Below are 44,795 nucleotides of genomic sequence, written 5' to 3' on the forward strand. Positions count from 1 at the left end.
GAAACAGGGGCTGTGCCTGAGCTGCGGGCTGCGGCTGAAACTGGGGCTGTGCCTGAGCTGCGGGCTGCGGCTGAAACTGGGGCTGTGCCTGAGCTGCGGGCTGCGGCTGAAACTGAGGCTGTGCCTGAGCTGTGGGCTGCGGCTGAAACTGGGGCTGTGCCTGAGCTGCGGGCTGCGGCTGAATCTCCGCCATAGTCGTTGATAATGCCTGAACTTCGCTCTGGAATGTTTCAGGGCGATTAAGCTGCATACCCACATCTTTGAGTAATGACATTGTGCTGGCCGTCGGGCTGGCTCCGGTTGTTAAGGACGCTAAATGAACAGGGTCAGGAGCCTTACTCGTGGCAGACGTATTGAGGATCTGAGAGGGCTGGTCTGGAGAGGTATTGTTACCCAGCGAAGCATTGTTGTTGGCAAGCTGTTGCACAATAGTCCATTGTTCATGATTCACTTCTTTATTCTGTTTCGTAAAATCAACAAAACGTATTGATTTCATACGTGTTTTCTCACGAAAATTTTGCAGATCTTCATACTGGTCCATACTTGCTCTCACATTGTTCAAAAGTTTTCTATCAACAAGCCATATGCCAACAAAACTGTGAGCTACAATAATCGTATTATTAACTTCATGATAAATATGGTTTTCATGACTAGCTCAGAAAGGTAAGAACGTTTTTGATATATACTATACGGGAAATATTCTCGCGTTGAATCATATTATTTTTCAACCCGAGAGACTATGATTTTAAACGCAATTAAGTATTTTTTAGCCATATATAACCACATCGTTATTGTGGTTTTATTTCATTCTGTTCAGCAGGCTACTTTCACCTGTGGCCAGATGTCGTTATTCAGTAAGTTTGACGGGCAATACACCCAAACGACTGCATTCTATCCTGTTCTGCCTGAAGCGTTTTACTGAGGGTGATACATTATTTAACAATGATAGCTAAATTTTCTGCTTTTTCTAAAATTAAAGATTTTTTGATATTTATAATATTTACATTTAGTTATGCAATAAATATCTCTAAAACTCATGATTTATCATGTTGTATTGTCGTTCGTGTTAGAAAATAGAGCGTTATCATTAAATAATACTTAAAATACAATTTTAAAATTACCCTGGAATGAAAGTTCCACTCTTAGGGCGTGAGTTTTCAATTCTAGCTATTCCATGAACCTGTCCCGATAAGTTCAAATATATTCTCGCTTAGTTGATTGAATTATATGGTTTGTATGGTGTGTCTGATGACTAAGACTCTGCATAAATGGTTCTTTGAGCCCTTTTAGTTGATTATTGTTTTTATATATCAGATATCTGAAGGTAATAATTTATTCCTTTCACTGTATGAGTTATGTTGCAAGTGTAAATTTTTTTTATTTAAAATCACATCATTTGCCATTCCAGTTAATTGTTTTAATGCTCTTTGTGATAATTGTCACATCAATGGAATAAAATATTCCATATTGTTACAAAATGTATACATTGATGGATATTCCTATGAAAATTAATCTGGACCAGATGGTGACGGAGAGCCGTAATTCGATAAGTGAGCAGATAGATACTCTGCCAACATTAGAAATGCTCACTATCATCAATGATGAAGATCAAAAGGTTGCTCAGGCAGTCAAAGCGACTTTGCCACAACTGGCTGTGCTTGTAGAAAAAGTGGCTGAGGCTTTTTCTCAAGGTGGAAGGCTTATCTATTGTGGGGCGGGTACCTCAGGTCGTTTAGGTATTCTTGATGCAAGTGAGTGCCCGCCAACTTATGGCACCCCTCATGAGCAAGTGATTGGGTTAATTGCTGGTGGTCACCAGGCAATTTTTAAACCCATTGAAAATGCAGAAGATAACAGGGATATGGGGGAGCAAGATCTTCGTAATATTCATTTCAACCGTCGTGATGTTTTAGTCGGCATTGCAGCGAGCGGACGCACACCTTATGTCCTCGGGGCGATAGCTTATGCCAAAAGTTTAGGGGCATTGGCTGCGGCGATTTCCTGTAATCCCGGAAGTGAAATCGGGCTGGCCGCTGATATTGCTATTGAGCCATTAGTGGGGCCGGAAGTCGTGACGGGGTCATCAAGAATGAAAGCCGGAACCGCTCAGAAGTTAGTACTCAATATGATAACCACGGGAGCGATGATTCGCAGTGGCAAGGTATACGGTAATTTGATGGTCGATGTCGAGGCAACCAATGCCAAATTGGTTCAGCGTCAGGTCAATATTGTGGTTGAAGCAACCGGATGCAGCCATGAAGAAGCGGAAAGCGCGCTCAACGACTGTCAGCGACATTGTAAAACGGCCATTCTAATGGTGTTAAGTGGTTTGTCGGCGAGTCAAGCCAGTGCATTACTGGCTGAACATCGAGGATTTATTCGCAACGCATTGCAGGGGATAAACAGATAATTATGGCAAAAATTACCGATTCGATGATCGAACAGATTCTGCAGCTTACCGGCGGTCGTAATAATATTTTGGTTTGTGGCAACTGTATGACTCGTTTACGCCTGACCTTAAAAGACCGGGACCTCGTTCAGAACGATGAATTAAAGAAAATCCCCGGTGTTATGGGCGTGGTCAATGGGGATACGCAGTTACAGATTATCCTTGGTCCGGGTAAGGCACAAACAGCCAGTGATATGATGAATGCGTTGCTGAAATCTGACGCGCAGGAAACCTCTGATTCGGCAGATAACGCAGACCTGCGTGCGCTGGCCAGCCAGAATAAAAAACAGATGAAGGCAAAGCAGAATAGCGCTGTACATAACTTTCTGACTAAATTTGCCACTATCTTTACGCCTCTGATCCCGGGATTCATTGCAGCAGGTTTATTATTGGGGATAGCGACATTATTACAGCAAACGCTGATTGTTGAAGGTGTCACTCCGGCAGTCTGGCTGACCCAGCTGATAGCTTATATGAAAGTGTTCAGTATCGGGCTATTCACATTCTTAAGCATTCTGATCGGTTTTAATACCCAGAAAGCTTTTGGTGGAACTGGCGTTAACGGCGCGATTATTGCCTCGTTATTTATTCTGCGTTACGTCCCGGAAGGAACTGTCGGCTATTACGCAGGTATGGATACTTTCTTTGGATTGGCGATAGATCCGCGCGGTAACATTATCGGTGTTTTACTGGCCTGTATGCTGGGGGCCTGGGTTGAGCGTCAAGTACGACGTATCATTCCGGATAATCTGGATATGATCCTGACCTCAACCATTTCATTACTTATCACCGGAGCCATTACTTTTGTCGCTATCATGCCGATTGGCGTCGAGCTGTTTAAAGGAATGTCATGGTTATTTTTACATTTAAACGGCAACCCGTTTGGAACGGCGATTCTGGCGGGATTATTCCTTATTGCGGTGGTATTCGGTATTCATCAGGGCTTTGTACCGGTTTATTTTGCACTGATGGATGCTCAGGGTTTTAACTCCCTGTTTCCTATTCTGGCGATGGCTGGTGCCGGACAGGTGGGCGCTGCACTGGCGTTATTTGCTCGTTCATCACGCGGTTCAGTACTGAGAACTCAAATTAAAGGGGCTATTATTCCTGGATTTTTAGGTATTGGCGAACCACTGATTTACGGTGTCACGCTCCCGCGTCTTAAGCCATTTATTACCGCTTGTCTTGGGGGTGCCGTGGGCGGATTTTTTGTAGGGCTCGTTGCCTGGCTTGGTTTACCTGTAGGCCTCAATACCGTATTTGGTCCATCAGGACTGGTGGCAATTCCGTTAATGACATCAGGCCAGGGTATTTTTGCCGGTATGGCGGTTTATATTGCCGGTATCCTTATTTCTTATCTGGCAGGTTTTATTATGACCTGGTTCTTTGGCAGTAAAAATGTTGATTTAAGTTAGTGACAAGCACGTATCCTGTTCTGTTATTCAGAACAGGATACGTGGGCTTTCGACTAAGCTTAAGCGTGTACTTTTGATGCCACTAATATTGCTGTCAGGAGCATCAGCGTACCGGACAAAATCAGCGGTGCCAGTAATCCCAAACTATCGAGAGCCAATCCCCCGACAGCAGCCCCACAGGTATTCGCTAACTGAATAACAGCTACCTGTATAGAACCTGCTTTTTCCGCCTGATCGGAGAGGGAACGGGTTATCCAGGTTGACCAGCCTACGGGGATAATCGCAAAACAGAAGCCCCAAATAATGGCCACAGCACTGGCTATCCGCGCATCACTTCCCCACAGAATTAATGATAATGCGCTCAGAGCGAGAATAAAGGGGGCCACCATTAAGACGTGTTTTAGCGAACGTTTTAAGAAGACAGAGGAGAGTGATGTTCCCACAAAGCTTGCGATACCAAAACTTAACAACACTAATGTTAAACCGCTGACATCGAATCCGGCCAGGGTCATATAAATTGGTCGAATGTAGGTAAAGAAGGAGAATTGCCCGGCAAAAGCCATAAAGATAGCCAGCATACCGGCTATTACGCCCGGGCGTTTGAGCAGACCAAACATATTTTGCTTCTGCTGCATATTGGTACCCGGAAGTGAGGGAAGAACCTGCCAAATCCAGATAATACAGACAACCCCCATCAGCGCTGCACCATTAAATACATTACGCCAGCCAATGATGCTCCCCAAAAAACTCCCCAGGGGAGCGGCAATGACCAGGGCGATAGAGACCGCGCCGAAAATAACCGAAAGAGCCTTAGGGACAGTACGCGCCGGAACAAGACGTAAAGTGAGAGAAGCCGACATCGCCCAGAAGCCACCCAGTGCAAGACCCAGACAGGCGCGCCCCAGCAGCAGTAGCATAAAGTTATTAGAGAATGATACCAGTACGCAGGAAAGCGTGAGTAGCACGGCGAAGAGTAATACCACATGGCGCCGATCGCTGGTGCCGATAACATGCGTCACGAACAAACTGCTAAACATGGCGACAAATGCTGTGACAGTCACTGTCTGACCGGCAAGCCCTTCAGAAATCCCTAAATCGATAGCCATTGGCGTCAACAGACTGACGGGCAGAAACTCAATAGTGATGAGGCAGGCGACGCAAAAGGCGATAGCGAAAACGGCCGACCAGTTTGGTCGGGTAACGGCATCATTTGTAGGAGGGCGATGCAATGCATTATCCATTTTTATATCCCGATCTGCGAGTTTAGAAAACCGAGCAGTCTATCATTGTACTCCACAAGGGTTTAACTTTTTTAGCGGTTTCAGGTAACAGGGGCGGCTGACAGCACGAATATACGCGTTAAAAAATGAATTTGCATGCTGGAGAGATTTTGGAACCAAGTTTTATTCTGCACAGTAAATCTTCCCCTGCTAAAAATAAGTAAAGTTTTCTGGGCGGTAGCCGATGATCCGGCATCTTTCTCGGGGAATCAAATATCATGTTAAACCGTATGAAAATTGTTAAAAAAATACTCATAGTACTTGGGTTGTTTGGTTTGCTACAGATTGCCTGTGGCGGGCTGTTCTTTAATGCGTTGAAACAAGAGAAAGATAATCTCCATGTACTGAAAACGCTTCGGGAGAAGCAAGAATCCCTGAATGAAAGCTGGATTGCATTACTGAGTACCCGGAATACTTTAAACCGGGCGGGCTCAAGCTATGTGATGCTGCAAAGTCAGATGGATAACAGTATGGCTAACAGAAAGGCCGCTGATGATTTGACCTTGATGGCTGCTCACTCCCTGGATATTGCGGCAAAGGAATGGCAAAACTATGAATCCACTCTTACTGCTCAAGATAATGACGCGGACAGTAAATTAATCAGACAAAAATATGATGCTCTTTATGGCGCATTGAATGCCCTGATTAAAATGTTAAAAGAAGGGGATCTGAAGAGTTTCTACGATCAGAACACCCAGAGGTTTCAGGACGACTTCCAGCAACAGTTTAGCCTCTATACCCAGAAACACGCGCAGCAGTACCAGCTTGCTATAGACAATAGTGAAAGTTCCTATCAGATGGCGATTGCTGTACTGGCTGGGGTTCTGATAGGTTCTGTCGTACTGATTCTGTTTGTCTGGGTAGGTATCCGTACTACACTGATTAACCCTCTGAACCATCTTATTGAAAGTATTCGCCACATTGCTGGTGGCGATTTGATGCGTAAAATTAACGTTCATGGTACCAATGAAATGGGGCAGCTCGCTGAAAGTCTGCGTCATATGCAGGGAGAACTGGCGCGCACTGTCGGCGATGTACGTAACAGCGCGAACTCTATCTACAGCGGTGCCAGTGAGATTTCTATTGGTAACAACGACCTTTCTTCTCGTACTGAACAGCAGGCAGCATCACTGGAAGAAACCGCTGCCAGTATGGAACAGCTGACGGCAACAGTTAAGCAGAATGCGGAAAATGCCCGTCAGGCGAGTCAGTTGGCGATCAATGCTTCTGATACCGCTCGTCGTGGTGGGAAGGTGGTAGATAACGTTGTGCAAACGATGAGTGAGATTGCCGGAAGTTCTCAGAAAATCGCCGATATTACCAGCGTAATTGATGGTATTGCCTTCCAGACAAATATCCTGGCATTGAATGCGGCGGTAGAGGCTGCTCGAGCCGGTGAGCAGGGGCGTGGTTTTGCTGTGGTGGCGGGAGAGGTTCGTAATCTTGCTCAGCGCAGCGCTCAGGCGGCGAAAGAGATCAAACTGCTGATCGAAGATTCTGTCAGTCGGGTTGATACTGGTTCGACTCTGGTCGAAAGCGCCGGGGAAACGATGGGTGAAATCGTTAATGCAGTCACCCGCGTAACAGACATTATGGGGGAAATTGCTTCTGCTTCCGATGAGCAGAGCCGTGGTATTGACCAAGTCGGTCTGGCCGTTGCTGAGATGGACAGGGTCACACAACAAAACGCCGCGCTGGTGGAAGAGTCGGCTGCGGCTGCGGCCGCGTTAGAAGAGCAGGCGAGTCATCTGACACAAGCGGTATCGGTATTCCGTATTGCTGCAGACCAGCAACCGCTGCAACGGCAGGACGTTGAAACAAGCCCCGCTGTTCGCGCTCAAGTCACCACGGCACATAAAGCACCAGTAGAGTCGGTCGTCTCTGATGATAATTGGGAAAAATTCTAAGAGAATTATCCCTGCCAGTGCTTCATGAAAGGTATTATTTCCACGGAGAGAAAAAACGTATCCTCCCTTAAACAGGGAGGATACGCGATTACTCAGCAGAGGTTTGTGAGGAGCGGTTTTCCAGTTCGGTTAAACGCTGTTCCAGCAGAGCGAGTTTTTCACGTGTACGCAGTAAGACCTGAGTTTGTACATCAAATTCTTCCCGACTCACCATATCCAGACGTGTCAGTTGTGACTGAATCACCTGACGCACTTTCTTTTCAACATCATCTCCCAGGTCACGTATCCCTTTTGGCATGGACTCATGAACCTGACGAGCAATCTGTTCAATTTTCTTTGGATCAATCATGGCGCTTTCCGTTATCTGAGTAATTGAGCTAATTGTAATGCCAGAATGACAGGGTATAAACCAGAAATGTTATATGTGATGACGTTGCCGGGTTAAATGATTAGCGGTATAGTGGATAGGCTTTATTCTCAGGGCGGGGTGAAAGTCCCCACCGGCGGTAGATCGGTAACTAACATTACTGAAAGCCCGCGAGCGCTTCAGATAATCTCTGAAGGTCAGCAGATCCGGTGTAATTCCGGGGCCGACGGTTATAGTCCGGATGGGAGAGAGTAACGGTATTGTCAGGCCTTGGCCTGTCCGCGTTATTTTTTTAGCTCCTAAGACTGCCCTGATTCTGGTAACCATATATTTAATGAGGTTTTATTACCATGAATCAGACGCTCCTTTCTGCATTTGGCACACCTTTAGAACGTGTCGAGCGAGCACTTGAATCCCTACGTGAAGGCCGCGGTGTTATGGTCCTCGATGACGAGAACCGTGAAAACGAAGGCGACATGATTTTCCCGGCAGAAACCATGACAGTCGAGCAAATGGCTCTGACCATTCGTCATGGCAGCGGCATTGTTTGCCTGTGCCTGACCGAAGAACGTCGTAAACAGCTGGACTTGCCGATGATGGTCGATAACAACACCAGCGCATACGGTACTGGTTTTACCGTCACGATTGAAGCGGCAACGGGTGTCAGCACCGGTGTTTCTGCTGCTGACCGTATCACAACCATCAAGGCGGCAATTGCAGACGACGCTAAACCTTCCGATCTGAACCGTCCCGGACATGTCTTCCCACTGCGCGCCCAGCCTGGTGGCGTATTAACGCGCGGCGGACATACTGAAGCAACGATTGACCTGGTCACTCTGGCCGGTTTCCGTCCTGCTGGCGTATTATGTGAACTGACCAACGATGATGGTTCCATGGCCCATGCCCCAGAGTGTATCGAGTTTGCTCAGAAGCATAATATGGCCGTTGTGACTATCGAAGACTTGGTTGAGTATCGCCAGTTGCATGAACGTAAAGCGAGCTAAGATCTGTTATAGATTTTGAGTTGTTTTAAGTGATAAAACCCGGTGGAGTGATACCGGGTTTTTTTGTATCTGTTATTCTCTGTTTCATCATTGAATTTTTAGTTGTTGTCTGTCGGATATACCAGACAAAGACTGGTTTATTATCAAAATTCCTGAATAACTACATCATGCTTATCCCAGTTATTTCTGCCACAATTAAGCGTAATCTACAGACAGAAAATAATAACCCTCTTTAAGGATTCCATAATGACAAACCAGCGTATGCCTGCGTTATTTCTTGGGCACGGCAGCCCAATGAACGTTCTGGAAGATAATCTGTATACCCGTTGCTGGCATCATTTAGGTGAAATATTACCGCGCCCGAAAGCGATTGTTGTGGTCTCTGCTCACTGGTTCACTCAGGGAACGGGTGTCACGGCAATGGAAAAGCCGAAAACGATTCACGACTTTGGTGGTTTCCCTCAGGCGCTGTATGACACCCATTATCCGGCCCCTGGTTCTCCTGAACTGGCTCAGCGTTTAGTTGAACTACTGGCCCCGACGCCTGTAGCTTTAGATAAAGAAGCTTGGGGTTTTGATCATGGTTCCTGGGGCGTATTGATCAAGATGTATCCTGATGCCGATATTCCTATGGTACAGCTCAGCATAGATAAAACTAAACCTGCCGCATGGCACTTAGAGCTTGGGAAAAAACTGGCAGCATTACGCGATGAAGGGGTGATGATTGTTGCCAGTGGCAACGTCGTTCATAACTTGCGCATGGTTCGCTGGCAGGGCGACAGCCAGCCCTATCCGTGGGCGGAATCTTTTAATGATTATGTGAAAGAAAATCTGACCTGGCAGGGGCCGATCGCTGAGCATCCGTTAGTGAACTATCTGTCCCATGAAGGTGGTTTATTGTCGAACCCGACCCCGGATCACTATCTGCCGTTACTTTATGCTCTTGGAACCTGGGATGGTAAAGAACCGATAACGCTTCCGGTTGACGGTATAGAGATGGGCTCTCTGAGTATGCTGTCGGTACAGATAGGTTAAATACAAAAAAGGGAAAACCAATGCGTTTTCCCTTCCCAGGCCACCTGGTTTATCTATGCTCGTCGTCTGTCTGCACCTTTTTGATTCTGTCGGCGAAGTGCCAGGGCAGGTAAGGTATGAATAATCAGCATTCTTATAATATGGTTTGCCATCACAAATCCAGCGTCGGCTTTTAAGGTCAATGCTGCGAAAGACATTGACTCCACGCTGCCGGGAACCCAGGAAAGTATCAATAAGTAGAATGGATAGTCGAGTAAAACAGACGCAGCAAAAGCGACAAGAAATGTGACTGTGAGACTCAGGGCTATAAGTTGAGTGGATGCCCACAGGTGACGCATAAATTCGGCGATTGAAAACGCGGTGAAATAACACCCAATAAGTATCCCCATTAATCCCATGCTCAGCTGATTCAAGATATCCGGAAAATGTAGCGGTTGAGGCGCCAGAGTATGAAGACATGCTGAAAAAATAAGCGAAGTCATCATAAATGGAGCAGGAAGATGCCAGCGCTCCAACAACTTACCAGAAATAAAGCCAATTACGCCTATGCCTGTCAGCCATAAGGTATTTTGTGTGGAACCAAAATGTGTCCATGATAAGGAAAGACTGGAATGTGTCTCACCACCGACAATCAAGCCTGCAAGCATGGTCAGTGTAATCAGTCGTAAAGCGTGGGAGATAACTATTTTCTGCGGTGGTGTATTGCTATAAGTTGCAAGGGTTAGCACTGCCGCCATTGCTCCCGGCACTGAACCCAGAATAGCTTCGTCTTTGCTCCAACCTAAGCGTCGGATACACCATTGATAATTGGTAATAAATTGCAACAGTAAGCACAAGCATAGCAGGCTGAGTAGCGTAAACAGGCTGCCTGTTTCCCCGAAAGACATTCCGCGAATCATCAGGCCGATAGAGGTACCAAGCGATAGCTGTATAAAGGTAAGACTACCGGGTATGGCACGTATAGAGATCCGCCAGCGTTTGAGTACGATCACCATGATGAGAGCACCGAACATCATACCCAAAGGTACGCCGCACAGGGTTAAAAAAACGCCAGCCAGTAGACACAGCAGAAAGCCGCCTATAAATTTCATGCTACTCTCCCACACAGGCCATTTTTGAATACGTATCGTGCCAGCGACTTTCCACCGCCAGCCTGGCCTGGCTATGAAGCACATCAATATTTCCTACCGCATAATATTCGCCGATCGTCAATTGACCAATGCATTTTATTCCAGGTACAACAATGCCTTCCGTATTCAGGAGACAGAGGGAATCAGAGCAAATCTTAAGGCCGCCAAAGGGGTGGGCGGCAGCAATACCTTGCTGCATGAGGCGATGCACGAGAGGGTAGTTTTCTGGTGAACTACTGATACCACTGGCATTAATCACTTTATCAACCAGAACTGATACGCTTCCTGGGATCGATATTTTGAATCCCTTAGCCTGCGGCTTAATAACGATATTCCCATGGAGATGTTCCAGTTGCCCACAGGCAAAGAGTTCCTCAACTTTCTGCGCATTAGGAGAGGCAATCGGGATACGTAACTGCTGCCAGCGTGCTTGCCAGCGCAGGATAAATCGTTGTTTTTGCTGCTCGTTAAGCTGTCGCCAGGCATAGCTTATATTGTTATTCAGTGCTAACAGGATACTCATTGCCGTTATGCCCGGATCTGAATGTTGTATGAATTGGCTTAGTGAGCAATTATTAGCAGCGAACTCTTGGCGCAGTAATCGGAATAATTGCGCAATGGTGATTTTTCCATATGTCGCGGAGAGCCGCTTAATTTCCATTTGGGTAAAAACTTGCGGAATGATATTTTGGTAGCCGCTAACCTTGCGCGGCAGCATCCCCTTACGTGAGATAAAGTAAATTTTCCGGCATCGGGAGGCAAGCGCAATTGCAGCATCATGAGCAGACAAGCGACTGCCGATAATTGCGACACTCTCATTATTATTAATTTCTATGCGGTTAACTGGCCAGACCGTGTCGTAATAACCTGCCTGGTTTATCAGACCGTAAGGGTCATGACAGGTCGTTGTACCAAGACATAAAAAGCATCGGTTATAATGTCCATTACCCCCCTCTCCGGTCACTATTTGAAATAGTTGATCCTGGGGGAGCAGGTCGACAACCCGCTGTGGCACAATTCTAAGCCTAATGCCACGTTGTGCTGCTAATTGCTGACATTGACGTAATTGATAACATAGAAACTGACCGAAGTGCGATCGAGGAATAAACGCATCCAGTGCAAGAGGTTTGCTTGATATCGTCTTTTCAAGCCAGACGCCGAAGTCACCTTGCTCGCGAAAATACATGGTATTAACAGGGCGATTAAGTAAGTTGGTCCTGACATCTTCGGCGAATGCTGTCCCCACCGCCAGTTTTTCTGGAGTATCGAATAACGTTATGCTGATGTGCTTTGAATCAGGCTGGTCCAATAGTTGTGCCAAAACTGAAATGCCAGTAAATCCCCCTCCGATGATAGCGTAGCTTTTCATTTCTCAGCACCCCATGACCAATGTGTATGGGCTGCTAACCAGAAGGCCAGTTCGTTCAGGCGATCGTTGATTTCATTGCTGTTGCATCCTTCAACAACGGCACTCACTATTTCACCATTAGTCAATTTCATCGGATCGTAGCGTTTGCCCACGATACCCGTTACACAATACTTAAGGACAAAGGGAAAAGGGCAGGTTTGTGGAATGGCTGTGAGTATACCGCGCCTGGGTGGAACATTAAGCTGCCCGACCTGTTTGACAGGAACGCGCTGTAAGAGGCTTTGCGGATATTTGTCGTTCAGGCAAGCATTAAGCCAAGTCATTCGGGGATCAATGCCAAAGGCTGCACCTAATTCTTCATTCACGAAGCACCCCCCGAGCCGGCAAGCTAACTCACCAAAAATAATATTACTTTGTCTGTCAACGAAGACTTCCAGATGGAGTAATGCGTTTTCTTCCGTTGGGAAGACCACTTCAGCTAAATGTTGCGCGTATGCAATAAGTTTCTTATGCAGGATATTATCGTCTTCCATCACGAGCCCCAGTGTGGAACCCGACAAAAAGTCCAGGCAGGATACTGTCGCGCGAGATGCAGATACAAAAACAGGTTTGCCACGTAAGTAAAGACTGTTTATCTGAAAGGCCTCACCCTCAATGAATTTTTCAATCAAGAGGTTGTGAAAATGTAGCGGTGTGAGTTGTGACAGATAATGGCTCAACGCCTCGTCATTTTTCACTACTACTACGCCCTGTGAACCTCTTCCATCGTTAGGTTTTATGACACATGGATAACCATGCTCTGTAATAAAAATAGCCATCTCTGTAGCGCTGTTGACGCGCGCCATGGCAGGAATAGCAAATTGATGACTTTGTACTCGTGACTTCATCAAAAATTTGTCCCGGAAAAACATTGCTGAGTGAGCCCGTCCCTGAGTTAATCCCAATCGATCGCTTATACGTGCGGCTCTCAGTACATCTATTTCTGCCAGGAAATGAACCCCGGTAGCACCATTATTTCGACCAAAGTGGTACAAATCGAGTTCCACTAATGGGTTATCGTTGAAATTATCATAAAAGCGTAAATTAATATCAGCACCCAGATGCTGGTTAATTTCATTTTTCTGGCTGGCACAGGTTGCAATGACCAGCGCTGTTTTTTGCTGCAATGAGAGCCATTCTTTTTTTGTATGCTGAAGAATAATTTTAGGGGGACATAATAATATATTCATGCAGACTCCTGTTCGCTATCTGAGGTAATAACGAAAACATCTCAATGAAATATACTTTCATACAATGAATTAAGATAAAATAAGTTATTTATATCGCGCTGGGTTAATGGCGTTTTTTATAAAACCTGCAAGAATGTTACTCTTTAAATATATAAGGAATTATTCTTAAATATGAATTTTATATTTTCATGTCAAGTCGATGATATGTAATATAGCAATGACATCCCATTCTGATATTTTTTTGGAACCTACGGCTATATCTATTTATTGCAATAAATATAACCGTAATCATTGCTTGTAACAGATATTATTAATCCTAATTAACCAGCGGCTTTATAGAGCGGGCTTACAAAAATTTATGCAGCATCTTCGTGTTTCAAAGAATGGCACGCTCGGCGAGACGATAAGTGATGTGATAAAAAGAAGGCCAGTATCCAGAGGAAATACGCAGTGGATGGTTCTGTAAAGTTGAGATTTGGGGAGCCCCGTCCTGAAGGACGGGGCAATATCACGAGAATTGTCTACAGCAGAAAAGCACTCTTTTATTCGACAAAAATATGTGGATAGAAGCGCGATAAATCCTGTGTGATCAGTGCTTTGTCTTCACGAATGCCGATGCCTGCAGGCTGATCGTTGATAAGCCAGCTGCCTATTAGCGTGTAGCTATCACCGAATTTCGGTAACTGACAGAACTGCTGGACTATCATACCTTCTTCACCGTAAGGACCTTCTGCACGGGCAATTTCTTTACCGTTTTCAACTATCGTCACGTTAGCGCCTTCACGTGAGAACAGCGGTTTAACGACGTATTTATCCATTAATGGATAGTCGTCTTCAGCAAAGTACGCCGGGAGCAGGTTAGGGTGGTCCGGGAACATTTCCCATAACATTGGCAGTAATGCTTTGTTAGAGATAATGCTTTTCCAGGCAGGCTCCAGCCATCTGACGCCAGCATCTTCCAGCTTGGTAGAGAACACTTCCCGCAGCATATATTCCCAAGGATAGAGTTTAAACAGACTGCCGATCACCTGATCCTGAAGATCGGTAAACTGTCCTCGCTCACCCAAGCCGATATCTTCCAGATACAGAAACTCACTGACTAAATCTGCTTCTGCCGCACAGTCTTGCATATACTGAACCGTGCCTCTGTCTTCCACGGTATCCCGACAGCAGGTAAAGTGCAGCAGGCTGAATCCGTGCTTTTCTTTAAGTTCGGCGAAACGTTCAATCAGCTTTTCTTGCAGGCTGTTAAACTGATCCGCACCTTCCGGCAGGTTACCTGCCTGAAGCTGATCTTCGAGCCAGATCCATTGGAAGAACGCAGCTTCATATAACGATGTCGGTGTATCTGCGTTGTTTTCCAGCAACTTTGGTTCGCCAATGCCGTCCCAGGCAAGATCAAGACGGGAATAGAGCGATGGTTGCTGGTTACGCCAGGATTGACGAACAAATTCCCAGGTATGCTTAGGGATACGAAAACGGGTCATCAGCTCATCACTGGCGACCACTTTTTCGACCACTTGTAAGCACATCTGGTGCAGCCCGGCAGTCACATCTTCCAGGCGCTCAACTTGAGGCAATGTCAGTTTATAATAGGCGTCTTCACACCAGTAGGGCTCACCATACATGGTGTGAAAATTAAAGCCGTACTCTTCTGCCTTCGCGCGCCAGTCCGGGCGCTCACTAATATTGACTCTTTCCATTTTTTATCAACCGCCCATTGAACGGCTGGAATTGGTATTTGACGCGCTGCTACGTTGCATGGCGGATTGCTTCGCAACGGAGTCGCCAAATCCACCACGAGTGATCGTGGAGGTGGTCGCAGGCTTTGGTGCCATCGCGGTTTTAGGCACTGTCATGGTACGGCCTGGAGTGGCAGCACCGTAGCTTTTACCGCTGGCATCGGCATATTTGCCATACGCCGGGCTGGCCGGATTTTTTGAGGAGAAGAGGGGCTGCTGAGCGCCACCACTCATCAGACGGCCCATCATATAACCCGCCATCAGAGGCATCCAGAAACTACCGCTGCTCTGGGCTTGGGCCTGATTTTCGCCACTGCCAGCCAGACTTGCCTGAGCAGGGGCCTGCTGACACTGGCCTTCACCAAATTCAGCAATACAGGCTTCGCGTGAGTCGTATTTAGGTGCGGTACGTTCCGCTTCTTTCAGCGCATTGTTATATGCAGTAGTACATTCTGCACTTTTGCCTGGATGTGCTACAGAGCAGTCATCAGCGTTCTGGTACAAGGAGACGGTTTCATCACTTTGTTCACAACCTGACAGCATAAATACAGCCGTAATAGCGATAGCTACCGGCGTTAAATGGCGAGCATTCCAGCTTTTGCGGAACGACGAATGATTTATTTGTTTTGTCCGTTTCATTTTATCAGTCCTGATCCCAGTCGGTTTGTTACTAAGAGTAAGGTATGCATGGTTGAAATTAAAGCAGTCTGGTGCGTTTGGCAGGAAATCTTTACGTTGTCTTACGTTCAGCGCCAAAAAGAAAGAAAAAAGGCGCAAAATTGCGCCTTTTTAGCTATTGAGCTGTAGTAACACGTGAAAGCATTACTTTCTTATCTTTTGGTTGCAGCAATAGGCGCGTAACCGTCCGCGCGTGCATTCTGTTCTGGTGTTAATGGTGCAACAGAATCAGGACGAGTCGAAACAGTTTTACCCAGCGTGTTATTCAGTGCCACCAAATCTTGCTCATTCAGCGTACCCAGCGCAGATTTGATGTTCAGCTCATTAATTAAATAGCTATAACGAGCATTAGAAAGCTGTTGTTTAGCGCTGTACAGAGAGCTGGTTGCGGTTAACACATCAACAATAGTACGGGTACCCACTGAGTAACCGGCTTCCATAGCATCTAAAGAGCTCTGTGCAGAAATTACCGCCTGTTTATAGGCGTTAATGGTGCTGATAGAGGCATTAATATTGTTAAATGATGAACGCACGGTTTGTACGACGCTACGGTGCGCGCCTTCGAGCTGTTCACTGGCACCGGTAAAATTATACTGGGCTTGTTTGACCTGGGAGCTAACCGATCCGCCCTGGTAAAGTGGCAGAGAGAAACTCAGGCCAACTTTGTTCTGGCCCGCGTAGGAGTTACCGTACTGAGCATTTCCGGACGTCCTGGAACCGCTATAGTCTGTGTTAGAGACACCGGTAGATGCCGTCAGGCTCAGAGTGGGTAAATGTCCATCCTCTGCCTGACGAATTTGTTCCCGGGCCAGATCCTGGCTCAGACGCGCTTGTAGCAATGACAGGTTACGTTTTTCTGCATCTTTTAGCAGGTTATTGACTGCATCTGGTTTGTTGGTTTTAAAACTATCAACATTCAATGACGCCAGGCTCAGGTAGTCGTTACCGGTAATTTGGCGCAACTCTTCAACGGTGTTATCGACGTTATTACGTGCAGTCACTTCGTTGGCCAGCACTGTATCGTACTGCGCACGTGCGTTCTGGACGTCAGTGATAGCCACCAAACCGACATTAAAGCGCTGTGTTGTCTGATCTAACTGACGGTATACTGATTGCTTTTGCGCTTCGATAAATGACAGAGAATCAATAGCATTCAGGACATTGAAATAGGCGGTTGCGGTATTTAAAATCAGCGCCTGCTGAGCATTTTGATAAATGACGTCCTGAATACCGGCGGTTTTTTCTTGCAGACCGAGCGCGCGCCATTTTGACATATCAAAAATATTTTGCGTTAACTGTAACGAAGCGCTGGTAGCATTAGAGTTAATGCCGTTATTGTCACGATAGCCATTGCTGTAGGTGTAGTCCGCACCCAAACCAAGCTGTGGCAGTAATGGGCTGCGTGCTTCGTTGATTTTTTCGAATGCGGCGTCACGGTCAGCAGCAGATTTACGCAGGTCCGGGTTACTGGTACGGGCCTGTTGATAAACCTGTAAAAGGTTTTCTGCCTGGCTCATGGCGCTGAAGCCTGTCAGGCTAAGGCCGATAAGTATGGGGAGCAGTTTCTTCATTTGCATTCCTTGTTGTGAAGCAGAATTATTTTAAACGCTGACAATGAGTCGGAAATGAACGCCAATTCTACCGAGTCTGTAAGTCAAGCAGATTGGCCTAATGTGCCATTGGCCTCAAATTTGCTCCAATCTATCATATCAAACATTAAACGGCAGTCCGCGAGCGGATAATTTCTTCAGATTACACGTAATGACGTGCGGGGCATCATCATGAGTCAGCCAGAAAAACAAAACGTTACATTTACTAAAAAAGATGTAGAAATTATTGCACGGGAAACGCTGTACCGTGGTTTTTTCTCTCTCGAACTGTATCGCTTTCGTCATCGTCTGTTTAATGGCGAAATGAGCGGTGAAGTAAAACGAGAAATTTTTGAACGCGGCCATGCTGCTGTGTTATTACCCTATGACCCAGTCCGCGATGAAGTGGTACTGATTGAGCAAATTCGTATTGCTGCTTTTGATACCAGTGAAACCCCTTGGTTATTAGAAATGATAGCGGGCATGATTGAAGAAGGCGAAAGCGTCGAGGACGTTGCGCGACGTGAAGCCCAGGAAGAAGCGGGCTTGCAGGTGGGCCGTATTAAACCAGTATTAAGTTACCTGGCAAGTCCTGGCGGCACCAGTGAAAGATTATCGATTGTGGTTGGCGAAGTTGATGCTACCCTTGCCGAAGGTATTCACGGACTTGCCGAAGAACTCGAAGATATTCGTGTTCAGGTGGTCAGTAGGCAGCAGGCTTATCAGTGGGTTGAAGAAGGACTGATTGATAACGCGGCCTCGGTTATTGCTCTGCAATGGCTGCAATTGAATTACAAAAAGTTACAAAAAGAGTGGAATCATTGATAATGAAGCGCTATGTACCTGATTTTCCAGAAATGATGCGTTTGTGCGAGACGAATTTTGCGCAGTTGCGTCGTTTACTACCAAGTGATGATGTCCCGGGTGAGAGCATCACTTATCAGGTCAACGGCGCTCATTACCGGCTTACGATTGCGGAATCGACACGTTACACGACACTGGTTACGATAGAGCAGATTTATCCTACAGTGAGTTACTGGAGCTTCCCTTCAATGACGGTCAGACTCTACCATGATGCGATGGTGGCGGAAGTGTGTTCAAGTCAGCAGATCTTTCGTTTCAAAGCGAGCTATGATTACCCTAATAAAAGGTTGCATCAACGCGATGAAAAGCATCAAATTAATCAGTTTCTGGCGGACTGGTTACGTTACTGTCTGGCACATGGCGCAATAGAAATTCCCATTTATACTTAATATTCAGGAGCGTAAAGCGCAACGCTCTTAATGAAGGATGGCGTGTAAGTGTGCGTTAAACCTAAGGATATCCTTTGGAAAGCCTGTTAAATCTTCCTGTGACCGATGATGGTCGAGTCAGGATACTGCAAATAACCGATACCCACCTGTTCGCAGGAAAGAATGAAACACTGCTCGGTATCAACACATGGGAAAGTTATCAGGCAGTGCTTGCCGCGATACTTGCCGGGCAGTGTCAATGCGATCTGATTGTGGCGACGGGGGATTTATCTCAAGATCATAGTGTGGAAGCCTATCAGCATTTTGCTGAGGGTATCTCACAAATTGCAGCGCCTTGTGTCTGGCTACCGGGTAATCATGACTTTCAACCCGCGATGTTTGATACGCTGTTTAAAGCAGATATTTCACCGGCTAAACAGGTTTTTGTCGGTGAACACTGGCAAATTCTGCTATTGGATAGTCAGGTATTTGGCGTGCCACATGGTGAGTTGAGTGAGTATCAGCTGGAATGGTTGTCGCGTCATCTGGAAGCTCATCCAGAGCGGCATGCTTTGGTATTACTTCACCATCATCCACTTCCGGCTGGCTGTAGCTGGCTGGATCAGCATAGTCTGAGAAATGCAGCCGCACTTGATGAAGTATTAAAAAACCATCCTCAGGTAAAGAATCTGCTGTGTGGTCATATTCATCAGGAACTGGATTTGAACTGGAATGGTCGAAGGATGATGGCAACGCCTTCCACCTGCGTTCAGTTTAAGCCTCATTGTGCGAATTTTACCCTCGATACCATCGAACCGGGATGGCGTTGGTTAGAGTTACATCCGGATGGCGAACTCACGACGCAGGTATGTCGCCTGAACGGCACGGTCTTTAATCCTGATACCAACTCTGAGGGATATTAGTGACCAGATTGCTGTATTTGCATGGGTTTAATAGTTCACCGCGTTCAGCGAAGGCGGTTGCCTTGCAACAGTGGCTGGCAGAACACCACCCGCAGATACATGTGCAGGTTCCACAACTGCCCTGTTATCCGGAACAGGCAGCAGAGCTGCTTGAATCTCTTATTCTTAAGAGCGATGAGGCTATAACTGGCGTGATAGGTTCTTCGTTGGGGGGCTATTATGCGACTTGGTTATCCCAGCGTTTTATGTTGCCTGCGGTCGTCGTTAATCCAGCAGTACGTCCTTTTGAGTTACTGGTAGATTATCTCGGTCATAATCAGAATCCCTACACGGGGCAGCAATATGTGCTAGAGTCTCGCCATATAAGCTTTCTCAAAGAAATGCATATTGACCCGCTGGAAGCACCAAATCTTATTTGGTTGTTACAACAGACGGGAGACGAAGTGCTTGATTATCAAGAGGCAGTCGATTATTACGCTGCCTGTCGCCAGACGGTTGAAACTGGGGGTAATCATGCTTTTATCGGTTTCGACAGTTATTTCACACAAATTGTCGATTTCTTCGGCCAGCCTTAAGGCCTGATGGCCGATTTCTGTTTTTTATCTGAATGAATAAGAGCCATGACTCAATCTTATAATGCCGATGATATAGAGGTACTCACCGGGCTCGAACCTGTTCGCCGTCGCCCGGGTATGTACACTGACACCACGCGCCCTAACCATTTAGGGCAGGAAGTCATCGATAATAGTATCGATGAAGCGCTGGCCGGACACGCGAAGCGTGTCGAAGTTATTCTGCATGCCGATCAATCGCTGGAAGTGGTTGATGATGGTCGCGGAATGCCTGTGGATATCCATTCTGAAGAGAAAGTTCCGGCTATTGAATTGATCCTTTGCCGTTTGCATGCGGGGGGGAAATTCTCCAATAAAAACTACCAGTTCTCTGGTGGCCTGCATGGCGTTGGGATTTCGGTAGTGAATGCGTTGTCCAAGCGCGTTGAAGTCACGGTTCGTCGCGACAGCCAAGTGTACCGTATTGCTTTTGAGAACGGTAATAAGGTCCAGGATCTTGAAGTTATTGGTACCTGTGGCAAACGTAATACCGGCACCAGCGTTCATTTCTGGCCGGATGAAAGCTTTTTTGATAGCCCGCGTTTTTCAGTATCACGCCTTAGCCATTTATTGAAGGCCAAGGCCGTATTGTGTCCCGGTGTGGAAATCATCTTTACTGATAAGGTCAATAATACCGAACAGCGCTGGTGTTATCAGGACGGGCTCAATGATTACCTCAGTGAAGCCGTAAATGGCCTGATTACGCTACCTGAAGTGCCTTTTATTGGTAATTTTTCTGGTGATACTGAAGCATTGGACTGGGCGCTGTTATGGTTACCGGAAGGTGGTGAACTGTTAACGGAAAGCTATGTTAACCTGATCCCAACCATGCAGGGCGGTACTCATGTCAATGGTCTGCGTCAAGGGCTCCTGGACGCGATGCGTGAGTTCTGTGAATTCCGTAATATCTTGCCGCGTGGAGTGAAGCTCTCGGCGGAAGATATCTGGGAACGCTGTGCTTATGTACTATCAGTCAAAATGCAAGATCCGCAGTTTGCCGGTCAAACCAAAGAACGCCTCTCTTCTCGCCAGTGTGCGGCCTTTGTTTCTGGTGTGGTAAAAGATGCATTCAGTCTGTGGTTGAACCAAAACGTTCATGCCGCAGAACAACTGGCTGAGCTGGCTATTTCCAGCGCCCAACGCCGGATGCGAGCAGCCAAAAAAGTGGTTCGCAAAAAACTCACCAGTGGCCCGGCACTGCCTGGCAAACTGGCGGATTGCTCATCACAGGATTTAGCGCGTACAGAATTATTCCTGGTGGAAGGGGATTCAGCAGGCGGTTCTGCCAAGCAGGCACGCGATCGTGAATACCAGGCAATTATGCCGCTTAAAGGAAAGATCCTTAATACCTGGGAAGTTTCACCTGATGAGGTTCTGGCTTCGCAAGAAGTACATGATATCTCTGTGGCTCTCGGAATCGATCCGGATAGTGAAGATCTCAGCCAGTTACGGTACGGTAAAATTTGTATTCTGGCCGATGCTGACTCTGACGGGCTGCATATTGCCACTCTGCTGTGCGCCTTATTTGTACGTCATTTCCGGGCGTTAGTAAAAGGCGGACATGTTTATGTCGCTATGCCACCGCTTTATCGTATCGATCTTGGCAAAGAAGTGTTTTATGCCCTGGATGAAGAAGAAAAAGCGGGTGTACTGGAACAATTAAAACGCAAGAAAGGTAAGCCAAACGTACAGCGTTTTAAAGGTCTTGGCGAAATGAACCCGCTGCAATTGCGGGAAACGACGCTCGATCCGAATACTCGCCGTCTGGTACAGCTAACCATAAGTGATGAGGATTTTCAGCAAACTCTCGCCAAAATGGATATGTTACTGGCGAAGAAACGCTCTGAAGACCGCCGTAACTGGTTGCAAGAGAAAGGCGATCTCGCGGATATTGAAGTGTAGAGATAAAATATTCCTGAAAACTGCCCAGAAAGCCTGTGTTGAACATCATCGTTTAACACAGGCTTTTTTCTGCTGTTGATTTATATATTGTGGTTTGTTGCCTGCGTTAATCCCACCGAATCACATAGTTCATCTATGCTCATCGACGGGCTGAACTTGGCGCCTACAGGTAACTCGAATTATTTAGGGTATACATCCATTAGATCCAGAGTTAAGCGCAGAACTTCCAAAGAAGAACGGATCGCTTTTTACCCCCTGTTATTATGCTTTGTAGTGGCACACTGAATTTGGCCACCTGAATAGAGGTGATATCATCACCTCATAGTCAAAACAGGTGACATTATGACCGGACGTAACAGACGCAATTTTAGCCCCGAGTTTCGCCTCGAAGCTGCCCAGCTTGTACTCGATCAGCACTACACCGTTGCCGCCGCTGCAACGGCAATGAATGTCGGCAAATCCACGATGGACAAATGGGTTCGACAACTGAAAGAAGAGCGAGCGGGAAAATCACCCATAGCTTCACCCATGACACCTGAGCAGATTGAGATACGTGAGTTGAAGAAAAGACTTCAACGCGTTGAAATGGAAAGGGATATATTAAAAAAGGCTACCGCGCTCTTGATGTCAGACTCCCTGAACAATTCTCATTAGTTGAGAAACTCAGGGCGCGGTTTCCTGTTGCCGTTGTGTGCAACGTGTTTGGGGTTCATCGCAGCAGTTATAAATACTGGCGGCAGCCCAGGAAGCCTGACGCCACGAGAGTGGCATTACTGAGCCTTGTGCGCGAAGTTTATCGCGAAAGTAATGGCTCAGCAGGAGCGCGAAGCATTGCCGCGATGGTCACCACCAAAGGTATAAAGCTGAGCCGCTGGCGGGCAACAAAGCTGATGAAAGCACTCAATATTATCAGCTGTCAGCAACCAGGCCATCGTTATAAGATGGCGTCTAAGGAACACATTGAGATCCCTAATTATCTGGATCGCCAGTTTGCTGTTACCGAGCCTAATCAGGCCTGGTGCGGTGATGTGACTTATATCTGGACGGGAAAACGCTGGGCTTATCTGGCTGTTGTACTCGATTTGTTTTCCCGTAAACCGGTTGGCTGGGCGATGTCATTTTCCCCTAATTCAGCACTGACAGGTAAAGCTCTGTCGATGGCCTGGGAAGCACGGGGAAAACCGGCTAATTTACTGTATCACTCGGATCAAGGCAGCCACTATACCAGCAGGAATTTCAGGCAGTTACTGTGGAGGTGTCAGATAAAGCAAAGCCTGAGTCGCCGGGGGAATTGCTGGGATAACAGCCCAATGGAACGGTTCTTCAGAAGCCTGAAAACAGAGTGGGTACCGGATAACGGCTACGTGAATTTTAGCGAAGCCAGCACGGCAATAACGAATTACATCACAGGATATTACAGCCAGCTCAGACCTCATCAATATAATGGTGGTTTGACGCCGAATGAATCAGAACGATTGTTCTGGAAAAACTCTAAAGCGGTGGCCAGTTTTAGTTGACCACTACACTTTGAGGAATGTTCTGTCACGTGCAGAAATCGGGCGCCCAGCAGAACAGCTTATGCACCTTTTACGTCATACGCTTACAAGCCTTTTGTATATAGTATGGATAGGTATATATTTTGGATAATTATATTCATAGTATATAGTGACCTATTATATAATAATGTTATTACCGATAAACTTAAATTGAATTCAGAATATACGTATTTTCTAGTTGGCGTTTTTATATTACATTAAATCCAAGAAAGATTTTTGTCATAACCTTCATAAACAATTGCATATATTCTGAATATGCGATGATTATTACTATAACGACAAGGGCTATTTAGTCTAAGGAGGGCAAGGAAAATCATATTCATATAATAATGTAAGTTATCAATAATCTATCTGAATAAAACTTAAGTAGCGTACACGTCTCGAGCACTGCCCAAGGTTTAGAGCTGATGAAACAGACTCTATTTAAATCACGAAATTATACAGGTAACTATTATGACTAAACCAATTGAGTTAGCTAATGAGTTAAAAGAACTTTATTTCAAAAGAGACATAAATAGAGGTTTCCGTAGTGTTGAAGTGAAAAAAATAAATTTCCTGGCTGTTTATGGTTCGATAGATATTACTTCCCTGCTGGTCACTGTCGACTTTATCGTTCCCGGAGAAATAGAAACTCAACAGATAACAGCATTGTGTTATTCAACAGAAGGCAATACATCCTGTCAGAGCTATGTGTCCATGCTATCTGATTATGTGTCAGGTAATAATGAAAATTACAAACTTATAATGACGCTATCTGAAGCAAGTCCGGAAAATAATAACTATTTTATTGAAAGTATTATTGTAATGTCTTAATTGTTATTTTTAACGTCTATTACTACAGCAGTCATCAATTTAGAGACAAACAGCCTGTGGAATAGATGATGAACAGAGAAAGTTAAGGTCAGGAGACTGAGGAAAAAGAAACTTTCAGTTTCCTGACCATCAGGGCATAGCCTGACTTTTCTCACTCATTTCTTCTCTATATTTTTTATTCGCTTTTTTATCGTTTATTCAGGGGGCGGCTACGTATTTCAGCGAGTACAGTTAACATGGTTTACTCCTTTTATTAGCAGGTAAACAGTTAAGCAAAAATTTGCCCAAGGTGCTTACGATATTCTGCTAAATAGTGCGGAACATCGGGTTGCTTCATAACATCATTCGCAATAAATGTCGGCAGGGCTTCCATACCAAGGAACTGGTTCGCTTTATGGAATGGCAGGTAAACCCCATCGACGCCGACACCGTGGAAAAATTGTTCCTTGTCGGTAAAGGCTTCCAGAGGTGCATTCCAGGTAAGAGACAACATATAAGTCTTGCCCTGTATCAGACCGCCGGATCCATATTTCTTACTGTCATCAGAACGCGTTCTGCCGTCGCTGGCATACAGTTTGCCGTGACCCACGGTAAATACGTCATCAATATATTTTTTCACGGTCCAGGGAGCCCCCATCCACCAACCCGGCATTTGCCAGATAATGGTATCGGCCCATAAGAATTTTTCTACTTCGGCTGAGGCGTCATACTCACTATCGGCGCGGGTGACCTGAACATGATGTCCAAGCTCGCGTAACGCCAGTTCTGCTGTTTTCGTCAGGGTGTCGTTCAACTGACCGTTAGAGTGGGCAAATTTCTTTCCGCCATTGATAATAAGTATATTGCTCATAATTAGCCTCTGATAATGATATGAACCACTATAACCAGAGGCGACAATGAGAAAAATAGTCAAAATGCGCAAAGACTTTTGCTAAAAAAGCAATAATCGTTGCTCACCACTTAAGGCAGACGGCAAAACCTCCTTCTTCAGCGTTACTGAAACTCGCCTGCATATTGTGTAAGGCGGCAATACGACGAACAATCGACAGCCCTAAACCGCTGCCGGTTTTCACCTGTCCTGGTGGACGGAAAAAGCGTTCCCCAAGTGAGGTTAAATATTCCTGACTGACGCCCGGGCCATCATCAATAACAGTAAGCATTTTATCCACCAGGGTTATCTTTATTTTGCTGCCAGCAGGACAGTAGCGAATGGCGTTATCGAGAATATTACGCAGCATAACCTCAAGTAGCAGAGACTGTCCGTGAAGAGTGACAGGGGGGGCTTGCATCTCAAGATGAATATCAATGCCTGCACGCTGTGCCACGTGCCAGACGCTCATCACACTCTGCTGGAGCAGATCCTGAAATGATAATGCTTGCACATCCTGTAGCGCGGCTGAAGCATCTAAGCGGGATAGCATTAATAACTGTTCAACCAGACGTGAGACACGGTCGATCCCTATGTGCAGGTTGGCGAGTGCAGCTTCTCGCACCGGAATATCATTTTCAGCCAGTTGGGCAACCTCAGCCTGAACTTTTAGCGCAGCCAACGGGCTACGCAGTTCATGGGCAGCATCAGAGATAAATCGTCGCTCGTGTACCATTAATTCGTGAGTACGGGCAAAAAGCTGATTAAGGGCATGGATAAGTGGCAGTACTTCCTGTGGTAGTGCTTTTGTTTCTAAAGGACGAGAATCATCAGCAGCGCGATGACGGAGTCCCTGAGCCATTTTTCGCAAAGGCCGCAGTTCATAACTGACCAGCCAGATCAGAAGCATAAGCATGAGTGTCAGTACTATCAGCCACGGCATGAGCTGGGAATAGACAATATCGAAGGCCATATCATCCCGATACTCCCACTCCTGGCCCACTACAATACGATAACGACCATCGGGTGTGGTTAGCCAAACCAGTCGCCACAATTCATCATCCAGTTTTTGATCAACGAAGCCATCTCTCTGCCAGTTATAGTTGAGATCTTTACCGTTATCTCCGTCGCTTAAAACCAAACCTCCGTGGGCGTTAAAAATTGCGAAGGCCAGAGTATCGTCATCCATTTTTCCACGATGTTTTTTCAGTAAATTTTTACTGCGAGGAAGCTGGGTATTTTCATGTGGCAGGGTACTAACATTGAGTATGCTTAATCGCTTGGCGAATAATAATTGCTGCGTATCGAACAGTTTGTTTAATGACTTGCGTGACTCATACCAGGCGAGAGTACTGGCGCTGACGGCGGCAACGATCGTTAAGATAATAAACGCCACGCTAAGGCGGGCCCGCAGGCTTTTTGCCAGGGAATTTAGCATGCTTCACCTAAGGTATAACCGATACCATGAACAGTACGTATAAAATCGCTTCCCAGTTTCTTACGCAGATGATGAATATGAACCTCTAAAGCATTACGGGAGACATCCTCATCCCAGTTATAAAGTTTTTCTTCAATCAGTGTTCGGGGTAGGACACGCCCTGCGTTACGCATAAGTAATTCCAGCAGCGCAAATTCTTTGGGTTTAAGGAGTAAGGGCGCGGCATTGAGTGTTACGGTATGACTGGTCGGATCCAGAACAACCTTGCCATGAACCAGTTCTGGTTGGGCATGTCCGTGAGTCCGACGCATGAGTACTTGCAGGCGGGCAGAGACTTCAGCCAAGGCGAAGGGTTTGCACAAGTAGTCATCGGCCCCTGAGTTCAGACCAGTGACGCGTTCATCCAGAGAATCGCGAGCGGTTAAAATTAATACGGGTTCGTTACGGCCGGCTTTTCGCCACTGGCGAAGAATATCCAGCCCGTCGATACCGGGCAGGCTTAAATCAAGAATGACTGCATCGTAAGGCGCCTGCGTGAGGGCATTTTTACCCACGGTGCCGTCATTAAACCAATCCACGGTGTATCCCAGCTTAATTAAACCTGCTTTGATCCCATCTCCAATTAACGGATCATCTTCAATCACCAGTATGCGCATCTCTTTTCCCTTATCAGTATTAGGCTAAAGTAAATACTGGAAATGTCGTGGTGTACAGACGTTCTTTTATCCAGGAAACATAAAATCAGTTCTTAAGATTTCGTTAAGCTTTGTGGTGTTTACTGGATCCAGTGACCCATTTAAAGGAGATAAAAAGAATGAAAAGAACAGCAGCATTGTTAGCCATTATGGCATTAACTACAGGCCCGGTATTTGCAGCTCAAACCGGCGGTTTTGTTGACCCGAATGCGAAAACTACCCAGAGTGAGACGGCAACAACGGGAGGGGGATTTAAGGGACCTTCAGGTAATAAAGCGACCGTTAAAGAAGCGAAAAATTTTTCTGATGATACTTGGGTGACGCTGACCGGAAATATTGAAAAACGTATTGGCGGGAACGATTATATTTTTCGTGATGCTACCGACAGTGTGAATGTTGAAATAAGCGATAAACGCTGGAACGGCCAGACAATTACTCCCCAGGATACTGTCGAAATTCAGGGGAAAGTTGATAAAGACTGGAATTCCGTTGAAATCGATGTGAAGAAAATAACCAAACAGTAATGGGTTATCTACAGCCAGTATCACTCTGATAGCGGTTAAGTTTCTTTATCCATTTTTTATCAGAAAACATCATAAAACCCTGTCTTTCTGCGCTGCTCCCCAAGGTTAATGGTGTAACTGACGGGGGCAGACCGCAGTCAACTGTATGACTCTAACGCTCAGATAAGGTACTATCGCCTCCAATTACGTTGACTGTTATTCAGTTGACTCGTTAGTTTGAGGATGAATGAGTAATGAGCGATTTAACTCATGATGGTGCTGAGCGTCTTGCGCTGCACGAATTCACGGAAAATGCGTATCTCAAATACTCCATGTACGTCATTATGGATCGTGCCTTGCCGTTTATCGGTGATGGTCTTAAACCGGTCCAGCGTCGTATTGTGTACGCAATGTCAGAGCTGGGTTTAAACGCCAGCGCAAAATTTAAGAAATCAGCGCGTACAGTCGGTGACGTGTTGGGTAAATATCATCCACATGGTGACAGTGCATGCTATGAAGCGATGGTCTTAATGGCCCAGCCGTTTTCATATCGTTATCCGTTGGTTGATGGTCAGGGGAACTGGGGGGCTCAGGATGATCCTAAATCCTTTGCTGCCATGCGTTATACCGAATCTCGTCTGTCAAAATACGCAGAATTACTGCTGGGTGAGTTAGGGCAGGGAACGGTCGACTACGCACCAAACTTTGATGGCACTTTGCAAGAGCCGAAGATGCTCCCTGCGCGGCTCCCCAATATTCTGCTTAACGGCACAACCGGTATTGCCGTCGGTATGGCGACCGATATTCCTCCTCATAACTTGCGTGAAGTTGCCAGAGCAGTTATCACCTTGATTGATAAGCCAGAAACGACTCTGGATGAGGTGCTGGATATTGTTCAGGGGCCGGATTATCCTACTGAAGCCGAAATTATTACGCCACGCACTGAAATCCGTAAAATTTATCAGAATGGGCGTGGCTCTGTACGTATGCGTGCCATTTGGAAGAAAGAAGAGGGTGATGTTGTTATCACCGCCCTGCCACATCAAGTTTCCGGCGCTCGCGTATTAGAGCAAATCGCGAACCAAATGCGCGCGAAAAAATTGCCGATGGTGGAAGATCTACGGGACGAGTCAGACCACGAAAATCCAACCCGTCTGGTGATTGTGCCGCGTTCTAATCGTGTGGATATGACTCAGGTCATGAACCATCTGTTTGCGACCACGGATTTAGAAAAAAGCTATCGTATTAATTTAAATATGATAGGTCTTAATAGCCGTCCTGCCGTAAAAAACCTGCTGGAAATTCTCAGTGAATGGCTGGTTTATCGCCGCCAGACTGTGCGCCGTCGTTTGAATTTCCGTTTGGATAAAGTGCTTAAACGCCTGCATATTCTCGAAGGTTTGCTGGTGGCATTTCTCAATATCGATGAAGTGATTGAGATAATCCGTACTGAGGATGAACCAAAAGCGGTTCTGATGTCGCGTTTTGATATCAGCGAAACTCAGGCAGAAGCAATTCTTGAATTAAAGTTACGTCACCTTGCCAAACTTGAAGAGATGAAAATCCGCGGTGAGCAGGACGAACTGGCACAAGAGCGCGATCGTTTACAAGCTCTGCTCGCTTCAGAGCGTAAAATGAATACGCTGTTGAAAAAAGAGTTACAGGCTGATGCTGAAACTTATGGCGATGCTCGCCGCTCACCACTGCAGGAGCGTGAAGAAGCAAAAGCCATGAATGAGCACGATATGCAACCTTCTGAGCCGATCACCGTTATTCTGTCACAGATGGGATGGGTGCGTAGTGCTAAGGGCCATGATATTGATGCTGAAGGTCTCAGTTATAAAGCCGGTGACAGTTACCTGGCTTCGGCGAAGGGAAAAAGTAATCAGCCAGCGGTGTTTATTGACTCGACGGGAAGAAGCTATGCCCTGGATCCTAGCACCTTACCTTCTGCACGTAGTCAGGGAGAGCCGTTAACCGGTAAACTTACGCCTCCACCAGGGGCGGTGGTTGAGCATGTGCTGATGACCGCCGAAGATAGAAAACTGTTGATGGCTTCTGATGCGGGTTACGGTTTTGTTTGCTCTTTTAATGACTTGGTCTCGCGTAATCGTGCAGGAAAAGCGCTTATCTCATTGCCTGAGAATGCGCGAGTTCTGCCGCCGATTGAAATTAATAGTGCTGATGATATGTTACTTGCCATCACTGCAGCGGGAAGAATGCTGATGTTCCCGGTGAGTGATTTGCCTGAACTTTCAAAAGGGAAAGGAAATAAAATTATTTCTATTCCTTCAGCGGAAGCGGCGAAAGGCGTGGATAAACTGGCACACCTCTATATTCTGCCAGGGCAAAGTACTCTGACCTTACATGTTGGTAAACGAAAAATAAAACTGCGTCCGGAAGAACTTCAGAAAGTGCAGGGTGAGAGAGGGCGTCGCGGTACGTTAATGCGTGGTTTGCAGCGAATTGACAGGGTCGAGATTGATTCACCTGCATCTGCAGGATCGACAGACAGCGAAGAATAATTGTGATGGCGGCTTATCGTCGCCAGCACGATAGATATCCATGCTAAAGCCGACAGTGAGTGTCGGCTCAGGCTTAAGAGGGCGTTATGTTAGCTATTGTTCGTTTTATTATCGCGATTATTTATTGCATTCTGGTCTGTATTTTAGGATCTATTTACTGCTTGTTTAGCCCACGTAACCCACGTCATGTTGCGACTTTTGGCCATTTGTTTGCTCGGCTGGCGCCCGTTTTTGGCTTGAAGGTTGAATATCGTTTACCTGCAGGCGCAGAATCACATCCACCGGCTATTTATATTGGTAATCATCAAAATAATTACGATATGGTCACTGCCTCAGGTATCGTTCAGCCGCCAACAGTGACGGTCGGAAAGAAAAGTTTGTTATGGGTTCCTTTTTTTGGTCCGCTTTATTGGATAACCGGAAACCTGCTGATTGATAGAGATAACCGTGCCAAAGCTGTTGGGACGTTGACCCAGGTGGTGGAGCAAATACATAAGCGTAAAATCTCTATCTGGATGTTTCCTGAAGGAACGCGTAGTAGAGGACGTGGGTTGTTGCCCTTTAAAACAGGTGCATTTCATGCCGCACTGGCTGCTGGCGTACCTGTTATTCCGGTGTGTGTATCTAACACCCATAATAAGGTGAAGTTGAATCGCTGGAATAATGGTGTGGTGATTGTTGAAATGCTGCCGCCTATTGATGTTAGCGGTTATGATAAAAGTGAAGCCCGTAAACTTGCCACCTATTGCCGCACCCTGATGAGAGCGAAAATTGATGAGCTGGATAAAGAAGTCGCCCAGCGGGAAGCTTAGAATAAAAAAGCATCGGGATAACTAAAGCTGTCACCCGGCAGTATACGAGTTATTGTATCCGTTGCTTGAAATATGACGGTTCTGTCAAATACCCTGAGTATTACGCTATTTAGTATCACATGGAGCAATTATGTCATTCAGTCGCCGTCAGTTTATTCAGGCATCCGGACTGGCCATTTGTGCCAGTACATTGCCAGCGAGAGCTAACGCGGCAGGACAGCAACAGGCCTTACCTATTCCGCCCTTGCTTGAATCGCGGCGTGGTCAGCCGCTGTTTCTGACGTTACAGCGTGCTCACTGGTCATTTAATGGTGGCCCTAAAGTACCAATCTGGGGCATTAATGGTCATTATCTTGGGCCCACCATCCGTGTCTGGAGCGGCGACGACGTTAAAATGATTTACAGCAACCGTCTCACAGAAAGTATTTCGATGACGGTCGCGGGTCTTCAAGTTCCTGGTGCATTGATCGGCGGCATTGCCAGAATGATCCCTCCCGGGGCTGACTGGGCTCCTATCTTACCGGTTCGTCAGCCTGCTGCCACACTTTGGTATCATGCGAATACGCCCAACCGCACGGCTCAGCATGTCTATAATGGGCTGGCGGGTATGTGGCTGGTTGAAGATGCGATGAGTAAATCGCTTCCTATTCCTAACCACTATGGCGTCGATGATTTTCCTGTCATTATTCAGGATAAGCGACTGAATAATTTCGGTGAACCAGAGTATAAAGAGCCCAGCAGTGGTGGGTTACTTGGCGATACCTTGCTGGTCAATGGAGTACAGAGCCCTTATGTTGAGGTTTCGCGTGGTTGGGTTCGTTTACGTTTACTGAATGCCTCTAATGCTCGTCGTTATCTGTTACAAATGAGCGATGCACGAAAAATGCATGTTATCGCAGGCGATCAGGGCTTCTTGACCGCACCGGTTTCAGTCCAGCAGTTGTCTCTGGCCCCAGGTGAACGGCGTGAAATTCTGGTAGACATGTCTACTGGAAAAGAGGTTTCTATTACCTGTGGTGAAGCGGCGGGTATTATGGATCGTATCCGTGGGCTCTTTGAACCTTCATCTATTCTGCAATCCACTTTGGTATTAACATTACGACCGACCGGGTTGCTACCGTTAGTAACGGATCCTTTACCTGCTCGTTTACTCTCAGAAGAAGTGATAGCCGGAAATCCGATACGCAGCCGTGAAATTACTTTGGGTGATGACCCGGGTATTAATGGTCAGCTTTGGGATGTCAATCGCACAGATATTCAGGCGCAGCAAGGCACCTGGGAAAGATGGACGGTACGTGCAGATATGCCGCAGTCATTCCATATTGAAGGGGTGCGTTTTCTGGTGCGTAATGTTAATGGCGCGATGCCATTTGGAGAAGATCGCGGCTGGAAAGATACGGTCTGGATCGACGGTCAGGTTGAGCTGCTGGTCTATTTTGATCAACCATCCTGGGTTAATTTCCCCTTTCTGTACTCGAGCCAGACTTTAGAGATGGGCGATCGCGGCTCTAAAGGTCAGCTAGTCGTTCAACCCGCCCCTTAAATGCCTTCCCTTTTCCAAATGGAAAAGGGAAAAGACCCCTCTGAATAAAAGCCTTTAGCTTATTGTGGCTAAAAGCGTATAATTCGTCCCCCTTTGTTCACTTAATAATCGCTATTACGGAATGACTATGTCTGTCAAAAGTTTGATCCAGCCTGATCGGGAACTGTTTGCATGGCCGCAGTATTGGGCTGCTTGCTTCGGCCCGGCACCTTTTTTACCTATGTCTCGTCAGGAGATGGATGAGCTTGGCTGGGACAGCTGTGACATTATTCTGGTGACTGGCGATGCCTATGTCGATCATCCCAGTTTTGGTATGGCGATTTGCGGACGAATGCTGGAAGCCCAGGGTTTTCGGGTGGGGATTATTGCCCAGCCAGACTGGACGTCAAAGCAGGACTTTATGCGATTAGGTAAACCCAATCTCTTTTTTGGTGTAACCGCCGGCAATATGGATTCGATGATCAACCGCTACACGGCCGATCGTAAATTGCGCCATGACGATGCTTATACGCCAGATAATGTTGCCGGTAAACGTCCGGACAGAGCCTCCCTGGTTTATACCCAGCGCTGTAAAGAAGCCTGGCGTGATGTGCCGGTGATTTTGGGTGGAATTGAAGCAAGTTTGCGACGGACCGCGCACTATGACTATTGGTCTGATACCGTACGCCGTTCGATTCTGGTTGATGCTAAAGCCGATATGCTTATTTTTGGCAACGGTGAGCGTCCGCTAGTGGAAGTCGCACATCGCCTGGCAAGTGGTGAAATGATTGCTGATATTGACGATGTCCGTAATACTGCAATGATGCGCAAACAGGCCCTGCCGGGCTGGAGTGGGGTGGACTCAACCCGCCTGGACTCACCGGGTCGCATTGATCCTATTCCACACCCTTATGGAGAGGATCTCCCCTGTGCTGAAGGGACCAAATTTGACGCTTCAGAGGCCCAGGTTAAAGTGCAGCAGGTGACGGTTCAGCCACCCAGACCTAAGCCGTGGGAGAAAACCTATGTTCTGTTGCCTTCGTTTGAGAAAGTCAAAAACGATAAAGTGCTGTATGCCCACGCCTCGCGAATTTTACATCATGAAACCAACCCTGGGTGTGCACGTGCTTTAATGCAAAAACACGGTGACCGTTATATCTGGATTAACCCGCCCGCTATTCCTCTGTCGACAGAAGAGATGGACAGTGTTTTTGCTCTGCCTTATCAGCGGGTACCGCATCCTTCTTATGGAAGCGCACGAATTCCCGCTTATGAGATGATCCGTTTTTCGGTCAATATCATGCGCGGTTGTTTCGGTGGTTGTTCGTTTTGTTCCATCACTGAACATGAAGGACGTATTATTCAGAGTCGTTCTGAAGATTCTATTATTCAAGAAATTGAGGCGATGCGTGACACGGTGCCTGGTTTTACCGGCATAGTGTCAGATTTAGGCGGACCAACGGCCAATATGTATATGCTGCGCTGTAAATCGCCGCGCGCGGAACAAACTTGCCGTCGTCTTTCCTGTGTCTATCCGGAAATCTGTCAGCATATGGACACAGATCATCAGCCGACCATTAACCTGTATCGTCGGGCGCGTTCTCTGAGCGGGATTAAAAAAATTCTTATCGCTTCTGGTGTTCGTTACGATCTGGCTGTGGAAGATTCTCGTTATATCAAGGAACTGGCCACTCATCATGTCGGTGGTTATCTGAAGATTGCGCCAGAACATACCGAGCAAGGGCCGCTGGCGATGATGATGAAACCTGGTATGGGCAGTTATCAGCGCTTTAAAGAGCTGTTTGATACTTATTCCAGGCAGGCAGGGAAAGAACAGTACCTGATCCCTTACTTTATTTCAGCTCACCCAGGTACCCGGGATGAAGATATGGTGAACCTGGCAATTTGGCTGAAACAGCATCGTTTCCGCCTTGATCAAGTGCAGAACTTCTATCCTTCGCCACTCGCGAACTCCACCACGATGTATTACACCGGTAAGAATCCGCTCAGTAAGGTGGGCTATAAAAGTGAAGATGTCGTCGTACCACGTGGTGATCGTCAGCGTCGGCTGCATAAAGCATTATTACGCTATCACGATCCTGCTAACTGGCCATTGATCCGCGAAGCATTGACAGAAATGGGTAAAAAACATCTGATTGGTGGGCGTCGTGAATGCCTGGTCCCTGCGCCAACCCTGGAAGAAATCCGGGCTGCACGCAGAAATAATCGTGCAATGCGTCCGGCACTGACCCGACATACCCCGCCTGCACATCAGCGTCGGGCCAGCACTGGCGTTAAAGGTAAATCAACCCAGAAGTAATTCACCGTCGTATTACTCAAGGGCAGCTATCAGGACTGCGTAGCTTCCCTTGAGCCCTTTGGTGCTGTTTTCTTGCCAAACGCTCACACTGTTGTTTCATGTCATTAAAAACACATTCTGTCAGTTTGGGCAGGAATGGGTCGGAAGGCGTGAGTGGACAGGTTCAATGACGTGAAGTGTTTCGGATATAAATTATCAAAATAGTCACGTAAACATTTCCGCGCCAGACCTGATCCTATGGAGTGAAAGGCAAGGATAGTGATAAGGGGCTTTCTTGCTTGTCAGAACGCCATTTCGAAAGATATTGCAACGAATCTTCTCCTCTGCGCTTTTTCCAGCCATGAGGAAAGATTAATTTCTAATTTGTAAAATCAACAATACAGCTTTTGAACTGTATTCATCTCTTCTCTGTTTTACAAAAAACTTTAATGTTGCCGAAAAGTAACAACAATGTATATTGTTTGTCCGCTTGCGCTGTGGTTTTGTTATGTTGCAGGCACGTAGAACACACTATTTTTTGGAGTATTTTTTGAAAAGAACAAAGCTTCATCCCAGATTTATGAAATTTGTCATGCCTGGGATAACCTCATTCTTCATGAGTGGCGTGGTTTCAATGATCAGTTTATTAATGAACACAGGGTTTACTGCTCATGTTTTTAGCATATGGCCTGAATCTTGGTTAATATCCTGGATGGTTGCCTTCCCGGTCATTGTTTTTGTTCTGCCATTATCACGAAAAATAGCGTTATGTTTCGTCAGGGAGCACTGATGTTATCAGGGGGGATATATCATTCATATTCTGATAACTGATATATCGTGCAATAAAAAAGAGGGAATATATACCCCTCTCTTTGCCTGATAAGTCACCCTGCATTAAAGATTTGCTGGTTTACACTCTTTCATAGGTATCCGGATTCGGTCCCAGACGTTTTCCGATATCCAGGCTCGCGATTTCATTCAGTTCATCTCTGTCGAGACGGAAGTCAAATACGGCGAAGTTTTCTGCAATACGTGATGGCGTAACAGATTTAGGAATAACCACCAGGCCGCTATCCAGATGCCAGCGAATAACTATCTGCGCTGGAGTTTTGCCATATTTATCGGCTAAAGTGCGAATGATTTTTTGGTCAAATACCCCTTCACCGCCCTGAGCCAGAGGACTCCAGGACTCAGTCTGAATTTTATGAGTATGATTCCAGGCATGTAATGGGCGCTGCTGTAACAGAGGATGAAGCTCAATCTGGTTGATAACAGGAATGACCCCAGTTTCATCCAGAAGACGCTGAAGATGGCTTTCATGGAAGTTACACACCCCAATGCTTTTGATAAGTCCCTGTTTTTGCAGCTCGATTATTCCTTTCCAGGCATGAACATAATTATCTGCTTTCGGTACTGGCCAGTGGATCAGGTACAGATCCAGATAATCCAGCTGGAGTTTTTTCAGGCTTTCTTCCAACGCTTTTTCAGGATACAGATGTGCGTCGTTCCAAAGCTTAGTGGTGATAAACAGATCTTCACGTGGTACATCAGTCTGCTGTAAAGCGTGACCGACGCCTTCTTCATTCTGATAAATGGCTGCGGTATCGATAGAGCGATAACCAACTTCCAGTGCTGTTTCAATTGCGCTCTGAGCCTGCTCATTAGTGGCTTGCCAGACACCCAGTCCCAGCTGTGGTATCTGGTTCCCATCGTTCAGGGTAATTAAGGCCTGATGAGTCATAATATCTCCTTTAAAACGTAGAGTTCAGAAAGAGGCCGGCTATTAACCCGGCAAAAGAGGATGCTACGTCCTGACTACAAATGAGTGTAAACAGGAAAAACAGAGAAAAAAGAACTTAACACGCTGTATATTTGACAAGCGACAGAGCGTTAAGTTTAGTCAAATATCAGTACTCTGCCTGCCGTACTTCGAGTTGCCTGCATCCAGACAACTCGAATTCTTTTGGGCAGAACGGACTACAGAGGCTTAACGTTACCGTGCAGCTTCATAAATGCGACGGCTGACATCCAGAGTAATGTCCTGATGCTCACCCAGTTGAGTCAGACCTTTCTCCTCAAGTTTAGCCAGTAAACCTGGGATTGAGCTGCCGTCCAGACCATAAGCAGAGAAGCGGGTTCCGGTCCCCATTTGCTCAAAGAAGTGACGTGTTGCATTGATAGCAGCATCAATACGTTCTTCTTCGCTGCCTTCAGTGATATTCCATACTCGTTCACCGTACTGCAGCAGTTTGGCGCGTTTCTCATTACGTTTTTCATTAAGCAGGGCAGGTAACACGATGGCCAGGGTCTGAGCATGATCAAGACCATGCATCGCAGTTAACTCATGACCCAGCATATGGGTTGCCCAGTCCTGAGGAACGCCCGCACCAATCAGACCATTGAGCGCCATGGTTGCCGCCCACATCACGTTAGCACGAACATCATAGTTTTCTGGCTCAGCTAACGCTTTAGGGCCCTCCTCAACTAAGGTTAACAGTAAACCTTCGGCAAAGCGGTCCTGTACTTTTGCATTAACCGGATAGGTTAAATACTGTTCTACGGTATGAACGAAAGCATCAACCACCCCATTAGCGACCTGCACAGCAGGCAGGGTATAGGTATAAACCGGGTCGAGGATTGCAAATACTGGCTGTACAAAACCAGACATAAAGGCCTGTTTGTCGCCTGTTGCACGACGAGAGACGACCGCGCCAGAATTTGACTCAGAACCGGTTGCCGGGAGTGTCAGTACTGACCCCATAGGGATCGCGCTGGTCACATCATTTCCGCGCGTCAGTAAGATATTCCACGGATCTTTATCTTCAGGATAATGAGCGGCTGCGGCAATAAATTTGGTGCCATCCAGCACGGAACCACCACCAACAGCGAGTAAAAAGGTGATTTTTTCAGCGCGAACGAGCTCAACGGCTTTCATTAAGGTTTCATAAGCTGGGTTCGGTTCGATACCGCCAAACTCCAGGACATCAAGACCTTCCAGTGCCTGATAGACTTGAGCCAGAACGCCGGTTTTTTTTACGCTACCGCCACCATAAGTAATCAGCACACGTGCTTGTGCAGGAATTTGTGCACGTAAATCAGCGATGGCACCTTTGCCAAAAAGAATACGGGTAGGGGTATGAAGGTTGAAGTTATTCATAATAATTTTCCTGTTCTTCAAATGGACATTACGACACATTGCTATGGCAGTTATTTTGGTAGCTACCGGTCAATCTCTCAATGCTTAATCCTGCTTTTGTCTTGCCTATTTCTCTTGTGCTATGGAGAAAACAAAAAATCAAGAGCACAATGTTAAAGATGAAAGTGAGGAGGGGGAACATCGCTAATGAATCGTCAGACTGTCTGTCAGCAACTTACGAATAAAATTAAGATGCTGACTTTAAATGAAAAAAATGGATTACCTGTTCCGGGTATTCATCTGTTATATGGTACTATGCCTCGAGAACGCTCTCCTGTGATGTATGAGCCGGGTATAATATTTCTCTTTTCAGGACATAAAACAGGTTACCTGAATGGCCGGGTGTTTCACTATGATGCTAATGAATATTTGCTCCTGACTGTTCCGCTACCTTTCGAGTGCGAAACCAGGGCTACGTTTGAAGAGCCACTGGCAGGAATGCGTATTAACATCGACTTACTCCAGCTTCAAAACCTGGTCATGGATATTGGCGAAGACGATAACTTTTGTCCGCAGGCCTCGGCAGACGGTATTAATTCAGTCGAACTTTCCGAAGATATTCTTTGTGCTGCCGAGCGTTTGCTGGATGTGCTTGAACATCCACTGGACGCTAAAATTCTTGGTAAACAGATCATTCGTGAACTCCTGTATCAGGTATTAAGAGGACCACGAGGCGGAGCATTATTAGCTCTGGTTACCCGACAGACACATTTTAGCCAGATAAGCCGAGTTATCCGACGAATAGAAACACGCTACACGGAAAACCTCACCGTGGATCAACTGGCCGCTGACGCCAACATGAGTGTCTCAGCTTTTCATCACAATTTTAAGTCAGTCACCAGTACTTCACCTCTCCAGTACCTGAAAAGCTATCGTCTGCACAAAGCGCGTTTACTGATGTTACATGACGGTATGAAGGCGAGTGCTGCTGCGATTCATGTCGGTTATGAAAGCGCATCCCAGTTTAGTCGTGAATTTAAACGCTATTTTGGTGTGACACCGGGGGAAGAGTCGGCTCGTATCAGAGCCTGAGTACCGAATGGTGCAGAATCTGGTGTGGTTACCCGTTATCATTCGAGTGCAGACGACTTATGCAACTCGAATGATAACGGGTATACATCAAACCCTTGCGCATGATGGCTTACTTACTGGTGGAGAACTTTTTTCTTAACACCACGATGACAGTGCCGGTTAAACCGATAGCCAGTAATGCTATTGGGAGAATAACCAAGAAAGTCATCACTTGGTCTTCATGGCGTTTAACAAAGGGGATCATACTTAAGATATAGCCAAAACTGGTGATCAGTAATACCCAGAGTAAACCGCTCAACCAGTTGAAAAATTGGAAACGGCGGTTACTTAAACCCGAAAGGCCGGCAATAGTTGGCAGCAAGGTGCGCACGAAAGCAATAAATCGGCCTGCCAGCAAGGCGACCAGTCCATGGCGGTTAAACATATGATTGGCTTTATCATGATAGTGTTCAGGAAGTTGATGCAACCAGCCTTTCACCACTTTCGTATTACCCAGCCAGCGTCCTTGAAGATAGCTTAGCCAATAACCAAGGCTTGCGGCGATCGTCAGAATAACTAACGTTGGGACAAATCCCATTACCCCCTTAGCGATGAGTGCACCGGCAAGAACCAGTAAGCTATCGCCGGGTAAAAAGGCTGCCGGAAGCAAACCATTTTCAAGAAACAGGGTAACGAACATCACGAAATAAACAATGTTAATAACGTGAGGATCGGATAACGCAGCGAAATCATTATTCCACAGCGCCTGAGCAATCTCGTGTATTACAGCCATGAAGGATCCTGTTGAACCACTAATTCGTGAGATGCCGGATGGTGTACCTACCACTTCGACTTATCTCTTTAGACCCTATTGTAACTAAAAATACACCTAACATCTCAAATGGTGGTTCAACAATATGTATTTAAGGTCAAATAATTCACAGTTTGATACCCGTCATACTTCAAATTGCCTGGGTGTTGCCTGCGTCCAGCCCGCCGAATCACAGAGTTTATCTATGCTCATCGATGGGCCTCACTTCACGCCTGCAAGCAACTCGAATTATTTTGGGTATAGATGATTTTAAGAGATTCTCTGGAAGCCTGCCTCCAAATCGGCGATTAAATCATCAACACTTTCCAGTCCAATATGGACACGTACCAATGTACCGGTAAAATTGACGCCACTGACAGGACGAATGGCTGCCAGTTCTTCTGGCTGGCTGGCAAGGATCAGTGACTCAAAGCCACCCCAGGAATAAGCCATACTGAAGTAGTTAAAATTATCGAGGTAGTCAGCATATTCGGTGCTATTGAGACGTTTTTTGAGTATGAAAGAAAACAGTCCGCTGGAACCGGTAAAGTCACGCAGCCAGTAGGCATGGCCTTTGCTGTCAGCAATAGCCGGGTGATTCACTTGTTCAACTTGCGGATGCTGGGCAAGCCACTGGGCTATTTTCAGGCTACTCTCTTCGTGCTGACGCAGACGGACACCCAGAGTGCGTAAACCACGGCTGGTCACATAGGCGGTATCGGCATCAACCATTTGCCCCATTAAATAGGCATTTTCACGCAGTGTATCCCAGCAACGAGCATTGGAAACAGCGGTGCCTATCATCGCATCTGAGTGGCCGACTAAATATTTAGTGCCGGCCTGGATAGAAATATCAATATCAAAATCGAGCGCTTTAAACAGCACACCAGCGGCCCAGGAGTTATCAATCATGATAATCACCTCAGGGGCAACTCTGCGTACTGCTTTAACAATGGCGGGAATATCGCAAAACTCCATGGTAATTGAACCAGGAGACTCAAGAAAAACTATCCTGGTATTCGGTTTAATCAGGTCTGCTATGCCAGCACCTGCCATCGGATCAAACCAGGTGGTGGTGACGCCCAGCTTAGCCAGAATACCCCGGCTAAAATCCTGAGTCGGTTCATAAGCACTTTCGGTTACCAGAATATTGTCGCCTTGCTCAACAAACGCCAGAATAGTATTCGCAACAGCAGCAGCACCGCAGGGAAACAGCGCACAGCCGACACCACCTTCCAGCTCACACATGGCTTCTTGAAGAGAAAAATGTGTCAGCGTACCGCGACGCCCATAAAACAGTTCACCTTTAGCCCGATTTTTAGTGGCCAGTTTCTTGTCAGCAACGCTGTCGAAAACTAAAGATGACGCTCGCTGGATAACACTGTTAACCGCACCGTGAGTGAATTTTTTTCTGCGTCCGGCATGAACCAGCGTCGTTTCGATATGCTTTCCTGTCATCTTTTCTCGCCTTGTTTAACCATCTGGATGTCCAGATATAACGTATCATGATTTTGATGGGTTTCATCATGGCGTTTTTTCAGGTTGCCAGAATAGTGTCAATTATCAATGTATCTCCCCGAGATACTTCAAGTTATGGGAATAGCGTGGATATAAGATGTTAAGATTTAACCATGCTAAAAGTAAGGCTTATAACTGTTAGTATGCAAATAGTAATGAGAACCACTATCAATTCGGTGTTTTTTTGCTATTATTATCGCCAGTATTTGTATCTATTTTTGCTGGAGCGTAAGACGTGGTGACAAGTGATTTGATGCAAACGGATCTGTCCGTTTGGGGTATGTACAGCCATGCCGATATCGTCGTTAAGCTAGTGATGATTGGCCTTGTTCTGGCCTCTGTGGTGACTTGGTCTATTTTCTTTAGAAAAGTAACCATGCTGATTGCTTATAATCGACGCTTAAAGCGTGAACAACAGCAACTGGCTGAAGTACGCACTCTAAATGAAGCCAGCACCGTCGCAAAAGCATTTGGTGCAGGCAGTCTCACTGTTGGATTGATTCACGAAGCGCAAAATGAACGAGAGTTATCTGAGGGCAGCGAAGATAACGAAGGAATTAAAGAGCGTACGGGTTTCCGCCTTGAGCGTCGTGTCGCGAGTGTCGGACGCTATCTGGGACGCGGTAATGGTTTCCTTGCAACCATAGGTGCGATTTCTCCGTTTGTCGGTCTGTTCGGTACCGTCTGGGGTATCATGAATAGCTTTATCGGTATTGCACAATCGCAAACCACTAACCTTGCAGTCGTTGCGCCTGGTATCGCTGAAGCACTGCTGGCAACCGGTATTGGTCTGGTTGCTGCGATTCCTGCGGTAGTTATCTATAACGTTTTTTCTCGTATGATTGGTAGCTATAAAGCAGGGCTGGGTGATGTTGCTGCTCAGGTTCTTCTGCTCCAGAGTCGTGATCTTGACTTGGCTGCCAGCGCTGAGATTCGCTCAGTAAGAAGCGCTAAACAATTACGGGCAGGTTGATACGTTATGGCCATGCGAATGAATGAAAACCTCGATGACAACGGGGAAATGCATGAGATTAACGTCACACCATTCATCGATGTCATGCTGGTGTTGCTGATAATCTTTATGGTGGCCGCTCCGCTGGCAACGGTTGATGTTAAAGTCAATCTTCCAGCATCGACCAGCGAACCGCAGCCACGCCCTGAAAAACCGCTCTATCTGTCGGTAAAAGCCGATCGCGAGATGTTTATTGGTAACGATCAGGTGACAAAAGAGACCTTGGTTGATGCGCTCATTGCCGCAACCGAAGGTAAAAAAGATACCACCATCTTCTTCCGTGCAGATAAAACGGTAGATTATGAAACGCTGATGGAAGTGATGGATATACTGCATAAAGCAGGTTATCTGAAGATAGGCCTTGTGGGCCAGGAAACAACTGCTCCAGCTAAATAATCGCTTTCTCCTCTCTTTAGTCAGAGAGGAGAGCCTTTTCTCGCCGCATTAATTATACGCCTTTATTTCATTCTCTCCGCCTTGCTGGGCTTGTTACAGCGTAGACCCATGCCAACAGCCATCGGCCAGGCCCCGTGTGATTGAGAGTGTTTCCGCTTCTTCTGCTTTGAGACGCTGATAATGCTGTTCAAGTCGTTCATTAATACTAGGCTGAAGTTCCGGATATTGGGTGATGATTTCAGCCAGCACAGCACCATAGATTTCTTCTTTTACTCGCCATGGATGAAGATCCTGACGATTCAACCACTTTAAGTTTACCAGTGCTGAGGTAATATCGGTTGTTTCCTGAGTTTGCTTGGTGATATTGGCGTTTTTATTTTCAATCAAAGCAGTAATATTTTCACTTAATCTAAATTTTGAGTTTTTATTATCGTCAATGTTATCTGTTGAGGTGGTATTTTTAATTATGTTGCTCATTATCTTATCCTTCAAATGAGTAATATAACGGACCATTTATTTCCTGAGTGAGTTGATTCAGCCAGATAGTTTGTTGTTTATCAATGATAAAATCAGTTTTATCATTAAGTAATTCTTGTAGCTGTAACTGACTGATAACGCCATCATTAACTAACTCACTAATCATATTATGTAAGGTTTCTATTCTGATGGCGCACAATAAACGTGCCTTTATATGCAGGTCCGTTTCTTCAAGTAGTCTATTGCGAGGCTGTCCTGCGTAATGATTTCCACTTAAAATCTGTTTCTCTAGCGCTAATAACTTATCGTTAACAGCGTTGGCCGAAATAGATTTTTCCGTTTCGTCATGCGCTAAAGAAGCAAAAGGTTTGCTGATAAAGGTGTCGGGTAACATTGAATGTAGTCCTTTTCTTTCTGGAAAAAATTCACTATCGTTATGCTTGTGATATGATGCCCGAAATATTAAATAAAAAAAACAGGCTTTGATTATGAGCGCAACATTTGACGTGATGCTGGTTGTTTTAGTCTTGCTAACTATTGTATTGATTTTTCGCGGTCTGCGTAAAAACAATAAACAATTTGTTCAATATAATGTTCAACAGTCGGAAAGTAATAATGAAGACCATTTTAGTTGGTTAATAGCTAAAGTGACCCCTGTATTCTATTGGCGAGTTCATAATGAATATGATGATTTCATCCAGGCTACAATTAAAAAAATGACAGTTGATGAAATTATTTCACAACCTGAATTATTCAATGCCCAGCGTCGCTGCAGTGACTTAAACTCAGCAGTGTATCGATACTATGAAAATATTAAGAAGCGGTGTGCTGATGGTGAAAAAGTCGCTATTGCTGATATCGAAGTCATTAATCTTCGACAATGTTTTAATGAGTTAAGCTGTCATGCTTATCCTGAGTTAGTGGCATTAATCTGGCCCCAGTATCAACGCCCGGTAATTAGGCGGGAAAACATTACCAGTATGTCGAATGTATTACCGTCGGATGTGAGATAAAATCGCTGCCAGCAAGAGGGGGATTTGCTATGATGCAAAATATGAAATTCTGGCTATCAGCACTGAAATCTATTTTGACGGTGACGACCATAATATTTTCCAGGGTTTAAATAGCGCTGGGTTATCATTTAGCGCCAATATGGTACCGGAAGCCAACTTAACCACACCAGATGAACAATATTACGATAAAGCGGTTCCGGTGACGGCGATAAGTGAATGGGCATTAGCGAATTTTGCGAGCGTTGAGGAAGTTAAGCAGGCTGTAGAAAATGGCTACTTCTGGTCACCGGTGCTGAAACACTTCGGTGATTTGAAATCTCCTCTTCACTATGCTTTTTATGATAAAAAAGGGGCAGTATCGTCGTTGAAGCACTGGAGGGTAAGCTCCATGTTTATCAGGAAGCGCCGTAAAACCTCGTTCTTCTAGGGCGAGGATATAAGGCGTGCTTTTGACCTTCTATCCAACCC

General features: G+C 46.1%; 41 protein-coding genes and 1 riboswitch. Of the genes, 23 read left to right on the forward strand and 18 right to left on the reverse strand.

Going from position 1 to position 44,795, the window contains the following annotated elements; genetic code table 11:
- The coding region (locus tag Q1A40_RS20700) for a hypothetical protein (protein WP_300004795.1) at positions 1–496 on the reverse strand (496 nt) is incomplete at its 3' end.
- Positions 497–1,501: 1,005 nt separating this feature from the next.
- Here Q1A40_RS20700 and murQ point away from each other — a divergent pair.
- On the forward strand, positions 1,502–2,410 hold the full coding sequence (gene murQ, locus Q1A40_RS20705) for an N-acetylmuramic acid 6-phosphate etherase (protein ID WP_300004797.1): 909 nt from the start codon (positions 1,502–1,504) through the stop codon (positions 2,408–2,410).
- Between the two features lie 2 nt (positions 2,411–2,412).
- Entirely contained in the window at positions 2,413–3,864 is a 1,452-nt protein-coding gene (gene murP / locus Q1A40_RS20710) for a PTS N-acetylmuramic acid transporter subunit IIBC (RefSeq protein ID WP_300004799.1), read from the forward strand.
- Between the two features lie 59 nt (positions 3,865–3,923).
- Here the strand turns inward: murP and nepI are convergent, their stop codons facing one another.
- Positions 3,924–5,105, reverse strand: a complete 1,182-nt coding sequence (nepI, locus tag Q1A40_RS20715; protein WP_300004800.1) for a purine ribonucleoside efflux pump NepI — start codon at positions 5,103–5,105, stop codon at positions 3,924–3,926.
- A 257-nt stretch (positions 5,106–5,362) separates the two neighbouring features.
- Between nepI and Q1A40_RS20720 the strand changes: the two genes are divergently transcribed.
- Positions 5,363–7,051: a methyl-accepting chemotaxis protein gene (locus Q1A40_RS20720; RefSeq protein WP_300004801.1), complete on the forward strand. Its 1,689-nt coding sequence runs from the start codon at positions 5,363–5,365 to the stop codon at positions 7,049–7,051.
- Between the two features lie 88 nt (positions 7,052–7,139).
- On the opposite strand, the gene Q1A40_RS20725 is transcribed toward Q1A40_RS20720, so the two are convergent.
- On the reverse strand, positions 7,140–7,400 hold the full coding sequence (locus tag Q1A40_RS20725; protein ID WP_300004802.1) for an accessory factor UbiK family protein: 261 nt from the start codon (positions 7,398–7,400) through the stop codon (positions 7,140–7,142).
- Positions 7,401–7,520: 120 nt separating this feature from the next.
- A riboswitch (FMN riboswitch) is annotated at positions 7,521–7,675 on the forward strand.
- A 93-nt stretch (positions 7,676–7,768) separates the two neighbouring features.
- Here Q1A40_RS20725 and ribB point away from each other — a divergent pair.
- Both ribB and ygiD read left to right on the forward strand, forming a co-directional pair.
- Positions 7,769–8,422, forward strand: coding sequence for a 3,4-dihydroxy-2-butanone-4-phosphate synthase (ribB, locus tag Q1A40_RS20730; RefSeq protein WP_300004803.1), 654 nt, complete (start codon positions 7,769–7,771; stop codon positions 8,420–8,422).
- 246 nt (positions 8,423–8,668) lie between these two features.
- Complete coding sequence (gene ygiD / locus Q1A40_RS20735; protein WP_300004805.1) at positions 8,669–9,457, forward strand: 4,5-DOPA dioxygenase extradiol; 789 nt, start codon at positions 8,669–8,671, stop codon at positions 9,455–9,457.
- A gap of 53 nt (positions 9,458–9,510) precedes the next feature.
- Here the strand turns inward: ygiD and Q1A40_RS20740 are convergent, their stop codons facing one another.
- The 6 genes from Q1A40_RS20740 to tolC all read right to left on the reverse strand — a co-directional run bounded on the left by Q1A40_RS20740 (position 9,511) and on the right by tolC (position 17,176).
- Positions 9,511–10,548: an AbrB family transcriptional regulator gene (locus Q1A40_RS20740; protein WP_300004807.1), complete on the reverse strand. Its 1,038-nt coding sequence runs from the start codon at positions 10,546–10,548 to the stop codon at positions 9,511–9,513.
- 1 nt (position 10,549) lies between these two features.
- Positions 10,550–11,956: an FAD/NAD(P)-binding protein gene (locus Q1A40_RS20745; RefSeq protein ID WP_300004809.1), complete on the reverse strand. Its 1,407-nt coding sequence runs from the start codon at positions 11,954–11,956 to the stop codon at positions 10,550–10,552.
- Complete coding sequence (locus Q1A40_RS20750) at positions 11,953–13,185, reverse strand: ATP-grasp domain-containing protein (RefSeq protein WP_300004811.1); 1,233 nt, start codon at positions 13,183–13,185, stop codon at positions 11,953–11,955. The genes Q1A40_RS20745 and Q1A40_RS20750 overlap by 4 nt, the downstream gene beginning before the upstream one ends.
- Before the next feature lie 542 nt (positions 13,186–13,727).
- Complete coding sequence (locus Q1A40_RS20755) at positions 13,728–14,888, reverse strand: glutathionylspermidine synthase family protein (protein WP_300004813.1); 1,161 nt, start codon at positions 14,886–14,888, stop codon at positions 13,728–13,730.
- Between the two features lie 6 nt (positions 14,889–14,894).
- Positions 14,895–15,566 (reverse strand): DUF1190 family protein, encoded by a 672-nt coding sequence (locus Q1A40_RS20760; RefSeq protein ID WP_300004814.1) that lies wholly within the window; start codon positions 15,564–15,566, stop codon positions 14,895–14,897.
- Between the two features lie 191 nt (positions 15,567–15,757).
- A complete protein-coding gene (gene tolC / locus Q1A40_RS20765) occupies positions 15,758–17,176 on the reverse strand; it encodes an outer membrane channel protein TolC (protein ID WP_300004815.1) in 1,419 nt (472 codons plus the stop codon).
- Between the two features lie 210 nt (positions 17,177–17,386).
- On the opposite strand from tolC, the gene nudF reads away from it, so the two are divergent.
- The 7 genes from nudF to Q1A40_RS20800 all read left to right on the forward strand — a co-directional run bounded on the left by nudF (position 17,387) and on the right by Q1A40_RS20800 (position 24,231).
- Positions 17,387–18,019 carry an ADP-ribose diphosphatase gene (nudF, locus tag Q1A40_RS20770; protein WP_300004816.1) on the forward strand — a complete coding sequence of 211 codons (633 nt, stop codon included), beginning with the start codon at positions 17,387–17,389 and terminating at the stop codon, positions 18,017–18,019.
- Positions 18,020–18,021: 2 nt separating this feature from the next.
- Positions 18,022–18,447, forward strand: coding sequence for a DUF1249 family protein (locus tag Q1A40_RS20775; RefSeq protein ID WP_300004817.1), 426 nt, complete (start codon positions 18,022–18,024; stop codon positions 18,445–18,447).
- Between the two features lie 74 nt (positions 18,448–18,521).
- Positions 18,522–19,349: a 3',5'-cyclic-AMP phosphodiesterase gene (cpdA, locus tag Q1A40_RS20780; protein WP_300004818.1), complete on the forward strand. Its 828-nt coding sequence runs from the start codon at positions 18,522–18,524 to the stop codon at positions 19,347–19,349.
- Positions 19,349–19,924, forward strand: coding sequence for an esterase YqiA (gene yqiA, locus Q1A40_RS20785; RefSeq protein WP_300004819.1), 576 nt, complete (start codon positions 19,349–19,351; stop codon positions 19,922–19,924). Before cpdA ends, yqiA begins: the two co-directional genes overlap by 1 nt.
- A 45-nt stretch (positions 19,925–19,969) precedes the next feature.
- Positions 19,970–21,862 (forward strand): DNA topoisomerase IV subunit B, encoded by a 1,893-nt coding sequence (gene parE / locus Q1A40_RS20790; protein WP_300004820.1) that lies wholly within the window; start codon positions 19,970–19,972, stop codon positions 21,860–21,862.
- A gap of 342 nt (positions 21,863–22,204) precedes the next feature.
- Positions 22,205–23,379, forward strand: a protein-coding gene (locus Q1A40_RS20795) for an IS3 family transposase (protein ID WP_300004821.1) whose coding sequence is annotated in 2 segments (ribosomal slippage) — positions 22,205–22,463 and positions 22,463–23,379 — 1,176 coding nt in all. Because the reading frame shifts where the segments join, the coding sequence is not laid out codon by codon here.
- A gap of 492 nt (positions 23,380–23,871) precedes the next feature.
- Complete coding sequence (locus Q1A40_RS20800) at positions 23,872–24,231, forward strand: hypothetical protein (protein ID WP_300004822.1); 360 nt, start codon at positions 23,872–23,874, stop codon at positions 24,229–24,231.
- A gap of 268 nt (positions 24,232–24,499) precedes the next feature.
- Here the strand turns inward: Q1A40_RS20800 and Q1A40_RS20805 are convergent, their stop codons facing one another.
- From Q1A40_RS20805 to qseB, 3 genes are all read right to left on the reverse strand, one after another.
- Positions 24,500–25,081 (reverse strand): NAD(P)H-dependent oxidoreductase, encoded by a 582-nt coding sequence (locus Q1A40_RS20805; protein WP_300004823.1) that lies wholly within the window; start codon positions 25,079–25,081, stop codon positions 24,500–24,502.
- Between the two features lie 103 nt (positions 25,082–25,184).
- On the reverse strand, positions 25,185–26,537 hold the full coding sequence (qseC, locus tag Q1A40_RS20810) for a quorum sensing histidine kinase QseC (protein WP_300004824.1): 1,353 nt from the start codon (positions 26,535–26,537) through the stop codon (positions 25,185–25,187).
- Complete coding sequence (gene qseB / locus Q1A40_RS20815) at positions 26,531–27,193, reverse strand: quorum sensing response regulator transcription factor QseB (RefSeq protein ID WP_300004825.1); 663 nt, start codon at positions 27,191–27,193, stop codon at positions 26,531–26,533. Before qseB ends, qseC begins: the two co-directional genes overlap by 7 nt.
- Positions 27,194–27,351: 158 nt before the next feature.
- On the opposite strand from qseB, the gene Q1A40_RS20820 reads away from it, so the two are divergent.
- From Q1A40_RS20820 to Q1A40_RS20845, 6 genes are all read left to right on the forward strand, one after another.
- Positions 27,352–27,756 (forward strand): YgiW/YdeI family stress tolerance OB fold protein, encoded by a 405-nt coding sequence (locus Q1A40_RS20820; protein ID WP_300004826.1) that lies wholly within the window; start codon positions 27,352–27,354, stop codon positions 27,754–27,756.
- 233 nt (positions 27,757–27,989) lie between these two features.
- The gene (gene parC / locus Q1A40_RS20825; RefSeq protein WP_300004827.1) at positions 27,990–30,260 is read left to right on the forward strand and encodes a DNA topoisomerase IV subunit A; all 2,271 of its coding nucleotides are present in this window, start codon (positions 27,990–27,992) and stop codon (positions 30,258–30,260) included.
- A gap of 86 nt (positions 30,261–30,346) precedes the next feature.
- Positions 30,347–31,072 (forward strand): 1-acylglycerol-3-phosphate O-acyltransferase, encoded by a 726-nt coding sequence (locus Q1A40_RS20830; protein WP_300004828.1) that lies wholly within the window; start codon positions 30,347–30,349, stop codon positions 31,070–31,072.
- A gap of 130 nt (positions 31,073–31,202) precedes the next feature.
- On the forward strand, positions 31,203–32,615 hold the full coding sequence (ftsP, locus tag Q1A40_RS20835) for a cell division protein FtsP (RefSeq protein WP_300004829.1): 1,413 nt from the start codon (positions 31,203–31,205) through the stop codon (positions 32,613–32,615).
- Between the two features lie 127 nt (positions 32,616–32,742).
- Positions 32,743–34,914 (forward strand): YgiQ family radical SAM protein, encoded by a 2,172-nt coding sequence (locus tag Q1A40_RS20840; RefSeq protein WP_300004830.1) that lies wholly within the window; start codon positions 32,743–32,745, stop codon positions 34,912–34,914.
- A 595-nt stretch (positions 34,915–35,509) separates the two neighbouring features.
- Positions 35,510–35,683, forward strand: a complete 174-nt coding sequence (locus tag Q1A40_RS20845) for a DUF2798 domain-containing protein (RefSeq protein WP_300004857.1) — start codon at positions 35,510–35,512, stop codon at positions 35,681–35,683.
- Positions 35,684–35,803: 120 nt separating this feature from the next.
- Here Q1A40_RS20845 and dkgA read toward each other — a convergent pair whose 3' ends face one another.
- A complete protein-coding gene (gene dkgA / locus Q1A40_RS20850) occupies positions 35,804–36,634 on the reverse strand; it encodes a 2,5-didehydrogluconate reductase DkgA (protein ID WP_300004832.1) in 831 nt (276 codons plus the stop codon).
- Positions 36,635–36,886: 252 nt separating this feature from the next.
- Positions 36,887–38,050 carry an alcohol dehydrogenase gene (yqhD, locus tag Q1A40_RS20855; RefSeq protein ID WP_300004834.1) on the reverse strand — a complete coding sequence of 388 codons (1,164 nt, stop codon included), beginning with the start codon at positions 38,048–38,050 and terminating at the stop codon, positions 36,887–36,889.
- Between the two features lie 186 nt (positions 38,051–38,236).
- Between yqhD and Q1A40_RS20860 the strand changes: the two genes are divergently transcribed.
- The gene (locus Q1A40_RS20860) at positions 38,237–39,121 is read left to right on the forward strand and encodes an AraC family transcriptional regulator (protein ID WP_300004839.1); all 885 of its coding nucleotides are present in this window, start codon (positions 38,237–38,239) and stop codon (positions 39,119–39,121) included.
- 109 nt (positions 39,122–39,230) lie between these two features.
- On the opposite strand, the gene Q1A40_RS20865 is transcribed toward Q1A40_RS20860, so the two are convergent.
- Positions 39,231–39,893 (reverse strand): DedA family protein, encoded by a 663-nt coding sequence (locus tag Q1A40_RS20865; RefSeq protein WP_300004842.1) that lies wholly within the window; start codon positions 39,891–39,893, stop codon positions 39,231–39,233.
- A gap of 288 nt (positions 39,894–40,181) precedes the next feature.
- Positions 40,182–41,369, reverse strand: coding sequence for a cystathionine beta-lyase (gene metC / locus Q1A40_RS20870; RefSeq protein WP_300004844.1), 1,188 nt, complete (start codon positions 41,367–41,369; stop codon positions 40,182–40,184).
- Positions 41,370–41,667: 298 nt separating this feature from the next.
- Here metC and exbB point away from each other — a divergent pair, with 298 nt between their 5' ends.
- Both exbB and exbD read left to right on the forward strand, forming a co-directional pair.
- Positions 41,668–42,402 carry a tol-pal system-associated acyl-CoA thioesterase gene (gene exbB, locus Q1A40_RS20875; protein WP_300004860.1) on the forward strand — a complete coding sequence of 245 codons (735 nt, stop codon included), beginning with the start codon at positions 41,668–41,670 and terminating at the stop codon, positions 42,400–42,402.
- Between the two features lie 6 nt (positions 42,403–42,408).
- Positions 42,409–42,837: a TonB system transport protein ExbD gene (exbD, locus tag Q1A40_RS20880; RefSeq protein ID WP_300004846.1), complete on the forward strand. Its 429-nt coding sequence runs from the start codon at positions 42,409–42,411 to the stop codon at positions 42,835–42,837.
- A 93-nt stretch (positions 42,838–42,930) separates the two neighbouring features.
- On the opposite strand, the gene Q1A40_RS20885 is transcribed toward exbD, so the two are convergent.
- Complete coding sequence (locus tag Q1A40_RS20885) at positions 42,931–43,350, reverse strand: cytoplasmic protein (RefSeq protein WP_300004848.1); 420 nt, start codon at positions 43,348–43,350, stop codon at positions 42,931–42,933.
- Positions 43,319–43,708 (reverse strand): hypothetical protein, encoded by a 390-nt coding sequence (locus tag Q1A40_RS20890; protein ID WP_300004850.1) that lies wholly within the window; start codon positions 43,706–43,708, stop codon positions 43,319–43,321. The genes Q1A40_RS20885 and Q1A40_RS20890 overlap by 32 nt, the downstream gene beginning before the upstream one ends.
- Positions 43,709–43,802: 94 nt before the next feature.
- Between Q1A40_RS20890 and Q1A40_RS20895 the strand changes: the two genes are divergently transcribed.
- Both Q1A40_RS20895 and Q1A40_RS20900 read left to right on the forward strand, forming a co-directional pair.
- Positions 43,803–44,327, forward strand: coding sequence for an ESA_00282 family adhesion-associated protein (locus Q1A40_RS20895; RefSeq protein WP_300004852.1), 525 nt, complete (start codon positions 43,803–43,805; stop codon positions 44,325–44,327).
- A 139-nt stretch (positions 44,328–44,466) separates the two neighbouring features.
- The gene (locus Q1A40_RS20900; RefSeq protein WP_300004854.1) at positions 44,467–44,754 is read left to right on the forward strand and encodes a linear amide C-N hydrolase; all 288 of its coding nucleotides are present in this window, start codon (positions 44,467–44,469) and stop codon (positions 44,752–44,754) included.
- Positions 44,755–44,795: the final 41 nt, after the last annotated feature.

The sequence above is a fragment of the uncultured Cedecea sp. genome (assembly GCF_947498825.1).
GTDB lineage: Bacteria > Pseudomonadota > Gammaproteobacteria > Enterobacterales > Enterobacteriaceae > JGM124.

Excerpts from the sequence above, each read along its gene's own strand:
- parC (WP_300004827.1), top strand. The coding sequence starts at position 27,990 with ATGAGCGATTTAACTCATGATGGTGCTGAGCGTCTTGCGCTGCACGAA.
- metC (WP_300004844.1), bottom strand. The coding sequence starts at position 41,369 with ATGACAGGAAAGCATATCGAAACGACGCTGGTTCATGCCGGACGCAGA.
- ygiD (WP_300004805.1), top strand. The coding sequence starts at position 8,669 with ATGACAAACCAGCGTATGCCTGCGTTATTTCTTGGGCACGGCAGCCCA.
- Q1A40_RS20745 (WP_300004809.1), bottom strand. The coding sequence starts at position 11,956 with ATGAAAAGCTACGCTATCATCGGAGGGGGATTTACTGGCATTTCAGTT.
- exbD (WP_300004846.1), top strand. The coding sequence starts at position 42,409 with ATGGCCATGCGAATGAATGAAAACCTCGATGACAACGGGGAAATGCAT.
- nepI (WP_300004800.1), bottom strand. The coding sequence starts at position 5,105 with ATGGATAATGCATTGCATCGCCCTCCTACAAATGATGCCGTTACCCGA.
- Q1A40_RS20760 (WP_300004814.1), bottom strand. The coding sequence starts at position 15,566 with ATGAAACGGACAAAACAAATAAATCATTCGTCGTTCCGCAAAAGCTGG.
- Q1A40_RS20890 (WP_300004850.1), bottom strand. The coding sequence starts at position 43,708 with ATGTTACCCGACACCTTTATCAGCAAACCTTTTGCTTCTTTAGCGCAT.
- Q1A40_RS20800 (WP_300004822.1), top strand. The coding sequence starts at position 23,872 with ATGACTAAACCAATTGAGTTAGCTAATGAGTTAAAAGAACTTTATTTC.
- tolC (WP_300004815.1), bottom strand. The coding sequence starts at position 17,176 with ATGAAGAAACTGCTCCCCATACTTATCGGCCTTAGCCTGACAGGCTTC.
- ribB (WP_300004803.1), top strand. The coding sequence starts at position 7,769 with ATGAATCAGACGCTCCTTTCTGCATTTGGCACACCTTTAGAACGTGTC.
- murQ (WP_300004797.1), top strand. The coding sequence starts at position 1,502 with ATGAAAATTAATCTGGACCAGATGGTGACGGAGAGCCGTAATTCGATA.
- Q1A40_RS20775 (WP_300004817.1), top strand. The coding sequence starts at position 18,022 with ATGAAGCGCTATGTACCTGATTTTCCAGAAATGATGCGTTTGTGCGAG.
- Q1A40_RS20740 (WP_300004807.1), bottom strand. The coding sequence starts at position 10,548 with ATGAAATTTATAGGCGGCTTTCTGCTGTGTCTACTGGCTGGCGTTTTT.
- nudF (WP_300004816.1), top strand. The coding sequence starts at position 17,387 with ATGAGTCAGCCAGAAAAACAAAACGTTACATTTACTAAAAAAGATGTA.
- Q1A40_RS20830 (WP_300004828.1), top strand. The coding sequence starts at position 30,347 with ATGTTAGCTATTGTTCGTTTTATTATCGCGATTATTTATTGCATTCTG.
- murP (WP_300004799.1), top strand. The coding sequence starts at position 2,413 with ATGGCAAAAATTACCGATTCGATGATCGAACAGATTCTGCAGCTTACC.
- Q1A40_RS20720 (WP_300004801.1), top strand. The coding sequence starts at position 5,363 with ATGTTAAACCGTATGAAAATTGTTAAAAAAATACTCATAGTACTTGGG.
- Q1A40_RS20865 (WP_300004842.1), bottom strand. The coding sequence starts at position 39,893 with ATGGCTGTAATACACGAGATTGCTCAGGCGCTGTGGAATAATGATTTC.
- Q1A40_RS20885 (WP_300004848.1), bottom strand. The coding sequence starts at position 43,350 with ATGGTCCGTTATATTACTCATTTGAAGGATAAGATAATGAGCAACATA.
- qseC (WP_300004824.1), bottom strand. The coding sequence starts at position 26,537 with ATGCTAAATTCCCTGGCAAAAAGCCTGCGGGCCCGCCTTAGCGTGGCG.
- Q1A40_RS20900 (WP_300004854.1), top strand. The coding sequence starts at position 44,467 with ATGGTACCGGAAGCCAACTTAACCACACCAGATGAACAATATTACGAT.
- yqhD (WP_300004834.1), bottom strand. The coding sequence starts at position 38,050 with ATGAATAACTTCAACCTTCATACCCCTACCCGTATTCTTTTTGGCAAA.
- Q1A40_RS20845 (WP_300004857.1), top strand. The coding sequence starts at position 35,510 with ATGAGTGGCGTGGTTTCAATGATCAGTTTATTAATGAACACAGGGTTT.
- Q1A40_RS20750 (WP_300004811.1), bottom strand. The coding sequence starts at position 13,185 with ATGAATATATTATTATGTCCCCCTAAAATTATTCTTCAGCATACAAAA.
- dkgA (WP_300004832.1), bottom strand. The coding sequence starts at position 36,634 with ATGACTCATCAGGCCTTAATTACCCTGAACGATGGGAACCAGATACCA.
- Q1A40_RS20755 (WP_300004813.1), bottom strand. The coding sequence starts at position 14,888 with ATGGAAAGAGTCAATATTAGTGAGCGCCCGGACTGGCGCGCGAAGGCA.
- Q1A40_RS20840 (WP_300004830.1), top strand. The coding sequence starts at position 32,743 with ATGTCTGTCAAAAGTTTGATCCAGCCTGATCGGGAACTGTTTGCATGG.
- Q1A40_RS20820 (WP_300004826.1), top strand. The coding sequence starts at position 27,352 with ATGAAAAGAACAGCAGCATTGTTAGCCATTATGGCATTAACTACAGGC.
- Q1A40_RS20860 (WP_300004839.1), top strand. The coding sequence starts at position 38,237 with ATGAATCGTCAGACTGTCTGTCAGCAACTTACGAATAAAATTAAGATG.
- Q1A40_RS20895 (WP_300004852.1), top strand. The coding sequence starts at position 43,803 with ATGAGCGCAACATTTGACGTGATGCTGGTTGTTTTAGTCTTGCTAACT.
- qseB (WP_300004825.1), bottom strand. The coding sequence starts at position 27,193 with ATGCGCATACTGGTGATTGAAGATGATCCGTTAATTGGAGATGGGATC.
- ftsP (WP_300004829.1), top strand. The coding sequence starts at position 31,203 with ATGTCATTCAGTCGCCGTCAGTTTATTCAGGCATCCGGACTGGCCATT.
- Q1A40_RS20805 (WP_300004823.1), bottom strand. The coding sequence starts at position 25,081 with ATGAGCAATATACTTATTATCAATGGCGGAAAGAAATTTGCCCACTCT.
- parE (WP_300004820.1), top strand. The coding sequence starts at position 19,970 with ATGACTCAATCTTATAATGCCGATGATATAGAGGTACTCACCGGGCTC.
- Q1A40_RS20725 (WP_300004802.1), bottom strand. The coding sequence starts at position 7,400 with ATGATTGATCCAAAGAAAATTGAACAGATTGCTCGTCAGGTTCATGAG.